At 65.7% G+C, this 45,157-nt stretch carries 48 protein-coding genes; 9 read left to right on the top strand and 39 right to left on the bottom strand.

Features of this window, described 5'->3' with window-relative positions:
* Positions 1-345: NAD(P)H-binding protein (locus tag J0M27_RS16560; RefSeq protein WP_294994149.1), on the bottom strand; the 345-nt coding region annotated here is incomplete at its 3' end.
* Positions 346-395: 50 nt separating this feature from the next.
* Here J0M27_RS16560 and J0M27_RS16555 point away from each other — a divergent pair.
* Positions 396-1,448: a CDP-6-deoxy-delta-3,4-glucoseen reductase gene (locus J0M27_RS16555; RefSeq protein WP_294994147.1), complete on the top strand. Its 1,053-nt coding sequence runs from the start codon at positions 396-398 to the stop codon at positions 1,446-1,448.
* Positions 1,449-1,503: 55 nt separating this feature from the next.
* Here J0M27_RS16555 and J0M27_RS16550 read toward each other — a convergent pair whose 3' ends face one another.
* The 13 genes from J0M27_RS16550 to J0M27_RS16490 all read right to left on the bottom strand — a co-directional run bounded on the left by J0M27_RS16550 (position 1,504) and on the right by J0M27_RS16490 (position 12,906).
* Positions 1,504-2,178, bottom strand: coding sequence for an ankyrin repeat domain-containing protein (locus J0M27_RS16550; RefSeq protein ID WP_294994145.1), 675 nt, complete (start codon positions 2,176-2,178; stop codon positions 1,504-1,506).
* A gap of 172 nt (positions 2,179-2,350) precedes the next feature.
* Complete coding sequence (gene pobA, locus J0M27_RS16545; RefSeq protein ID WP_294994142.1) at positions 2,351-3,526, bottom strand: 4-hydroxybenzoate 3-monooxygenase; 1,176 nt, start codon at positions 3,524-3,526, stop codon at positions 2,351-2,353.
* A 30-nt stretch (positions 3,527-3,556) separates the two neighbouring features.
* Complete coding sequence (locus J0M27_RS16540; protein ID WP_294994139.1) at positions 3,557-4,396, bottom strand: class III extradiol dioxygenase family protein; 840 nt, start codon at positions 4,394-4,396, stop codon at positions 3,557-3,559.
* A gap of 1 nt (position 4,397) precedes the next feature.
* Entirely contained in the window at positions 4,398-4,754 is a 357-nt protein-coding gene (locus tag J0M27_RS16535) for a protocatechuate 4,5-dioxygenase subunit alpha (protein ID WP_294994136.1), read from the bottom strand.
* Between the two features lie 16 nt (positions 4,755-4,770).
* A complete protein-coding gene (locus J0M27_RS16530) occupies positions 4,771-5,766 on the bottom strand; it encodes an aldo/keto reductase (protein WP_294994133.1) in 996 nt (331 codons plus the stop codon).
* 320 nt (positions 5,767-6,086) lie between these two features.
* Positions 6,087-7,073 carry a Gfo/Idh/MocA family oxidoreductase gene (locus tag J0M27_RS16525; protein ID WP_294994130.1) on the bottom strand — a complete coding sequence of 329 codons (987 nt, stop codon included), beginning with the start codon at positions 7,071-7,073 and terminating at the stop codon, positions 6,087-6,089.
* Positions 7,074-7,928, bottom strand: coding sequence for a class III extradiol dioxygenase subunit beta (locus tag J0M27_RS16520; protein ID WP_294994127.1), 855 nt, complete (start codon positions 7,926-7,928; stop codon positions 7,074-7,076). It lies immediately after the preceding gene.
* Between the two features lie 2 nt (positions 7,929-7,930).
* The gene (ligA, locus tag J0M27_RS16515; protein ID WP_294994126.1) at positions 7,931-8,374 is read right to left on the bottom strand and encodes a protocatechuate 4,5-dioxygenase subunit alpha; all 444 of its coding nucleotides are present in this window, start codon (positions 8,372-8,374) and stop codon (positions 7,931-7,933) included.
* A complete protein-coding gene (locus J0M27_RS16510; RefSeq protein ID WP_294994123.1) occupies positions 8,375-9,301 on the bottom strand; it encodes an amidohydrolase family protein in 927 nt (308 codons plus the stop codon).
* Position 9,302: 1 nt separating this feature from the next.
* The gene (locus J0M27_RS16505; protein WP_294994120.1) at positions 9,303-10,235 is read right to left on the bottom strand and encodes an NAD(P)-dependent oxidoreductase; all 933 of its coding nucleotides are present in this window, start codon (positions 10,233-10,235) and stop codon (positions 9,303-9,305) included.
* Positions 10,236-10,389: 154 nt separating this feature from the next.
* Entirely contained in the window at positions 10,390-11,073 is a 684-nt protein-coding gene (gene ligK, locus J0M27_RS16500) for a 4-carboxy-4-hydroxy-2-oxoadipate aldolase/oxaloacetate decarboxylase (RefSeq protein WP_294994117.1), read from the bottom strand.
* Between the two features lie 106 nt (positions 11,074-11,179).
* Entirely contained in the window at positions 11,180-12,208 is a 1,029-nt protein-coding gene (locus J0M27_RS16495) for an amidohydrolase family protein (RefSeq protein ID WP_294994114.1), read from the bottom strand.
* Positions 12,205-12,906, bottom strand: a complete 702-nt coding sequence (locus tag J0M27_RS16490) for a substrate-binding domain-containing protein (RefSeq protein WP_294994111.1) — start codon at positions 12,904-12,906, stop codon at positions 12,205-12,207. The genes J0M27_RS16495 and J0M27_RS16490 overlap by 4 nt, the downstream gene beginning before the upstream one ends.
* A gap of 171 nt (positions 12,907-13,077) precedes the next feature.
* Between J0M27_RS16490 and J0M27_RS16485 the strand changes: the two genes are divergently transcribed.
* Positions 13,078-13,455: a type II toxin-antitoxin system RelE/ParE family toxin gene (locus J0M27_RS16485; RefSeq protein ID WP_294994108.1), complete on the top strand. Its 378-nt coding sequence runs from the start codon at positions 13,078-13,080 to the stop codon at positions 13,453-13,455.
* Positions 13,436-13,771, top strand: a complete 336-nt coding sequence (locus J0M27_RS16480; protein ID WP_294994105.1) for a helix-turn-helix transcriptional regulator — start codon at positions 13,436-13,438, stop codon at positions 13,769-13,771. The genes J0M27_RS16485 and J0M27_RS16480 overlap by 20 nt, the downstream gene beginning before the upstream one ends.
* A gap of 328 nt (positions 13,772-14,099) precedes the next feature.
* Here the strand turns inward: J0M27_RS16480 and J0M27_RS16475 are convergent, their stop codons facing one another.
* The 8 genes from J0M27_RS16475 to J0M27_RS16440 all read right to left on the bottom strand — a co-directional run bounded on the left by J0M27_RS16475 (position 14,100) and on the right by J0M27_RS16440 (position 23,370).
* Entirely contained in the window at positions 14,100-14,405 is a 306-nt protein-coding gene (locus J0M27_RS16475) for a type II toxin-antitoxin system RelE/ParE family toxin (protein ID WP_294994102.1), read from the bottom strand.
* On the bottom strand, positions 14,393-14,677 hold the full coding sequence (locus tag J0M27_RS16470; protein ID WP_294994099.1) for a CopG family transcriptional regulator: 285 nt from the start codon (positions 14,675-14,677) through the stop codon (positions 14,393-14,395). Before J0M27_RS16470 ends, J0M27_RS16475 begins: the two co-directional genes overlap by 13 nt.
* A gap of 158 nt (positions 14,678-14,835) precedes the next feature.
* On the bottom strand, positions 14,836-15,798 hold the full coding sequence (locus J0M27_RS16465) for a LysR substrate-binding domain-containing protein (RefSeq protein ID WP_294994096.1): 963 nt from the start codon (positions 15,796-15,798) through the stop codon (positions 14,836-14,838).
* Between the two features lie 143 nt (positions 15,799-15,941).
* A complete protein-coding gene (locus tag J0M27_RS16460; RefSeq protein ID WP_294994093.1) occupies positions 15,942-16,532 on the bottom strand; it encodes a hypothetical protein in 591 nt (196 codons plus the stop codon).
* Positions 16,533-16,652: 120 nt separating this feature from the next.
* Positions 16,653-18,176 (bottom strand): wax ester/triacylglycerol synthase family O-acyltransferase, encoded by a 1,524-nt coding sequence (locus J0M27_RS16455; RefSeq protein WP_294994090.1) that lies wholly within the window; start codon positions 18,174-18,176, stop codon positions 16,653-16,655.
* Positions 18,177-18,261: 85 nt separating this feature from the next.
* Complete coding sequence (locus J0M27_RS16450; protein WP_294994088.1) at positions 18,262-19,884, bottom strand: GMC family oxidoreductase; 1,623 nt, start codon at positions 19,882-19,884, stop codon at positions 18,262-18,264.
* A complete protein-coding gene (locus tag J0M27_RS16445; RefSeq protein ID WP_294994086.1) occupies positions 19,877-21,346 on the bottom strand; it encodes a DUF1214 domain-containing protein in 1,470 nt (489 codons plus the stop codon). The genes J0M27_RS16450 and J0M27_RS16445 overlap by 8 nt, the downstream gene beginning before the upstream one ends.
* Positions 21,347-21,381: 35 nt before the next feature.
* Entirely contained in the window at positions 21,382-23,370 is a 1,989-nt protein-coding gene (locus J0M27_RS16440) for an alkyl sulfatase dimerization domain-containing protein (protein WP_294994083.1), read from the bottom strand.
* Between the two features lie 143 nt (positions 23,371-23,513).
* Between J0M27_RS16440 and J0M27_RS16435 the strand changes: the two genes are divergently transcribed.
* Positions 23,514-24,536 (top strand): LysR family transcriptional regulator, encoded by a 1,023-nt coding sequence (locus J0M27_RS16435; protein ID WP_294994080.1) that lies wholly within the window; start codon positions 23,514-23,516, stop codon positions 24,534-24,536.
* Here the strand turns inward: J0M27_RS16435 and J0M27_RS16430 are convergent.
* The 12 genes from J0M27_RS16430 to J0M27_RS16375 form a co-directional block, all read right to left on the bottom strand.
* Positions 24,533-26,320, bottom strand: coding sequence for an acyl-CoA dehydrogenase (locus J0M27_RS16430; protein ID WP_294994077.1), 1,788 nt, complete (start codon positions 26,318-26,320; stop codon positions 24,533-24,535). The genes J0M27_RS16435 and J0M27_RS16430 overlap by 4 nt on opposite strands.
* Positions 26,317-26,487: a hypothetical protein gene (locus J0M27_RS16425; protein ID WP_294994074.1), complete on the bottom strand. Its 171-nt coding sequence runs from the start codon at positions 26,485-26,487 to the stop codon at positions 26,317-26,319. The genes J0M27_RS16430 and J0M27_RS16425 overlap by 4 nt, the downstream gene beginning before the upstream one ends.
* Positions 26,484-26,903, bottom strand: a complete 420-nt coding sequence (locus J0M27_RS16420; RefSeq protein ID WP_294994071.1) for an acyl-CoA thioesterase — start codon at positions 26,901-26,903, stop codon at positions 26,484-26,486. Before J0M27_RS16420 ends, J0M27_RS16425 begins: the two co-directional genes overlap by 4 nt.
* A gap of 21 nt (positions 26,904-26,924) precedes the next feature.
* Complete coding sequence (locus J0M27_RS16415; protein ID WP_294994069.1) at positions 26,925-27,344, bottom strand: acyl-CoA thioesterase; 420 nt, start codon at positions 27,342-27,344, stop codon at positions 26,925-26,927.
* 17 nt (positions 27,345-27,361) lie between these two features.
* Entirely contained in the window at positions 27,362-28,129 is a 768-nt protein-coding gene (locus tag J0M27_RS16410) for a 3-hydroxyacyl-CoA dehydrogenase (protein WP_294994066.1), read from the bottom strand.
* A complete protein-coding gene (locus J0M27_RS16405; RefSeq protein WP_294994063.1) occupies positions 28,126-29,004 on the bottom strand; it encodes an amidohydrolase family protein in 879 nt (292 codons plus the stop codon). The genes J0M27_RS16410 and J0M27_RS16405 overlap by 4 nt, the downstream gene beginning before the upstream one ends.
* A gap of 112 nt (positions 29,005-29,116) precedes the next feature.
* On the bottom strand, positions 29,117-29,887 hold the full coding sequence (locus J0M27_RS16400; RefSeq protein ID WP_294994060.1) for a crotonase/enoyl-CoA hydratase family protein: 771 nt from the start codon (positions 29,885-29,887) through the stop codon (positions 29,117-29,119).
* A gap of 8 nt (positions 29,888-29,895) precedes the next feature.
* Positions 29,896-31,758: a feruloyl-CoA synthase gene (locus tag J0M27_RS16395; protein WP_294994057.1), complete on the bottom strand. Its 1,863-nt coding sequence runs from the start codon at positions 31,756-31,758 to the stop codon at positions 29,896-29,898.
* Between the two features lie 21 nt (positions 31,759-31,779).
* On the bottom strand, positions 31,780-32,928 hold the full coding sequence (locus J0M27_RS16390) for an ABC transporter substrate-binding protein (RefSeq protein ID WP_294994053.1): 1,149 nt from the start codon (positions 32,926-32,928) through the stop codon (positions 31,780-31,782).
* Between the two features lie 66 nt (positions 32,929-32,994).
* The gene (locus J0M27_RS16385) at positions 32,995-33,741 is read right to left on the bottom strand and encodes an ABC transporter ATP-binding protein (protein ID WP_294994050.1); all 747 of its coding nucleotides are present in this window, start codon (positions 33,739-33,741) and stop codon (positions 32,995-32,997) included.
* Complete coding sequence (locus J0M27_RS16380; RefSeq protein ID WP_294994047.1) at positions 33,738-35,522, bottom strand: branched-chain amino acid ABC transporter ATP-binding protein/permease; 1,785 nt, start codon at positions 35,520-35,522, stop codon at positions 33,738-33,740. Before J0M27_RS16380 ends, J0M27_RS16385 begins: the two co-directional genes overlap by 4 nt.
* 1 nt (position 35,523) lies before the next feature.
* A complete protein-coding gene (locus J0M27_RS16375; RefSeq protein WP_294994044.1) occupies positions 35,524-36,567 on the bottom strand; it encodes a branched-chain amino acid ABC transporter permease in 1,044 nt (347 codons plus the stop codon).
* Between the two features lie 48 nt (positions 36,568-36,615).
* On the opposite strand from J0M27_RS16375, the gene J0M27_RS16370 reads away from it, so the two are divergent.
* On the top strand, positions 36,616-36,801 hold the full coding sequence (locus J0M27_RS16370) for a hypothetical protein (protein WP_294994041.1): 186 nt from the start codon (positions 36,616-36,618) through the stop codon (positions 36,799-36,801).
* Between the two features lie 99 nt (positions 36,802-36,900).
* Complete coding sequence (locus tag J0M27_RS16365; protein WP_294994038.1) at positions 36,901-37,362, top strand: MarR family transcriptional regulator; 462 nt, start codon at positions 36,901-36,903, stop codon at positions 37,360-37,362.
* Between the two features lie 6 nt (positions 37,363-37,368).
* Here the strand turns inward: J0M27_RS16365 and J0M27_RS16360 are convergent, their stop codons facing one another.
* Positions 37,369-38,268, bottom strand: a complete 900-nt coding sequence (locus J0M27_RS16360) for a LysR family transcriptional regulator (protein WP_294994035.1) — start codon at positions 38,266-38,268, stop codon at positions 37,369-37,371.
* A 152-nt stretch (positions 38,269-38,420) separates the two neighbouring features.
* Here J0M27_RS16360 and J0M27_RS16355 point away from each other — a divergent pair, with 152 nt between their 5' ends.
* Genes J0M27_RS16355 through J0M27_RS16345 form a run of 3 tightly spaced genes read left to right on the top strand, consistent with a single transcriptional unit; the run spans position 38,421 to position 41,389 of the window.
* The gene (locus tag J0M27_RS16355; RefSeq protein WP_294994031.1) at positions 38,421-39,458 is read left to right on the top strand and encodes a cupin domain-containing protein; all 1,038 of its coding nucleotides are present in this window, start codon (positions 38,421-38,423) and stop codon (positions 39,456-39,458) included.
* A gap of 11 nt (positions 39,459-39,469) precedes the next feature.
* Positions 39,470-40,180, top strand: coding sequence for a fumarylacetoacetate hydrolase family protein (locus tag J0M27_RS16350; RefSeq protein WP_294994028.1), 711 nt, complete (start codon positions 39,470-39,472; stop codon positions 40,178-40,180).
* 18 nt (positions 40,181-40,198) lie between these two features.
* Complete coding sequence (locus J0M27_RS16345) at positions 40,199-41,389, top strand: 3-hydroxybenzoate 6-monooxygenase (protein ID WP_294994025.1); 1,191 nt, start codon at positions 40,199-40,201, stop codon at positions 41,387-41,389.
* A 94-nt stretch (positions 41,390-41,483) separates the two neighbouring features.
* Here J0M27_RS16345 and J0M27_RS16340 read toward each other — a convergent pair whose 3' ends face one another.
* Genes J0M27_RS16340 through J0M27_RS16325 form a run of 4 tightly spaced genes read right to left on the bottom strand, consistent with a single transcriptional unit; the run spans position 41,484 to position 44,980 of the window.
* Positions 41,484-42,197 carry an ABC transporter ATP-binding protein gene (locus J0M27_RS16340; protein ID WP_294994023.1) on the bottom strand — a complete coding sequence of 238 codons (714 nt, stop codon included), beginning with the start codon at positions 42,195-42,197 and terminating at the stop codon, positions 41,484-41,486.
* Entirely contained in the window at positions 42,178-42,948 is a 771-nt protein-coding gene (locus J0M27_RS16335) for an ABC transporter ATP-binding protein (RefSeq protein ID WP_294994020.1), read from the bottom strand. The genes J0M27_RS16340 and J0M27_RS16335 overlap by 20 nt, the downstream gene beginning before the upstream one ends.
* Positions 42,945-43,988, bottom strand: coding sequence for an ABC transporter ATP-binding protein (locus J0M27_RS16330; RefSeq protein WP_294994017.1), 1,044 nt, complete (start codon positions 43,986-43,988; stop codon positions 42,945-42,947). The genes J0M27_RS16335 and J0M27_RS16330 overlap by 4 nt, the downstream gene beginning before the upstream one ends.
* Entirely contained in the window at positions 43,988-44,980 is a 993-nt protein-coding gene (locus J0M27_RS16325) for a branched-chain amino acid ABC transporter permease (protein ID WP_294994014.1), read from the bottom strand. The genes J0M27_RS16330 and J0M27_RS16325 overlap by 1 nt, the downstream gene beginning before the upstream one ends.
* Between the last annotated feature and the right edge of the window lie 177 nt (positions 44,981-45,157).

Genomic DNA, 45,157 nt, shown 5'->3' with positions numbered 1-45,157 from the left:
ACGCGCCGACTGCGCGGCCGCCGGCCGGGTTTCGTCGACGCGGGCGCCGCCGCAATCGCCGTAGATGCCGCTGGTGCTGATGTACACGAGTCGGCGTGGTAGACTTTTTCCGCGTTGCAGGGCGGCCAGCAGGTTACGCGTGCGGCTGTCGCCGCTTCCCTGCGCCGGCGGCGGCGCGCTGTGGATCACGGCGTCGGCGATGCCGGCCAGGCGCGAGAGGGTGGCGGGTCGGTCGAGGTCGCCCTCGATCTGCGTGACACCCAGCGCCGCCAGTTGCGGGTCGCGGCTGCGCACCAGCGCCAGCACGTTCCAGCGCGGCAACAGGTTCGGCAACGTGCGGCGCATGACGTCGCCGCAGCCGATTATCAGCAATCTTCGCATCGGATAATTATCGCATGGCCCCAGCCGCCTCCTTTCGCGTCACGCTCGAACCGAGCGGGCACAGCTTCACCACCGACGGCAGCGAGACGGTCCTGCAGGCCGCGCTCGACGCCGGCCTGACGCTGCCCTACGGCTGCCGCAACGGCGCCTGCGGCGCCTGCAAGGGCAAGGTCAGGGACGGCCTGGTGGACCACGGCGCGGCGCAGGACCAGGCCTTGTCAACGGCCGATCGCGCCGACGGCATGGCGCTGTTCTGCTGCGCGAAGCCGCTCTCCGACCTGGTGCTGGAATGCCGCGAGGTCGGCACCGCGCGCGACATCCCGGTCAAGATCATGCCCTGCCGGGTGCAGGCGATCGAGCGCGTGGCGGAGGACGTGATCGTGCTGAGCCTGAAGCTGCCGGCCAACGAGCGGCTGCAGTTCCTCGCCGGGCAGTACATCGAGTTCATGCTCAAGGACGGCAAGCGCCGTGCCTTTTCCATAGCCAACGCGCCGCACGATGACGGCTTTCTGCAACTGCACATCCGCCTGATCGCCGGTGGCGAATTCACCGGCCATGTCTTCAATGGCATGAAGGCGAAGGACATCCTGCGTTTCCAGGGCCCCTACGGCAGCTTCTTCCTGCGCGAGGAATCGGCCAAGCCGATGGTCCTGCTCGCCGGCGGCACCGGCTTCGCGCCGATCAAGGCGCTGGTCGAGCATGCCCTCCACAACCGCATCGCGCGGCCGATGGAACTCTACTGGGGCGCGCGCAACCGCGCCGGGCTCTACCTGCCCGAACTGCCCGATGCCTGGGCGCGCCAACACGCCGCGCTGCGCTACGTGCCGGTGCTGTCGGACGCCACGCCCGCGGACCGCTGGGACGGCCGCCAGGGACTGGTGCACCGCGCGGTGCTGGAGGACCATGACGACCTTTCCGGGTACCAGGTCTATGCCTGCGGCGCGCCGGTGATGATCGACGCGGCGCGCGCCGAATTCATCGCGCATGGCCTGCCGGCCGACGAGTTCTTCGCCGACGCCTTCACCTTCAACGCGCCGGCTGCGGCGGCGGTGCCGGAAACGGCGTGAGGCCGCGGCCAGCGTGAAAAGTCGGCGCGGGCGCCACGGCGTCGGCGCCGCGCGCCTATTTCGCCGGTGGCGCCTTCGGCTTTCCCTGAGCCTTGATCGCGTCCGCGGTTGCCGAGTGTCCGTTGTCGCGGGCCAGGGCCTCCGCGGTCTTGCCGCTCTTGTCGCGCAGCGAAGTATCGGCCTTGGCGGCCAACAACAGGTCGACCAGGGCCTTCTGGTTGGTCGCCGCCGCCAGGTGCAGAGCGCTGCGCTCGGCGGGATCGCGGCTGTTGATGCCGGCGCCGCTGGCGAGCAGCAGCTTCGCCGTTTCGACGCTGCCGACCACCACGGCGGCATGCAGCGGCGGCATGCCATTGGCGTCGGCCAGGTCGGGCTTCGCGCCTTTTTCCAGAAGCATGGTGACCAGCGCCGGGCGATCGCAGAATGCCGCGAAGAACAACGGCGTGCGCTTGAGGGCGCCGGCCACATTGACGTTCGCGCCGCGTTCGATCGCCGCGCTGGCGACACCGGCCTCGCCGGTGACGATGGCGGCGATGAGCGCGGCGTCGGCCGCGCCCATCTCGGCATTGGTGGCGATGATCGGCATCGCGCATGGACTGCTGACGGCCGGGGCCGCGGCTTGCTGTTCCGGCGGCGGAGCGTTGCGGTCGCAGGCCGCGAGCAGTCCGCCGGCGAGCAGCGCGACAAACAGCGGCAAGGGGGGGCGACGGGGTGGGGTGACTGTGTTCATTCGGGCTCCTGCGAAATCCGGTGGTCCGCCGCGGGCGGGAGCCGAGTATGCCCCAGTCCCGCCCGAAGGGCCAAACGAACTGCGGCGCATCGGCCCCGGCAGTCGATCGTCGCCGTGGCGCCGGCGACCGAAGGAAGTCCCCGTGGGGCGCCGACTTTTGCCCTGAAGTGCGTCAGTCGTCGAACGGCAGCCCGACGTAGTTCTCCGCCAGCGTGGTGCGGCCGGCGTGGGAATGCACTACGTAGTCGAGTTCGGCCTCCAGCGCTTTCTGCTCGAAGGCGTTGGTGTCGGGGAAAGTGTGCAGCAGGTTGGTCATCCACCACGAGAAGCGCTCGGCTTTCCAGACCCGGCGCAGGCAGCGTGCGGAATAGTGGTCGATGCCGGCGTCGCTGCCGGCGTAGTGTTCGATGAAGGCGCGCGACAGGTAGCGCACGTCGGACGCCGCCAGGTTGAGGCCCTTGGCGCCGGTCGGCGGCACGATGTGGGCGGCGTCGCCGGCGAGGAACAGGCGGCCGAAGCGCATCGGTTCGGCGACGAAGCTCCTGAGCGGCGCGATGCTCTTTTCGATCGAGGGGCCGGTGACCAGCGCGGCCACCGCCTGCGGGTCGAGGCGGCGGCGCAGTTCCTCCCAGAAGCGATCGTCGGACCAGTCCTCGACTTTTTCGCTCAGCGCGCATTGCAGGTAGTAGCGGCTGCGGGTGTGGGAGCGCATGCTGCACAGGGCGAAGCCGCGCTCGTGTTTCGCGTAGATCAGTTCTTCCGAGACCGGCGGCGTGTCGGAGAGCAGGCCGAGCCAGCCGAAGGGATAGACCCGCTCGAAACTGGTGATGGCGCTCTTCGGCACGCTGGCGCGGCAGACGCCGTGGAAGCCGTCGCAGCCGGCGATGAAGTCGCATTCGATTTCATGGCGGGCGCCGTCCTTGAGGTAAGTGACGCGCGGGCGCGTGCCGTCGAAGTCGCGGACGGCGACCTCCTTGGCTTCGTACACCGTCGGCAGGCCGGCCGCGGCGCGCGCGTCCATGAGGTCCCTGGTCAGCTCGGTCTGGCCGTAGACCATCACCCGCTTGCCGCCGGTGAGGCCGGGAAAATCGATGCGATGGCGCTGGCCGCCGATCAGCAGCTCGATGCCGTCGTGCGGCAGGCCTTCGGCGTGCATGCGGCGGCCGACACCTGCTTCGTCCATCAGGTCGACCGCGACCTGCTCCAGCACGCCGGCGCGGATGCGGCCCAGCACGTAGTCCGGGGTTTGCGCTTCGAGGACGATGGCATCGATGCCGGCGCGGTAAAGCAACTGGCCGAGGATCAGGCCCGAGGGGCCGGCGCCGATGATGGCGATTCGTGTTTTCATGGTCTTGTCTCTCTGTCGGGGCGGGGCTTGTCAGACGACTTCCATCGCCAGCAGGCCCGAGGCGGTGTTCGAAATCGGGATGTGGTAGTTGGAATGCACCTTGGCCACTTCGCCGGACAGCGTGCCGCGGGTGGTCAGCCAGTTGAGCAGCTCGATGCCCTGGGTGCCGGTCAGCTCGACCAGGTCGGCGATCGAATAGCGTGTCACCCAGAGCGGATCGGTGATCAGCTTTTCCATGAACATCAGGTCGAATTCCTTGTTGATGAAGCCGGCGCGCTGGCCTTCGAGCTGGTGCGAGAGCCCGCCGGTGCCGATCACCACGACGCGCGCGTCGGAGTCCCAGGATTCGATGGCGCGGCCGATGGCCTGGCCGAACTTGAAGCAGCGCGCCGCCGTCGGCAGGGGGAACTGCACGGTGTTGACGCAGACCGGCACGGTGCGCAGCGGGCAGGATTTCTGGTTCGGCCAGAGCAGTTCCAGCGGCAGCGTGAAGGCGTGGTCGACCAGCATTTCCTGGCAGGTCACGATGTCGAATTCCTCCTCGACCAGCGAGTCGATCATGTGCCAGGACAGGTCCAGTTCGCCCTTGTAGGGCGGCAGGGTCGGGATGCCCCAGCCCTCGTCGGCGTTGCTGTATTCGGCCGCGGCACCGACGGCGAAGGTCGGCATCTTGTCGAGGAAGAAGTTCAGCCCGTGGTCGTTGTAGATGACCACCGCGACGTCGGGCTTCTGCTTTGCCAGCCAGTCGTGGATGGGCGGGAAGCCGTCGAAGAAGGGCTTCCAGTAAGGGTCCTGCTGCAGCTTGTTGGCGATGGCACGGCCGATGTAGGGCACGTGAGTGACGTTGATGCCGCCGATTATCGTTGCCATGTCAGTTTTTTCCCGCTGCGACGAGCTTCGCCTTGAACTCGTCCTTGGTCATGCCCGTCTGCTGGGCGCCGATGTCCTGCATGTCGAGGCCGTAAATGCCGCCCAGCTTGGCCAGGTAGTAGGCATTGCCGCCCGCGGCGAGCATGTCCAGCACCTGCAGGCTGAGCACCGCCGTCTTCTGCTGCTCGTTGAGGCCCCACTTGTTGCAGTAGGTCTCGGGGTCGGCCTTGAACTCGGCGCGGTTGTCCGCCGAGTTGAAGGAAAAGCACATCTTGTTCAGCGCGTAACCCTTGCGCGCCATGTCGCCGTCGAACAGTGTGGTGCCCGGTATCGCCCGCTTCTGCTTGCCGCTACTCATCGCCTGTCTCCTGTAGTCATTTCGAGAATGTTTCGGTGTCGATTTCCAACTCGGTCGCCGCGTTGTAGCGCGGGCCCGTCACGGTCTGCTGGTTGATGAGCGCGTCGAGGCGCGCGACGATGCCGCCGTCGAGCGCCACGGCGGCCGCCCCGGCGTTGTCGTCAAGATGCTCCGGCTGCCGGGTGCCGAAGATCGGAATGATGTTGTCGTCCTTCGCCAGCAGCCAGGACAGCGCCAGTTGCGCCGGCGTGCAGCAGGCCTCGCCGGCGATGCGCTGGTACTCGGGCAAGAGCTCAAGGTTGCGGGCGTAGTTGGCCGCGTCGAAGCGCGGCATCTGGCGGCGGATGTCCTTGGCCTCCAGTTGGGTTTCGGGGTCGCGCAGCATGCCGGTGAGAAAGGCGCGCGCCAGCGGGCTGAAGGCAACGTAGGCGGTGCCCAGTTCGCGGCAGGCTTCCAAGGCGCCGAGTTCGGCATTGCGGGTCCATAGCGAATACTCGGATTGCAGGGCGGCAATCGGGTGCACCGCCTGCGCTCGCCGTAGCGTGGGCGCCGACACTTCGGACAAACCGATCGCACGGATCTTGCCGGCCTGCACCAGGTCGGCCAGCGCGCCGACGCTGTCCTCGATCGGCACCTGCTTGTCCCAGCGATGCAGGTAGTAGAGGTCGATGACGTCGGTTTGCAGCCGGCGCAGGGATTCGTCGCAGGTGCGCTTGAGCGTCGCCGGACGGCCGTCGATCACGCGCTTGCCGTCGACGCCGGTCATGCCGCATTTGCTGGCGAGCACGATCTTCGAGCGATGCGGTTTGAGCACATTGCCGAGCAGGGTTTCGTTGTTGCCGAAGCCATAGAGCGCGGCGGTGTCGAAGAAATTGATGCCATGGTCGAGCGCGCGCAGCAGCAGCTTGCCCGCCTGTTCGGGCAGTGGCGGCGTGCCATAGGCGTGGCTGAGGTTCATGCAGCCGAGGCCGAGGGCCGAGACGTTGAATTCTCCGAGGCGGCGTTGTTGCATTTCAGTGGTTCCGCTTCGTTGTGCGCCGGGGGGTACCAAGGATGGCGGGTGCCCGTCTCCGTCCGTGTCCCCCGTCGTGGGCTACGCCCACTCCTCCTCCTTTACCTACCGGAGACGGGCACCCGCCATCCTTGGCGGCATACGCCTTTGCCTTGCGACCGTCGCACTGCAAAAGCGTCGCCTGATCGGGGGGGTGGGGGGTTCCCCGCAGCGAAGTAAAGAAGGAGGAGGAGCCCGCAGGGCGACGACGGATGACATGAGCGAAGGGGAACGCCCCGGCCTTCCGATCCCGCTCAGGAGTCAATCCAAGAAGGTTCATCTCACGCACTCGCCACCAACTGCTGTTCCAAGCCATGCAGCGTGCGGTAGCAGGGCAGCACCTGCGCCACGCTGCCATTCGGCTCGCGGCCTTCGCGGATGGCGGCGAAGAATTCGCGGTCCTGCAGTTCGATGCCGTTCATCGACACATCCACTTTCGACACATCAATCTTGTTGTCCTTGGCGTCGATCAGGTCGTCGTAGCGCGCGATGTAGGTGCCCGTGTCGCCGATGTAGCGGAAGAAGGTGCCCAGCGGGCCGTCGTTATTGAAGGAGAGCGACAGGGTGCAGATCGCGCCCGTGCTGCTTTTCAGCTGGATCGACATGTCCATGGCGATGCCCAGCGCAGGATGGATCGGCCCCTGCAGCGCATTGGCGGCGACGATGCTGCCGCCGCCCGCCGCCCCCGGGGCGGCTCCACACTGGTAGGCGAACAGGTCGACCGTGTGCGCCGCGTGGTGCCACAGCAGGTGGTCGGTCCAGGAGCGCGGCTGGCCCAGTGCGTTCATGTTCGTGCGGCGGAAGAAGTAGGTCTGCACGTCCATCTGCTGGATGTTGAATCCGCCGCCGGCAATCTTCTTGTGGATCCACTGGTGGCTGGGATTGAAGCGCCGCGTGTGGCCGCACATGGCGACGAGGCCGGTCTTCTGCTGCAGCGCCAGCACCGCTTCGGCGCCGGCCAGGCTGTCGGCCAGAGGGATCTCGACCTGCACGTGCTTGCCGGCATTCATGCAGGCGATGGCCTGCTCGGCATGCATCTGCGTCGGCGTGCACAGGATCACGGCGTCGACGTCCTTCATGGCCAGGCTGTCGGCCAAATTCGTGCTGACGTGGCCGATGCCGTACTTTGCGGCGGTCTCGCGCGTCTTGTCCAGTTCGCGGCTGACCAGCGAAACCACTTCGACGCCGTCGATCAGCCTGATCGCGTCCAGATGCTTGATGCCGAAAGCGCCGGCGCCGGCCAGCGCGACCTTGATGGGCTTGCTCATTTACGTGTTCTCCAGGATCAGATGTCCGACGGCGGTGTTCGATGCGGGTACGTGATAGAAGCGGTGCGCAACGCGCGGCGTGCCGGGGCCGGACTCGTCACCCATGGCGCCGCGCGCGATCAGCCACATCACCAGTTCGATGCCTTCCGAGCCGGCTTCGCGCACGTAGTCGATGTGCGGCATCTGCGAAAGTCCGGCCGGATCGGCGATCAGGCGGTCGAGGAAGGCGTTGTCCCATTCACGGTTGATCAGGCCGGCGCGCGGGCCCTGCAACTGGTGGCTCATGCCGCCGGTGCCCCAGACCTGCACCTTGAGCGGCGCATCGAAGGAGGCCACCGCCTTGCGGATGGCGCGGCCGAGGTTGAAGCAGCGGCGGCCCGAAGGCACCGGGTACTGCACCACATTCACCGCAAAGGGAATCACCGGGCAGGGCCATTTCTCGGGCTGGCCGCACATCAGCGACAGCGGCACGGTGAGGCCGTGGTCAACCGGCATCCTGTTCACCACGGTCAGGTCGAAGTCGTCCTGGATCACCGACTGCGCGATATGCGCGGCGAGTTCCGGGTGGCCGATCACCTTCGGCACCGGGCGCGGGCCCCAGCCTTCGTCGGCGATCGCGAACTCCGGCGCGCAGCCGATGGCGAAGGTCGGGATCAGGTCGAGGCTGAAGGCGTTGGCGTGGTCGTTGTAGACCAGGAAGATGACATCGGGCGTGTTGTCCTTGAGCCACCGTTTCGAGAACTCGTAACCGGCGAACACTTTCTGCCAATAGGGCTCGCCCGACTTGCCGAGGTCGAGCGCGGCGCCGATGGCGGGGACGTGGGAGGTGTAGACGCTGGCGGTGATGGCGGCCATGTTCAGGCTCCCGCTTTCGGGTTCGATTTGCCCTGCGGCTGGCGATGCGGCTGGGCGCTGCCGTCCTCGCCGAGGCGGCGATTACCTTGGATCGAGCGGCCGCCGGAGATCATCATGTCGCGGTATTCCTCTTCCGTCATCCCGGTCATGCTGCCGGCCATCTGCTGGAAACTCTTGCCGTCGGTGGCGCCGATCTTGGCCAGGAAATAGATGTTGCCGCCAAGGCGGATGCACCAGTTGAGGTCGCGCGCCAGCACCGCCTGCTTCTGTTCCTCGCTCATCGGCCATTCGTCGAGGTAGGCGCGCTCGTCGGCCTTGAAGCGGGCGCGGTTCTCGGCCTGCATCAGCGACATGCAGAACTGGTTGAGGTGGAAGCCGAGGCGCGATTGCTCGGCGTCGAAGATCGTCGTGCCGGGAATGTCCTTGTAGGGTTTGTCGAGTGCCATTCAGTTCTCCTCCGGCCAATACAGGCGCATGGGGTTGTCGACCAGCAGTTTGCGCTGCAACTCCGGCGTGGTCGCGATATGGGGAATGAAATCGACCAGCAGGCCATCGTCGGGCATGTGGTCCTTGAGGTTCGGGTGCGGCCAGTCGGTGCCCCACAGAACGCGGTCGGGGAAGGTTTCGACTATGCGGCGGGCGAATGGAATGACATCGCGATAGGCACCATGTTCCAAACCCGGCTCGCCGTCCAGCGCCTTCGGCCCGGAGACGGAAAGCCGCTCGGGGCAACTGACCTTGCTCCAGACGTTCGGATACTCGCGCATGAACCTGACGAAGAGCTCGAACTCGGGCCCGTCGACCGGCTTGCTCGCATCGGGGCGGCCCATGTGGTCAACGACGATGGTGGTCGGCAGTGCGGTGAAGAAATCCCACAGTTCGGGCAGGTCGACCGCCTCGAAATAGATCACCACGTGCCAGCCCAGCGGCGCGATGCGCGCGGCGATCTCCATCAGTTCGTCCCTCGGCGTGAAATCCACCAGGCGCTTGACGAAGTTGAAGCGCACGCCGCGCACGCCGGCCGCGTGCATGGCCCGCAGCTCGTCGTCGGTGACCGCGCGCCTGACCGTCGCGACACCGCGCGCCTTTCCATTCGAGTTGACCAGCGCATCGACCATGGCGCGATTGTCGGCGCCGTGGCAGGTGGCCTGCACCACCACGTTGCGGGCGAAGCCGAGGCGGTCGCGCAGGGCGAAGAGCTGCGCTTTCGAGGCGTCGCAGGGCGTGTACTTGCGCTCCGGCGCGTAGGGAAATTCGGCGCCGGGGCCGAAGACATGGCAGTGCGCGTCGACGCTGCCGGCGGGCACCCTGAAAGTCGGCGCTGACGGTACGGCGTACCAGTCGAGCCAGCCTGGAGTTTTCTGGAATTCCATCTCAGTCCTTTGCCTTCGCGGCCGCCAGCATGCGGTCCGCCTCGATGCGCCAGTCGCCGCCGCGGGCGAATTCGCTGCTGCCGCGCGTGCCGAACACGCCGGCGTCGGCCAGGTCGGCGACCCAGGCCTGGCGCTCCGCCGTGCCCTGCGCCGACCACGGCGTAAGGCCTGCCTCGCGCACCGTCTGCGCCACTTCGCGCACTTCCTCGCTGCGGCGGCGGCCGTGCTCGATCACGCGCTGGAAGAAGTAGCTCGCCTGCTTTTCCCAGTCGATGCCGGGAAAGGTTTCGTAGAGCGAGGCGACCACGGCATCCTCGACACCATAGGCGCGCGCCGCGGTGAAGCTCTCGATGACCATGGCTTCGAGCCCCTTGATCATCACGCTGCGGCACATCTTGGTGGCCGAGGCGACGCCGAGGTTGTCGCTGGCGACCGTGGCGGCAAAGCCAAGGTCATTCAGCAGCGGCACCAGCTCGGCGGCGGCGGGGCCACCCAGCAGCAGCGGCACGCGCATGCGATGCGGCGGCACCGAGGTCATCACCGCGCCCTCGACATAGCGCCCGCCGGCAGCCTCGATCAGGCTGGCGGCCTCGATCTTGGCGTTCGGCGAGGCCGAGTTGACATCGAGGAACCATGCGCCCGGCGCGAAAGTCGGCGCTGACGCCACGGCGACCGCCAGCGTCTGGTCGGCGGTGACGGCGGAAATCAGCAGGTCGGCGGCCTTCGCCAGGAAGGCATGGCCGGTCATGGGCCGCACGCCGTGTTGCGCGGCATGGGCCAGCAAGGGCGCGTCGTCGTCGGTGCCGAACTTGATGTCGTAGGCGAGGACATTCGCCACGCCGCGCGCGCGCAGGTCCTCGGCGAGGATGCGCCCGACCTCGCCGTAACCGACGAGGCCGATGGACCACTGCAGCGGGTTGGCCGGCATGCCCATCAGTAAATTGCGTGCAGCAATGCCGCACCAAGGCAGACGAAAAGGCGAAAAGGCGAATTGAAGGCCCGCCCCTCCCATCCTCCCCTCACGGGGAGGCTATTGATTGGCTCGCTACGCTCGATTCTCAACTGTGGCTCCGATCGGTGGTCTTGTGCTAATCGACGTACCTTAGGCCAGCCTTTTCCAGCGCCGGACGCATGTCGTACATGTCGAGGCCGAGAATGCCCGAGGCGAGTTTGGCGCGCTTGGCGCCTTCGTTGGCCTCGCGCTTGATGGCGGCGTCCAGCGTCTGTGCCGCGATCGCGCGCGGCACGCAGACCACGCCGTCGTCGTCGGCGACGATCACGTCGCCCGGCGTCACCAGCATGCCGGCGCAGACCACGGAGATATTCACCGAGCCCAGCGTGGCCTTGATGGTGCCCTTGCTGCTGATGCACTTGCTCCAGACCGGGAAGTTCATCTCGGTCAGGGTCTTGACGTCGCGCACCCCGGCATCGATCACCAGGGCGCGCGCGCCGCGCGCCTGGAAGCTGGTCGCCAGCAGGTCGCCGAAATAGCCGTCGCTGCATTCCGCGCTGATCGCGGCGACGACGATGTCGCCGGGCCGGATCTGCTCGGCGACGACATGCATCATCCAGTTGTCGCCGGGATGCAGCAGCACCGTGACCGCCGTGCCCGACACCTGCGTGCCGGGATGGATCGGCCGCATGTAAGGCTTCATCAGGCCGACGCGGCCCATGGCTTCGTGCACCGTGGCCGAGCCGAGTGCGGCGAGCGCATCGGCCGTGGCGGAATCGGTGCGGGTGATGTTGCGATAGACGACGCCGAGTTCGTACATGTCACTTTCCCTTCGCTTGATTCAATTCCGTTCGGGCTGAGCTTGTCTTTCCGATCATCCTGAGCCTGTCGAAGGAAGCCCTTCGACAGGCTCAGGGTGAACGGACCTACTTGCCCTTGGCTTTCAATGCCGCGTCGAGTCGCGGATAGACGCGGCGCGCGTTGCCTTCATAGACCTTGTAGCGATCCTCGGCCGAGAGGTTCAGCGTCGCCTCGATGTAGCGTTTGGTGTCGTCGAAATTGAAGCCGGTCTCCGGATCGATGCCCTTCACCGCGCCGATCATTTCCGAGGCGAACAGGATGTTGTCCACCGGGATCACGCGGGTCAGCAGGTCGATGCCCGGCTGGTGGTAGACGCAGGTGTCGAAGAACACGTTGTTCAGCAGGTGATCCTTGAGCAGCGGCTTCTTCAGCTCCTGCGCCAGGCCGCGATAGCGGCCCCAGTGGTAGGGCGCAGCGCCGCCGCCGTGCGGGATGATGAACTTGAGTTCGGGGAAGTCCTTGAACAGGTCGCCCTGGATCAGTTGCATCACGGCCGTGGTGTCGGCATTGATGTAGTGCGCACCGGTGGTGTGGAAGCAGGCGTTGCACGAAGTCGAGACATGGATCATGGCCGGGATGCCGTACTCCACCATCTTTTCGTAGATCGGGTACCAGTGCCGGTCGTAAAGCGGCGGCGAAGTCCAGTGGCCGCCGGAAGGGTCGGGGTTCAGGTTGATGCCGACGAAGCCATATTCCTTCACGCACTTTTCCAGCTCGGCGACGCAGGATTTCGGATCGACGCCGGGCGACTGCGGCAGCATGGCCGCACCGATGAAGTTATCGGGGAAGAGTTGCGCGACGCGATGGCACAGCTCGTTGCAGATCGCCGCCCAGGTACTGCTGACATTGAAATCACCGATATGGTGGGCCATGAAGCTGGCGCGCGGCGAGAAGATGGTGAGGTCGGAGCCGCGCTCCTGCATCTTCTTCAGCTGGTTGGTCGCGATCGATTCGCGCAGTTCGTCATCGCTGATCTTCAGCTCGGAAACCTTGGGCATCGCGGCGGGATCCTTGATGCCGGCGATCTGGCGGTTGCGCCACTCTTCCAGCGCCTTGGGCGCGGTGGTGTAGTGGCCGTGGATGTCGATGATCATGTGCTCTCCTGTGCCGGGTCCATGCCCTGCCGGCGTTTGGCTTCGGTGGTGGCGGGCGATTGCAGCCAGGCCAGCAACGCGCGTACCTCCGCGGCCCGAGTCGAGGCGGCGCAGAGGGCGCCGGAAAAAGTGGTGACGATTTCGCATCCGGCCGGCATCGCGCCGGCGATCTCGATGCCGGGCTGGCCGAGCATTTCGCTCAATTGCTGGAAGCCAAGTGTTGCGGCGCCCTCGGCCACCAGTTGCCCCACCGGTACCCCGGCCGGCGCCTTGACCAGGCGACTGCGCAGTTCGTCGGCGATGCCCCAGCGTTCGAAGAGTGCGAGCAGGGCCGTGCCGCTGGGACCGGTCGAATAGCCCACGCGGCCAGCCTCCAGCACTGCGCGACGCAGGGCGTCCTCGCTGCCGATGTCTGGCGGCGTTGCGCCCGCGCGCACGGCGATGGCGACCGGCGAGCGCACCAGGTCCGCGCGGCTGCCGGCGAGCACCGAACCGCCGGCGATCAGCTTGTCGATGGCATCGGCGGCCAGCACCACCACGTCGAACGGCTCACCCGCCGCTACCCGCTGCGCCGCATCGACGCCGCCGACCGCCTCGAAGGCGACCTCGACGCCGGCGTGCTGCCGGTAGGCATGGGCGAGCTCCGCCAGCAACCGGCGCGTCGCCATCGAGGAAATGCCTGAGATCAGATCGCCCATGACGGCATTTTGGCAAATGCGCGGCGCCGGACCAAGGCGACGACGCTACTACTAGCTATCGCGTTTTGTTATGGGCGTGTGCGTCTTGCGAAAGACAGGACAAAAACCGTCCGGCGAAAGAAGGGGCTATTTGGTCTTTGTTAAATATACCTGTTCAAGTATACTTTGCTGATGGCTTCATCCGCGAAACCGCTCGAATGGATTGGCAGCAGCTACAAGGACCTGCTGGCCCTGCCACCGGACGTGCGAAGGTTTTTCGGTTTTGCGCTTTCCCTTGCGCAAGCCGGCGACCAGCATGACGCTGCGAAGGTGCTCAAGGGTTTTGGCGGCGCGGGCGTGTTGGAAGTTGTGGAAGATGATTCTGGCGGTACCTATCGTGCAGTCTATACGGTGAGGTTTGCGGAAGCGGTTTTCGTATTGCACTGTTTCCAGAAGAAGAGCAAGCGCGGCATCGAAACACCGAAGGAAGACATGAACATCATTCGCGCCAGGCTGAAGCTGGCCGAGACGCTGGCCAAGGAGCTGCGACATGAAAAAACGCCACATTGACGGCATCGAGGTAGTCCGCGGATCGGACAACGTGTTCGCCGATCTTGGGTTGGCTGACGCAGAGAAACTCAAGATCAAGTCGGGCCTCGTCATCGAGATCAGAAAGGCCATGCGTCGCCTTGATCTGACCCAACAGGAAGCCGCCAAGCGCATGGGGCTCACCCAGCCCAAGGTATCGGACATGATGCGTGGCGACTTTACCAATCTGTCTGAGCGAAAACTGATGGATTGCCTGACTCGGCTCGGCTACGACATCGAAATCAAGGTCAAGCCCGCCAAGAAATCCGTCGGGCATTTGCTGCTTGCGGTTGCGTGAGCTGTTGCATTGCTGCAAGACACTTCTCGATGGTGTCTAGGTAAGGCGGATGGTCGGCCTTACCGAATGCCGCCGTATCGTCAGCACCGACTTTCAATGATTTCGACGCCAGGAAATCCAATTGAGCACGACCCCATATAACTGGGCCGTGCAGGTGTGTCCGAAGAGGTTGGTCGTAGTTTGGCGGTCAGAACCTTCGCAAAGGCGATTTCCGCTGTGTGCCCTTTGCCGTCATTCCCGCGAACGCGGGAATCCAGCGGCGTTCGAGCAAGGATGCTGGATTCCGGGTTCCGCTTCGCGGCCCCGGAATGACGGTTCCTGGCCGATCTCAGCCATCGTCTTGCCCCCAAGAACCGGCTTCGCGCTGATGGCGGATCGCAAGAATCAGGACGGCATCCTGATCTTCCTCGAAGCTGTACAGGGCTATAAAGCCTGTACGTCCTCGAGAGATTACCAACTCCCGAAAACCATGCTCGATCGGTCGGCCGATCAGTGGATGACGAATCAGCAACTCGACTGCTTCTTCGATCAATCCAACCGTCTCGACTGCCGCAACTGGATCTGTCTCGACCAGAAAGTCGGTGAGCCTTTCGAGATCGGCGAGTGCATGGCCCGAATAGGCTAACCGCGCCAAGACTTGGCTTTCGGCTTTGCCGTCTTGTTGCCCGACAGGCGCGCCTTCAGATAGGCGTGAACCTCCTTGGCGTCGTAGCCTTTCCCGGTGGCCAGCATTTGCTCCCGCGCTGTCTGCGCGTCGCTTATGAAGTTGGCTCGTTGCTCTGCCAGGGTCGTTGCCTGGTCGATTGCGTGGATCATGAATGCATGCGGCGACATGCCTTGCTGTTCGGCGGCGGTAATTGCCCGTTGCTTGAGTTCATCGGGCAGCTTCAGTGAAGTGGTGGACATTGCTCACTCCCGGTTACCTTGAGGTGACACCATGGTAGCACCGCGATTCCGGTTGCTGCAAATCGTGGCGTTTGCCAGCGCCGCCAAGCGAATGAACCGGGCAGTCGCAGAAGTGCGGCGCGGCTGTTCCCGAGGGACAGCACCCGCGTGCAGACAGACTATCGAACCTTGCTGCGCGCGTTCCCGGTCGGCAGCGATGGCATCGGCACCGCCGCCGCCAGGATCAGTTCGCGCAGCAGGCGCAGCACGTGTTTGCTCAATGGCGTCGCCGGCTTGTGCGCGGAGACGGCGAGGCACAGGGTGCTGGTCAGGCTGGGCTCGACCAGTTTGCGCAACACGAAGGCTTCGGGTTGTCCGGAGGCGATCAGCGCGGTGGGCGTCAGGATGGCGTGGCCGTGGCCGCCGCGCACCAGTTCCAGGATGGACTGCACGCTGGAGATTTCCAGCGCGACATTCAGCTTGTGGCCGCTCAGCGCGGCCTGCGTTTCGAGCAGCTTGCGGATGGCATGGCTGCGTTCGGGCAGGATCAGCGGCAGGCGCGCCAGTGCGGCCAGCGTCACCGTATCACCGGCGCCGACTTTCTTCTTTGCTACGCCCGTGCCGCCGCCGGCCGGGCTGACGACGCCGAGCGGCTCGTCGAGCACCGGCGTGACTTCGATGGCGGCCTGCGATTCGGGGTTGTGCAGCAGGCCGACGTCGACGCGGCCGGTGGCGATCCACTCCGCGAGGTGGGCGGACAGTCCCTCGACGATGGCCAGCCGCGCCTTGGGCAGGCTGCGCCGGAAGCCGTCGACCAGCGGCGGCGTCAGCAGCCGGCCCATGCTCGGCGGCAGGCCGATGACGATGCGCCCGGCTGGTTCGTCGCGCGCCGATTCGATGTCCTCGGTGGCGCGCGCGACCAGTTGCAGGATGCCGACGCTGTGGTCGAACAGGCGCTGGCCGACGTCGGTCAGCATCACGCCGCGCCCGGTGCGGGTCAGCAGGTTTGCGTGGAGGTCGGTTTCGAGCAGGCGCACCTGGCGCGACAGCGCCGGCTGCGCGATGTTTAGGATCATCGCCGCCTTGCTGAAGCTGCCCAGTTCGGCGACGCGCACGAAGTATTCGAGTTGCTTGAGGTTCATGGAGCCGCCGCAGGCAGGACCGCAAGGGCCGATGCGTCCGATTCTAAGGCCATGGCCGGTGCCAGGCGCACGTCCATTGCCGTGCGGTGGGCGCCGACTTTTCGAAGCGGCGTCCCGGCTGGTACCGGCAAGCAGGGTATCGATTACCCCGAGCGGGCAGCGAGCCGGCGCCTTAACAGGCGGCCGATGACGTGCAGCACCAGTGAGCCGACGAACGCGTAAAACATGGCGCTGAACATGTAGCCGAAATAGGACATGCGCGACGACACCGGCGCGATGGTGTTGCCGGTCGCCCGGTAGCGGCTCCAGATCGTGTTGTCGCCGTCATCGTAGGCTTCGACCAGTTCGATCAGCTGCCCGCTGGCGGAATCTTCCAGCACCCGGTATTCGAACTTCGAGTGCGAATCGTGCATCGAACCGCTGGCGGCGGACATGCGGAACGACAGCGGGGCCGGCGCGGGCCGGGCGCCAGCCTGCGCCAGATGGGGCTGGATCTCGTCCCAGTGGAGGACGCGGAAGGATGCGCCCTTCTCGCCGGGTTCCGCGACGACCTTGAACAGCCGGTGCACTTTGTCACCCTTGCTCGCATCCCTCGCGTCCGCCGCGGCAACGATCTGGTTGCCGGCGAGGGTGCCGGTGGTGCAACTCACCGGAAAGAACCAGGTCGAGGCGAGGATCGTCGCAAGGACTTTCAGCCAGCGTGCCGGGCGGCTCGGTACCGGTTCGTCTTCCATTTCTCGCCTCCTTGGCTATCCAGGGCAAGTGCCTTGCGTTGCGGCCGCGTCGCGCGCCGTGTGGCGGGCGCCGACTTTTCGGTTCGGCATCCTGTCGAACCGCCGAGCCGCAAAGCGGTGTCAGGTTGGCGGCGCCTTGCGGCGCGAAGGCCTGGTCGGCGCCTTCTTCGGCGGCACCGCCTTTTTTGCCGTCTTCGCGGCGGTGCCCGGCGCCGCCTTGCGCGGCGACTTGCGCGCGGGCTTCGGCGGCGGCATGACAGCGGCTTCGAGTTCCTCCAGCGCTTCCGTGGCATAGACGGCCAGCCGCTGCATGCTGGGCAGCGAGGAGTGGCAGCCGGTAAAGCCGAAGTTCATCGCCCCGGCATAGCTCTCGCAGGTGATGTTGAGGGCCTGGCCGTGGGTCACGATCGATGCCGGATAGATGGCGACCAGTTCGGCGCCGCGGAAGTAGAGCGGCTGGTCGGGGCCGGGCACGTTGGATATGGTGATGTTGAACATCGGCCGCGTGCGCCCGCCGATGCCGGTGAGCAGCGTCAGGATGGTCGGCGCCATGAGCAGCACCGTGTATTGCAGCATCGCCTGCTTGGGCAGGCTTTGCACGTGTTCCTTGGCGCGGCGCACGGATTCGCGGATTGCCGCCAGGCGTTCGCGCGCGTCGGCGATGTCGGTGCCCAGGGTGGCGATGATGAAGGTGATCGCGTTGCCGCCCCGGTCGTCGTCGGCCGGCCGCACCGAGACTGGGATGCCGGTGGTCAGCGATTTCGCGGGGAGGTCGCCGCGCTCTTCCAGGAAGCGTCGCAGCGCACCGCCGCAGATCGCCAGCACGACGTCGTTGAGGGTGCATTCCGCCGCCCTGGCGAGGTTGCGCAGGCGCTCCATCGGAAACTGCTGCGTGGCGAAGCGGCGCTTCTCGCGCACGCGGCCGTTGAGCACCGACTGCGGGGAGGTGAAGGGCACCACCATGCCTTCGCCGCTGCCCAGGCCCTTGAGCATCCTGCCGAAGGCGACCACCAGCTGCGGCACCGTCCTGGCCTGGCCGCGCAGCGCATCGACCGCCATGGCGGCGGCATTGGCCACGGTGGGCAGCGGATTGTCGTCGTGCGCGCGCGTCGGGCGCGGCAGGCCCGCGGCCCAGAACGGCGGCAGCTTGCGGCTCTTTTCGCGGTCGGGCGACATGGCCCGCTGCAGCAGCTTCATGCCGCTGACGCCGTCGATCAGCGAATGGTGCATCTTGATGAAGAGGGCGAAGCGGTCGCCCTCCAGGCCTTCGATCAGGGTGCATTCCCAGGGCGGACGGCTGAGGTCCAGCGGCGTGCTCTGCAGGCGGCCGACCAGTTCGCCGAGTTCGCGCTCGCTGCCCGGCCAGGGCAGCGCCGCATGCCGCACGTGGTATTCGAGGTCGATGTCGTCGTCCTCGATCCAGACCGGCATCGGGTTCTTGTTGAAGGCGTATTTCAGGCGCCGGTTCCAGGGTGCCGTGAATTCGCGATGGTCGCGAAACTCGATCATCAACTGGCGCATGTAATCCTTGGGCGCGCCCTCCGGCAGGCGGAACTGCAGCAGTCCGCCGACATGGTTGGGCGTGGCGCGCGATTCGGTGAACAGCCAGGCGGAATCGAGCGGATTCAGTCGAACGGAAGTCATGGTTTCAGTCCTCAAGCCGGATAGCTGACGTGCGCACCATAGCCGATTTTCTTGAGTATCGCCCGACGCACCGCTCGCCACCGGTTCATTGCCGAGGGCCCGCGGCCGGCAACACGGAACTCATGACGTGTTCCGCCAGCGCTGCGATGGTGAGGCTGGGATTGACGCCGGGATTGGCCGGCATGATCGAGCCGTCGCAGACAATCAGGTTGCGATAGCCGAAGGCGCGGCCCTCGCAATCCACTACTCCGCGCGCTCCATCGCCGCCAATCACGGCACCACCGAGGATGTGGGCCGTGGTCGGGATGTTGGCCAGCGCCTCGGGCACCATGCTCTGCGCGATGCCGCCGGTATGCTGCGCGAGCCAGGCTGCGGCCGCGTTGCCTTCGGCGATGAAGGTCGGGTTGGGCTTGTCGGCATGCTGTTCCGTTGCCAGGCGTACGCCGCGGCCGAAGCGGCGCTTCTTGGCGACGAAGGCAAGCGCGTTGTCCAGCGGCTGCATCACGAGCAGTATCGCGCTGCGATGGCTCCAGCCGACGGGCGACAGCGACTTGAGGAAGCGCAAGGGATGGCGCAGGACCTGCGCGAGAAGCAGCAGCGGCCGCGTCAAGCGCGTGCCGTTGCCGGTCAGCAGGGTAAAGAAGAACTTCATGTAGCTGGCGTGATCGCCATAGCTGACCAGTTCGATGTGGGTGTCGTGGCTGACGTGGATGCTGGCGCTGATCGAGACATCGTGGGTGACTTTCCGCGTCGCGTCGGGCAAGGTCACGGCGAGGATGGATTCGCTGTTGGTGCGCACCAGCTGGCCCAGCCGGTCGCTCAGGCGCGGCAGGCCGCCGCCGTGCTTGCAACTCGCCAGCAGCCGGTTGGTACCCAGCGCGCCGGCGGACACCACCACACCGCGCGCGCGCAGGCGGCGGCCTTCACCACCGAACCATGCGCCTGGCCGGCGCGTGGTGACGACGTAGCCGGCTTCGCCATCGTCATCCAGCGACCGGATGTCGGCGACCTCGGTGTCGGGCAGGACGTCGACGCCGAGTTTCTCGGCGAACCAGAGGTAGTTCTTGACCAGGGTGTTCTTGGCGCCGACGTTGCAGCCCGTGGTGCAGCCGCCGCAGCGCGTGCAGCCGGTACGGTCCGGCCCGGCGCCACCGAAATAGGGGTCGGGCACGGTGACACCGGCCGCGCCGAAATACACGGCACAGGGCGTGCGGCGAAAGGTATCGGCAGCGCCGAAGTGTTCGCCCATGGCGCGCAACAGTTTCTGGTTCTCGCTCTCCCAGGGTACGGTCTGCACGCCCAGCATGCGCTCGGCGGTTTCGTAGTGCGGCGCCAGCAGCGCGCCCCAGTCGGCGAGGCCGGCCCACTGCGGGTGCGCGAAGAAGGCGGGGTTGGCGCGATAAAGCGTGTTCGCATAGACCAGGCTGCCGCCGCCGACGCCGGCCCCCGAGCCGATCAGGATGTCCTTGAACAGCGAGACCCGCGAGATGCCGCGCAGGCCCAGCGCCGGCGCCCAGAAGAAGCGGCCGATGTGCCACGATGAGGCCGGAAAGTCGGCGTCGGCGACACGGCGACCGCATTCCAGCACCGCCACCTTGTAGCCCTTCTCGGCCAGGCGCAGCGCGGCGACGCTGCCGCCGAAGCCAGAGCCGACCACGATCCAGTCGTAGTCGCAGGCTCCGGCAGCGGACAAGGGAGAATCAGCCAACACGCCTCAGCACTGGCGGGTCATAGCGCTGCTCGACGATCTCCGGCGCCGGCATGTAGTTGCGCATGGTCAGATTGAAGTTGCCGGTCTTGGGCGTCGGCAGCCAGTTGCTCATTTTGTCTTCCGACGGCCGCTCGGCCTGGATGTAGATGCGCAGTCCGCCGTCGGCGTCGAACTTCAAGCCCTTCATGTTCTCGCGGATGGCCCAGCGGTTGATCTCGTTGACCACCAGATTGAAGTCCTGGTACATGGTGAATGACCAGAAGGCTTCGACCTTGGGAAACTGGTCCTTGCGCATGTAGAGCTCGTACCTGCCCTGGCTGTTGAGGCGCTCGCCGTTCTGGTCCGCGGAGGCCCAGAGATAGGTGCATTCGAAGGGAGGGTGCGCCACGATGCCCCACAGTGACTGCCAGGCCGAGCGCATCAGGTAGTTCGTGGTGTTCGCACGCCCGACATCCGTGGGGAAGTAGTACCAGCCATTCACGGCGCGTGCCCAGGGGCGTTCGATCTGGCTGCGCAGTGCCGGCAATGCGTCCCGCGCGGCGCGCATCAGACCGCGCTGGGTGTCCGCATCGTTCTTGCCCAGGTCAAGGCCCGGGCCGATGTTCACGGTCTTGAAGCCTTGCAGCAGTATTTCGGCGGACTCCGGAGGCGGGTTCTCGGCCAGCATGTGATTGAGGATGATGAAGGGGCGCAGCGGAACTCGCCCCACCTTGGCCAGGTCGAAGACCTTGAAGTCGTTGGCCACGAACGCGCGGCCGGCGAGGAAATCATCCATCGGCAGGATCTTCGAACTGGCGTACTTGGCCTTGGCCCAGGCAATTTCCTTCGGATCTTCCTGGTCGATGCGCAGCCTGTAGAGCAGGAAGATCCACTTCTGTTCACACCGCAGCACGCGGTCGAACCTGCCCTCGGGCACCGAGCCAGTCCAGCCTGGCGGCACGAGCAGGAAGTTGCCAAAGACAGGCCCTCCGGAACGCTTGCTGATGTAGGCGAAGTTGTTGGTATACAGGTCCGACAGTTGGATCGAGGAGTAGTGACCTTCGGGGTCGCCGCTGGTCATCACCATCGGGCCCTTGCGCAGGTCGACAAACGCGGCCTGGTACACAGTGTCGGTGTTGAAGGAGCCACCGTCCCGGTAGTTCGAGGTTGCAACAAACTCCTTGGTCTGGATCCATGCGTTCAGCGGCTTCAGCGCCGATGTCGGATCGGCCGACCACTTCCACATCAAGTTGGCCATGTAGATGAGCGGGAAGCCATATTCGAAAGCCTGCATGCCCATCGCATAGGCATGCGCCTCGCGAGGATTGCCCACGCCTTCCTGGCCCTTGAGCATTTCGAGCTCCACACGCTTTCCCGGCGCTCCAACTGCCGGCGCCGTCTGCGCCAATGCCGGCGCCATGCCGCTCAGGCCGGCGCCGGCAGCAAGCAGGGTATGCTTCAAGAGTTCGCGTCGCTTCATGTCTATCTCCTCGGGGAATGGTTCTTCTGGCGGGCTCAGCGGGTGACGATGGGGAAGACGCCAGGCGCCTTCTCGATCAGGGAAAAGAAGCGGCCGAGGTCGATCTTGCTGCCCTCGATCTTCGTTTGATCGGACAGAAGCAGCTCCTTGGCTCCGGCCTGGCCCGTCATCATCTTGAGGAAGAAGGCCTTGGTCAGCGTCAGCGTGGCGTTGGCGTCCTTGTCCGGCGGCGCCTTGTGGTAATGCAGGACGGCGTTATCGATCTGCAGCACGTAGCTTTCCTTGAGGTCGGAGAACACCAGGTTGATCCTGAGATTGGCGTCCGCCGCCTTGGCGCCGTCGAGCGAGGCCGCCATGCGCTCGAGGAAACGCTCGATCGGCGCGTATTGCAGCATGTCGACCAGCATGTCGATGGTGATGCCCTTCTGCGGCACGCCGTTGCGCAGCTCGTAGGCGCCGGTCAGGTAGAAGTTGCGCCATGGCGCCGATTCGGCGACATAGCCCAGTTGCTCGAAGCTGCGCGCCAGCAGTTCGCTCGCCGCCTTGTTCTTCGGCTCGGCATATACCGCGTGCTTGAGCATCTCCGCCGCCCAGCGGTAATCGCCGGCATCGAAGGCCGCCTGTGCCGCGGCGGCCAGCTTGTCGATGCCGCCGGCCAGAATCACGTAGCGCTTGCCGGCTTCGACCGGAGGCAGCGCATCGAGGTTGGACGGATGTGCGTCGAACCAGCCCAGGTAGAACTGGTACACGGCCTTGGCGTTGTGCCGCACCGTGCCGTAGTAGCCATGCACGTTGAGGTAGTCGTCGAGCGACTTGGGCAGCTTCAGCGTCTCGGCGATTTCCGGCGCGGTGAGGCCCGCGTTCATCTGGCGCACGGTCTGGTCGTGGATGAACTTGTAGGTGTCGCGCTGCTTGACCATGAATTCGCGGATCCGCTCCTGGCCCCAGACCGGCCAGTGGTGCTGGTTGAAGATCACCTCGGCATCGGCCGCATGGACCAGCGACTGGTCGATGTAGTCGGCCCACTTCAGCGCGTCGCGCACCTTGGCCCCGCGCAGGGTGTAGAGGTTGTGCAGCGTGTGGCTGAGCATCTCGGCGCCGCCGAAGGCCTTGCGCTCGGGAATGTAGAACACGAATTCCGCGGGGGCCTCGCTGCCCGGCACGTTGTGGAAGACGAAGCGCAGGCCGTCTATCGTCAGCTCCTGGCGCGGCTGGTCCACTACCACCGTCGGCGGCAGGATGCCGACCTGGCCGTAGGCGACCGCCTTGCCCAGCCCGGTATCGACGGAGCCTTTGGCGTCGCGCGGCAGGCGGCCGCCGTACATGTACATGGAACGCCGCGCCATGGCGACGCCCATCATGATGTTCTCGCTGGTGGCTTCGTCCATGAAGCCGGAGGGCGCCACCACCGGCAGCTTGCGCCGCGCCACCTCCTCGGCGGAAATCACGCCCAGCGCGCCGCCGAAATGATCGACGTGGCTGTGGGTGAAAATCACCGCCGATACCGGTTTGTCGCCAAGATGCTTGCGCGCGAAGGCCATTGCCGCCGTCGCCGTTTCGCGCGCGGTGAGGGTGTCCACCACGATCCAGCCGGTCTTGCCTTCTATCAGCGTGATGTTGGCCAGGTCGAAGCCGCGCAGCTGGTAGATGCCCTCGGTAACCTTGAACAGGCCGACCTGGTTGTTGAGCAGGGCCTGCCGCCAGAGGCTGGGATTGACCGTGGCCGGCGCCGGGCCCTTGACGAAGGCGTAGCTGTCGAAGTCCCAGATGACGTTGCCAGCGGCATCCCTGACCTGGCCCGTCGGTGCGGCGATGAAGCCGCGTTTGGCGTCCTCGAAGCTCTTCGGATCGGACAGGTCCTGGGCCTTCGCCGTCGCCTCGTTGGCCTTCGCGGTGACTGCCGTGACGTCGCCGCCCGACGCGGCGGGGGCCGTCGCCTTGCCGCAACCACCGAGCAGCGCGGTGGCGCCGATCATGGCAAGTAGCGAGATCCTGCGCTGAAGCTGCAAGCAGTGCGAGTTCATGTCTTCTCCTCCGGCGGTACCGTGGTCCGCCCTTTGTTTGTTCGGGCCGCCTTTGACAGCGCCCATGGCCGGATTCTGCGGCCTTGAAAATCATGCGTCCAATGCATTATTATCATGATGGCCATAACCGTGAGGAATCGCTGATGTTTGACATGCGCCGCCTGCGCCACGCGCTGGCACTCGCCGAACACCGCAATTTCGCCCGTGCCGCCGCGGCTCTGCACATCACCCAGCCGGCGCTGAGCCGCAGCATCCAGTCACTCGAGGATGGGTTGGGGGTACGCCTGTTCGATCGCAGCCCGCGCGACGTCGTGCCGACCGCTTTCGGCGAACTTGTGCTGCGCCATGCCTGTGGGCTGGAACTCTCGGCGCGCGACCTGGACCGCGAACTGCAACTGGCCAAGGGACTCGAGATCGGCACGCTCAACGTCGGCTCCGGCCCGTGGGGCGCGGCGTCGATGGTCGGCGTCACCATCGGCAAGTTGTCCCGCCTCTATCCCCGGCTGCGCACCCGGGTCCTGATCTTGCCCTGGATGGAACTGCCGGTCAGAATCCGCAGCCGGGAAGTCGACCTGATGGTGGCCGACGTCAGCGAGGTTCAGGGTCAGGACGACCTGGAAATCACGCCGCTGTTGCCGCATCGGGCCTTCGTCGTCTGCCGGCCCGGCCACCCCTTGACGACCCAGGCCGAAGTCAGTGCGGGGGACATCTTTCGCTTTCCGCTCGCCGGCCCCCATCTGCCGCAACATGCGGTCGACAAGATGCTCCGGCACATGCCTCAAGCCGTGCGTCAGCACGTCAGCACGAACGGGCTTCTGGCGATTACCTGCGACAGTTCCTCGGTGCTGAAGGCGATCCTCGCCAATTCCGATGCAATTTCCATCATGAGCGTGTTCATGGTCATCAAGGAACTGCGCGATGGCGACCTGGCCATGATCCGCGAGCTTGACCTCGGCGTGCAGGGACAGTTCGGCGTCACGCGCCTGCGCGGGCGCAGCCTCTCGGCGCCGGCCGCGGCGTTCCTGCGGCTGCTGACCGAGCATGACCGCGAAATCACGGCGATGGAAGCTGCGCTGCTGGATTCCGGCGCGGCGGGTGTGGCGCAGAGGCGCCGGCGTGCTCCCGCGGCAGCGGGAAAGCGGCCGGCGCGCCCGAGGGCCGGCTAGCCCAGCGCGAATTCGCTGGCGGACACCGTGTCGCCAGCGCCGACTATTGCGGCGGCCAGTGCCGGGGCCTGCACGCCGAGGGCGTGGGCGTGGAACTGCGCCAGTTCGATCAGTCCTCGCAGGTAGTCCGGGGCGTGGCGTTCGGCGGTGGCGGGATTTGTCGCGGCGAGCGCGACGCGCGCCAGTTGCCAGCCGCCGCAGACGGTGCCCAGCAGTTGCAGGAAGGGAACGGCGCCGGCCAGCACGGCGGCCATGTGTTCCTTGCCGTTGGCCAGGATCCAGTCGAGCGCGCGTTCCAGTGCGGCGATGTCTTCTTCGAGGCGCTCGGCCAGCGGGCGCAGGCTTTCCGTGGCAGCGAGTTCGGCGCCCACGCCGCGCATTTCGACGATCAGTTCGCGCAGCGTGGCGCCGTTCTCGCGCAGCACCTTGCGCCCGACCAGGTCGTTGGCCTGGATGCCGGTCGTGCCTTCGTAGATGGTGATGATGCGCGCATCGCGGTAGTGCTGGGCGATGCCCGTTTCCTCGACGAAGCCCATGCCGCCATGTACCTGGATCGCGTCGTAGCAGACCTGCTGGCACAGCTCGGTGCTCCAGCCCTTGACCACCGGCATCAAGAGGTCCGTGTAACGCCGGGCCTTGTCGGCGGCGGCCTTGTCGGGCGAGTGGCGGGCGAGGTCGAACCAGCCCGCCGCCGTGTAGGCCAGCGCGCGCGCGGCCATGATGCGGGCGCGCATGGTCAGCAGCATGCGCTTGACGTCGGGATGATTGATGATCGGCTTGCCGACCGCGCCGGTGACCGCGTCGCGGCCCTGCACGCGCTCTTTCGCGAAGGCCAGCGCCTGCTGCCAGGCCCGCTCGCCGATGCCGATGCCCTGCACGCCGACGCCGAAGCGCGCCTCGTTCATCATGATGAACATGTATTCGAGGCCGCGGTTGGGCTCGCCGACGATCCAGCCTGCCGCCCCGCCCGTGTCGCCGAAGCTCATGGCGCAGGTCGGGCTGCCGTGGATGCCGAGCTTGTGTTCGAGGCCGACGCAGCGCACGTCGTTCCGCGCGCCGAGGCTGCCGTCGGCATTCACCAGGTACTTGGGCACGAGGAACATCGAGATGCCCTTGACGCCGGGCGGTGCGTCGGGCAGGCGGGCCAGCACCAGGTGCACGATGTTGGGCGTGATCTCGTGGTCGCCGTAGGAGATGAAGATCTTCTGCCCGCTGATGCGGTAGCTGCCGTCCGCCTGCGGCTCGGCGCGGGTGCGGATCGCGGCGAGGTCGGAGCCGGCCTGCGGCTCGGTCAGGTTCATGGTGCCGCCCCACTCGCCGGTGACCAGCTTTTCCAGGTAGGTGGCTTTCAACTCGTCGCTGGCGGCGAGCAGGATGGCCTCGGACTCGCCGGTGTTGAGCTGGGGCAGCATGGTGAATGCCGTGTTCGCGGAGAACCACATTTCCCAGACCGGCGTCGCCACGCACTTGGGCAGGCCCTGGCCACCGAAGTCGGGCGAGAGCCCGAGGCCGACCCAGCCGCCCTCGGCAAACTGTTTGTAGGCCTCGCTCCAGCCGGCGGGCGTGACGACCTTGCCATTGTCGAGGCGGCAGCTTTCGCGGTCGCCGACGGCGTTGAGCGGCGCCAGCACGCCGGCGGCGAACTTGCCCGCTTCTTCCAGCACGGCGTCGACCGTATCGGGGGTGGCGTCGCCGCAGCCGGGAAGCTGGGCGATGGCGGCGAGGCCCGTGACTTCCTGCAACAGGAAGCGCATGTCGGCGAGCGGGGCGGTGTAATTAGTCATAAAAATTCCAATTCAATCCGCAGATGGCGCAGATTTCGCAGATTGGACAACGCAGCGGCCAATTCCGGCGGCTTACCCGACAGGTGGCGCGACTTGGCAAAACGACGTATTGCTCCATCTGCGTCAATCGGCGAAATCTGCGGATCGGAATCTTCTTGCAGGCTCATTGCCATTGCGCCAGCAAGGATTCGGGAATTGCGACGGCCTTGATGCGTTTCGGGTTGGCGGGATCCTCGATGGCGAAGATGCGCTTTTCCTCGCCTTCCACCAGCACCGTGTCGCCGCGGCGGATGACGTGCTTGAGGACGAAGGCCTTGCCGCTGATTTCGGCCACCGTGGTATCGACTTCGATCGGTTCGGGATAGGTGGCCGAGCTGACGAACTTCGCCGAGGCGCCGACCAGCGGCGCGCCGATGATGCCCCAGTCGGCCTTGGTCTGGCGCCAGCTTTCGATGCCGCAGGCATTGAAGAAATGCAGGGCGGCGATGTCCATCCACTTGAAGAAGTTGGGATAGAAGACGATCTGGGCGGGATCGCAATCGCCGAATTCGATGCGGAAGCTTGAGGTGTGGCTGCGGGGCATGTTCTGGTTACCGGACGGGCGCTACTCGCAGAGCGCGCGGATTGCGGGCGGGATGGGCACGGCCTTGATGCGCGTCGGCTGCGCCGGGTCCATGATGGCGAAGACGCGGATGTCCTCGCCTTCGGCCAGGATTGTGTCGCCGCGGCGCGCGACATGGCGCATGACGAAGCTCTTGGTGCGCCATTCCGCCACCCAGCTTTCGATCACCACGTCCTCGCCATAGGTCGCCGAATTGACGAAGGTCGCGGTGGCCTTGACCAGCGGCGTGCCGATGATGCCGCCCTTCTGCGCGGTGTCGCGCCAGGGCGGCACGCCGCAGGCGACGAAGAACTCGAAGCCGCTGGTGTCGAACCACTTGAAGTAATTGGCGAAGAAGACGATCTGCGCCGGGTCGCAGTCGGCGAAGGCGATGCGGTGCTTGTAGAAGGTGCTGCGCGGCATGGTTTTCCGTCAGGTGACTATTTCGGCGCCATGCGCAGCGCGCCGTCGAGGCGGATGGTTTCACCGTTGAGCATTTCGTTTTCGACGATGTGCGCGGCCAGTTGCGCGTATTCGTCGGGACGGCCCAGGCGCGGCGGGAAGGGCACCGACTTGGCCAGCGAGTCCTGCACTTCGGCCGGCAGCGATTCCATCATCGGCGTATAGAACAGGCCGGGGGCGATGGTGCATACGCGGATGCCGAAACGGGCCAGCTCGCGCGCCACCGGCAGCGTCATGCCGACCACGCCGGCTTTCGATGCGGCGTAGGCGGGCTGACCGATCTGGCCGTCGAAGGCGGCGACCGAGGCGGTGTTGATGATCACACCGCGCTCGCCGGCGGCGTTCGGCTGGCCCTTGCTGATCGCATCGGCGGCCAGGCGCAGCATGTTGAACGTGCCGATCAGGTTGATGCCAATGGTCTTGGCGAAGTTGGCCAGCGGCTGCGGGCCGTTCTTGCCCAGCACCTTTTCCGGCGTGCCGACGCCGGCGCAATTGACGAGGCCGTGCAAGCCGCCGAAGGCGCTCAGCGCCCTGGCCACGCAGGCCTGGCCGTCGGCGTCCGCCGTGACGTCGGTGCGGGCGAAGGCGGCCCGCGAACCCAGCTCGGCGGCGAGCTTCTCGCCGCGCTCGCTGTTGAGGTCGGCGATCACGACATTGGCGCCGGCGCCGTGAAAGCGGCGCACGGTGGCTTCACCGAGGCCCGAAGCGCCGCCGGTGACGATGAAGGTGGAATTGTCGAATTTCATTTCTTTTCTGCCTGGTCGAGTTTGAGCAATCGGATGGCGTTCTGCTTGAGGATCAGCGGTTTCACGGAATCCTTGAAACCGGCAGCCTCGAAATCCTCGAGCCAGCGGTCGGGCGGAATCAGCGGAAAGTCGGTGCCGAAGAGCATGCGATCCTTGAGCAGGGTGTTGGCGTACTGCACCAGTTGCGGCGGAAAATATTTTGGCGACCAGCCGGAGAGGTCGATCCAGACATTGGGCTTGTGCAGGCAGACCGAAAGCGCCTCGTCCTGCCAGGGCCATGACGGGTGGGCGATGACGATCTGCATGTCGGGAAAATCCACCGCCACGCTGTCGAGCAGCATCGGGTTGGAGGTTTCAAGTTTCAACCCGCCGCCGCCGCGCATGCCGCTGCCCATGCCCGAGTGTCCGCTGTGGAAGATCGCCGGCAGCTTGTACTCGGCGATCACTTCATACAGCGGCCAGGCCATGCGGTCCTGCGGGTGGAAGCCCTGCACCGTCGGGTGGAACTTGAAGCCCTTGACGCCGTACTCCTCGATCAGCTTCCTCGCCTCGCGGGCGCCCATCTTGCCCTTGTGCGGATCGATGCTGGCGAAGGCGATCATCATGTCGCTGTTCTTCGCCGCCGCCTCGGCGACTTCTTCGTTGGCGATGCGGCGGTTGCCGATGTGCGACTCGGAATCGACGGCAAACATCACCAGGCCGATCCTGCGCTCGCGGTAATAGGCGATGGTCTCGTCTATGGTCGGCCGGTGCGCGTTCTTGAAATACTTGTCGGCGGCGCGCTCGTAGGCATCGAACCAGGGGTCCTTGGGCTGGCAGCAGGAAACTTCGGCGTGGGTGTGAGTGTCGATCGCGACGAGTTCGTCGAGGTTCATGCTGCCTCCGCCGGGCCGCCCCAAGGAGGCAGCAAGTCATTTACCGGAAGCCGCGGCAGCGGCAGAACATTGGTCACCCTTTCCCCCGGGGAAAGGGCTGGGGATAGGGCTGTCACGTCTGCGGTCCCATGCCCTTGCGGTTGAGGAAGGAGCCGATGCGCGCCACCACTTCCGGGCTGGTCTGCGCCACGGCCGCCATCAGCGATTCGACGTAAAGGCCATCGTCGGAAGACATGTTGCTGATGCGCTGTATGGTGGTGACCATGGCGTAGTTGGCCAGCGGTGCGTTCTCGGCGATGCGTTTGGCCAGTTCCTGCGCCTTGGCCAGGCCTTCGCCCTTGCCGACCAGGTAATGCGACAGGCCCAGTTGCTGGCCTTCCTCGGCGCTGTAGATGCGCCCGGTCAGCATCATCTCGGCCATGCGGCCGGGGCCGATGATGCGCGCCACGCGCACCGAGGCCCCGCCACCGACATAGATGCCGTGGCGGCCTTCGGGCAACTGGTACATGGTGTTCGCTTCGGCGACACGAACGTGGGTCGAGGTGGCCAGTTCCAGGCCGCCGCCGATCACCGCGCCGTGCAGCACGGCCACCACCGGGATCCCGGTCTGGTGGATCTTGCCGAAGACGCGGTGCCAGCCTTGTGAATGCAGCATCACGCCGGAGGGTTCGCGGTGCTGGTGCTCGGAGAGGTCGAGGCCGGCGCAGAAGTGCTCGCCGGCGCCGGCCAGGATCACCACGCGGGCCTCGGCGGGACGCGCGTCCCAGGCCTTTTCCAGGGCGTCGAGCAGGCGGTCGCTGATCGCGTTGCGCTTCGCCGGGCGGCTCAGGGTGATGGTGTAGACCAGCCCGTCGAGGCTGTGGGTTACGAGTTTGTCGGTCATTGCCTGCTTCAGATAAAAATGATGCTGGAATCGGGAACGTCGGAGTACAGCTCGACGACACGGTCGGCGCGGCGAGTCAGCACCGCGCGCTGGTTGATGTAGCCCTTGTCGGTGAGTTCGCCATGTTCGGATGAGGGCGGCTCGGCCATCAGCAGGGCGCGTGCCGGGTAGGTCGATGAACCGCCGCCGTGCTGCTTGAGACGCACCATGCCTTCGCGTACCCGCTCCTTGATCGCCGGATGGCCGACCACCTGGGCCGCCGGCACGTCGTCGCCGAGGCCGGCCAGGCGGCGGCATTCGCCGATGTTGGGAAACACCAGGAAGCCGATGTCGTCGCGGTCATGGCCGGTGAGCACGATGTCCTGGGCGATCGGCGACAAGGCGCTGATGCCGGCCACACGGATGCTGCCGACATGGACCCAGGTGCCGGAGAGCAGCTTGAAATCCTCGGCGACACGGCCGTCGAACAGCAGGCCCTGTTCGGGGCGCGCCGGATCGACGAAGGACACGGCGTCGCCGATCATGTAGAAACCTTCGTCATCGAAGGCCTTGGCGGTGAGCTCGGGCTGCTTCCAGTAGCCGGGGAAGAGGTTGGGCCCCTTGACGCGGACTTCCAGCTTGTCGGCCACCGGCACCAGCTTCAGGGTGGTACCGGGAATCGGCACGCCGATGACGCCGGAGCGCACGGCCTGGAAGTGGCAGTCGGTGCAGGCCGGCGCGGTTTCCGTCGAGCCCCACGACGAGAGCATGACCACGGGATGGCCCAGCTCCATCACGGCGAGGCGTTCGAGTTCGTCCCAGGTCGATTGCGGCAGCGCGGCGCCGGCATAGAAGATGATCTGCAGGCGCGAGAAGAAACTCTTGCGCAAGGCGGCGTTGTCGCGCAGCTCGGCGACAAGCAGGGCGTAGGCCAGGGGCACGCTGAAATAGATGGTGGGCGAGACGTCGGTGAGGTTGCGCACGGTCTTCGGCAGCAGGGCCGGCAGCGGCTTGCCGTCGTCGATGTAGAGGCTGCCGCCAAAGCGAACCACCTTGTTGAAATTGTGGCTGCCGCCGAAGACGTGGCTCCAGGGCAGCCAGTCGCAGATCACCGGCTTCTGCGTGTTGAGGAAGGGCCAGATGATGGATTTCATCTCGGCGTTGGAACACATCATGCGCTGGGTGGTGATCACCGCCTTGGGCGTGCCCACCGAACCCGAGGTGAACAGGAACTTGGCGATGGTATCGGGCGTGATCCTGGCGAATGCCGCCTTGACTGCTGCAAAATTCGCCGTGTCGTCAGCGCCGACTCTTTCGATCTCGGCGAAGGGCAGCGTGCCGGCCTGCGGCGCACTGCGGCTGCCGGCGACGACGACGCCGTCATGCAGCCCGGCGATGGCGTTGATCGCCGGCATGAAACGTTCGATGGTGTCGGCGAAGATGACACCGGGGCGAAGCAATTCGACGTTGGCCTTGAGCTTGAGGAAATCCTTGGACAAGAGCGAGTTGCCCGGCGAGACCGGGCTGATCGGCACGCCGACATGCAGGCAGGCCAGCATCAGCAGGGCATGCTCGACGCCGTTGTCGGAGAGCACCAGCACCGGCCGCTCGGGCGAGAGATTCTGCCCGAGCAGCCAGGTGGCGATGCGATAGACGCGCGCCAGCGCCTGCCCGTAAGTCACCTTGACCCATTCGCCATCCGCGCCGCGCTCGGCGATCAGGATGGCATCCGGGGTCTCGGCCGCCCAGCGTTCCAGCCATTCGCCGGAACAGCGGGCAAAGCCCGGCAGCTCCAGCTTGGAACGGAACAGCCGGCTACCGTCCGGCCGGGCTTCGAGGATGACGGCCGGATCGACGAACAGCTCGGCCGGCTTGCGGGCAATGGCGCTCATGCGACGTCCTTTGGCGTGGTGTTACTTCGAGATAACCTTGAAGGCGCCGTTCTGCACCTGCAGCAACACGCGGGCGCGTCCGTCGAAGCCGGAGTGGTCGGTCGGGCTGAAGTTGAAGACGCCATGCACGCCGGCGATCTCGCGCTCGCTCTCGATCGCATCGCGCAGCGCGGCACGGAACTCGGCGGTGCCCGGCTTGGCTTTCTTCAGTGCCACCGGAATCGCGCGCGAGGCGATGGCCCAGCCATCCCACATGTGGCCGCCGAAGGACGACAGCGAGTTCTGGCCGTACTTTGCCTCGTAGGCCTTGGCGTACTCGCCGCTGACTTTCTTCGAGGGATGCGAGTCGGGCAGTTGTTCCCACTCCAGCACCGGGCCGGCCACCAGGATGCCGTTCTCGACCGCCTTGCCGCCGTTCTTCAGGAAGACCGGCGAGGGTGCGCCGTGGGTCTGGTAGATCTGGCCCTTGTAGCCTCGCTCGGAGAGGGCCGCATGCGCCATCGCCGCCGGCGAACCCGAGGCGACGACCAGCACCGCGTCGGGCTTGAGGCTGACCAGCTTGATGACCTGGCCGGCGACCGAGGTGTCGGTGCGGGCAAAGCCCTCGATCGGGCCGAAGGTGACGCCATACTTGGGCGACAGGGCTTCCATGGCCTTGATCCAGACCTCGCCGTAGGCATCCGGGTGGTAGCCGAGGAAGGCCACGGTCTTGTAGACCTTGGACTTGGCGTGCTCAAGCAGCGGCTCGGCCATCAGGCCAATCGGCTGCGGCATCGTGAAAGTCCATTTGAACTTCTCGCCGTCCAGGCGGTTCGGCGCCAGGGCGATCAGCGGTGTCTTGCTGTCCGCCGCCGGACCGGCGGCCGCCATCACGCCGGGCGTCGTGGTGCCGGTCATCAGCATGTCCACCTTGGTCTCGCTGAGAAACTTGGCGACGTTTTTCGCCGTGGCCGTCGGGTCGGACGCGTCGTCGAGCACGATCCAGTTGATCTTCTCGCCGGCAATGCTGGTCGGGAACAACTGGGCGGTGTTCTTCTGCGGGCCGCCGAGCACGGCAGCGGGGCCGGTGGCGGACACGCTGACACCGATGTTGATGTCGGCCAGCGCAGCGGTGGCGCCGAACAGGGACAGGGCGATCACCAGCGGCTTGATGGACAGTTTGACTTTCATGTTTTCTCCTCGGTTTTGTGTGTAGGCAAACGACAGCGGTTGACTTGCAGGCACGGCGATAAAAAATCAGGCGGCGATGGAATGGCTGCCGCCAAGACCAAGATAGCTTTCGATCACGCGCGGATCATGGAGCAAGGCCTTGGCTTCGTTTTCCACCGCCACGCTGCCATTCTCCAACACATAGCCGTAATCGGCCACTTGCAGTGCAGCACGCGCGTTCTGTTCCACCAGCAGGATCGAAACGCCCATGCTCTTGAGCTGCACCACGATGCGCAGGATCTCCTTGACGATCAGCGGCGCCAGGCCGAGGCTGGGCTCGTCGAGCATCAGCAGCGTCGGCTTGGCCATCAGGGCGCGCCCCATGGCCAGCATCTGGCGCTCGCCGCCGGAGAGCGTGCCCGCCTCCTGCTTGTGGCGCTCGGCCAGGCGCGGAAAGATCGCGTACACCTCGTCCATGGTCTTGGCGTGGTCGCGGTCGCCACGGCGATGACGGGCAAAGGCGCCGAGCAGCAAATTGTCGGCCACCGACATCGAGCCGAACAGTTCGCGCTTTTCCGGCACCAGCACCAGCCCCTTGGCCACCAGCGCGTCGACCGACATGGCGCCCAGGGTCGAATGGCCCTGGTATTTCACTTCGCCGCGTGCCGGCAGGAGGCCCATCAGTGCCGAGAGCAGGGTGGTCTTGCCAGCGCCGTTGGGGCCGATGACGGTGACGATCTCGCCTTCGCGGATGCGTATGTTGACGTTGTGGATGGCCTCGACACGCCCGTAGTTGACGCACAGGCCGCTGGTTTCCATGATCACCGGCTTCATTCGTCGACACCTCCGAGGTAGGCTTCCAGCACCTTGGGATTGGTCTGGATTTCCTGCGGCAGGCCTTCGGCCAGGTATTCGCCGAATTCCATGACCAGCACGCGGTCGGCGAGGCCCATGACGAAGTCCATGTCGTGTTCCACCAGCAGGATGGCCATGCCCTCGCCACGCAGCTTGGCCAGCAGCTCGGCCAGCGCGCGCTTCTCCAGGTGACGCAGGCCGGCGGCGGGTTCGTCGAGCAGCAGCAGCGTCGGATCGCTGCACAGGGCACGGGCGATTTCGACGATGCGCTGCTTGCCCAGCGGCAGGCTGCCGCAGGTATCGAACAGGTGCTCGCCGAGGCCGCAACGCTGCAACTGGTGCGCGGCTTCCCAGAGCAGGCGGCGTTCCTCCTCGCGGTCGAGGCGCCAGGCGGACTGGACAAAGTTCTTGCGTCCGCGCAAATGCGCACCGATGGCGGCGTTCTCCAGCACGGTCATGTCCTGGTTGAGTCGCACGTGCTGGAAGCTGCGGCTCATGCCCAGCTTGGCTATTTCACGCGAGCCGAGTTGGTCGATCCTCTTGCCCATGAAGCGGATCTCGCCCTCGGTGGCCGGATTGACGCCGGAAATGCAGTTGAACAGCGTGCTCTTGCCCGCGCCGTTCGGCCCGATCAGGGCCATCACTTCGCCGGCGCGCACGGTCAGGTTCATCTTGTTATTCGCCACCAGGCCGCCGAAGCGCTTGGTCACCTCGATCACCCGCAGGACCTCGCTGCCCGGCGCCGGCGCATCGCGACGCGGCAGCGGCAGCGCCGGCTCGACCTCCCTCATCTGCTGCCGCTGGGGAGCGACAATGGCAAACACGCGCAGGAGGATAGGCCAGAGTCCGTCGCGCGCGCGATGCAGCACGACGATGGTCAGCAGGCCGAACACCACCATTTCGAAATTGCCGGTGGCGCCCAGCAGCTTGGGCAGCCAGTCCTGCAACCATTCCTTGAGGAAGCTGACCGCCGTGGCACCGAACACCGCACCCCAGACGGCGGAAGCGCCGCCGAGCACCGCCATGAACAGGTACTCGATGCCCTGGCCGAGCGAAAACGGCGTCGGATTGACGAAGCGTTGCAGGTGCGCATACAGCCAGCCCGAGACGCAGGCAAACTGCGCGGCGATCATGAACAGCACCATGCGGTAGCGCAGCGTGTTGATACCCATCGCCTCGGTCATGGTCATGGCGCGCAGGCAGCGCATGGCGCGTCCCTCGCGCGAGTCGAGCATGTTCTGGGTGGTGATGATCGCCGCCAGCAGGGTGATCCAGATCACATAGAAGAAGGCGCGGCTGGAACCGAGCTCCAGGCCGAACAGGTCCACCGGCGGAATGCCGTCGATGCCGCCATGGCCGCCCAGCGCCTGCACGTTGCCGAAGATGAAGTACAGCGAGATGCCCCAGGCGATGGTACCCAGCGGCAGGAAGTGGCCCGACAGGCGCAGGGTGATGAAACCCAGCGCCAGCGACACGGCCGTGGTGATCACCATGCCGACGATCAGCGTGCCCCAGGGCGACATTCCATGGCGCGTGGTCAGGTAGGCGGTCGCGTAGGCGCCAAGCCCGACGAAGGCCGCCTGGCCGAAAGAGGTCAACCCGCCGATGCCGGTGAGCAGCACCAGGCCCAGTGCCACCAGGGCGTAAAGGCCGATGTAATTGACGATGGTCACCGTGAACTGCGCGGCAAACAGCGGCAACATGGCCAAGCCAAGCAGGAAGGCAATCAGGACACGATTGGACGTCAGCAAGGCGGCCATCTCAGTGGTCCTCCTCGTCGTCGATGTGCTTCGTGGTCAGCGACTGGTAGAGCAGCACCGGAATGATCAGGGTGAACACGATCACTTCCTTGTAGGCCGAGGCGTAAAAGGACGAATAGGATTCGAGCAGGCCGACCAGGACCGCGCCGGCCGCCGCCAGCGGATAGGAGACCAGGCCGCCGATGATGGCGCCGACGAAACCCTTGAGGCCGACCAGGAAGCCGGTGTCATAGTAGATCGTGGTGATCGGCGCGATCAGGATGCCCGAAAAGGCGCCGACCAGCGCCGACAGCGTGAAGCAGAGCTTGCCCGCGAGGTCCGCCGAAATGCCCATCAGGCGCGCGCCGGTACGGTTGATGGCGGTGGCGCGCAGGGCCTTGCCGTAGATCGAGTGCTCGAAAAACAGCGCCAGACCGGCGATCAGCAGCGCCGCGATGCCGACGATCCAGATGGTCTGGTACTGGACATAGGCTGGCCCCAGGGTCACGCCGCCATCGGTGAAAGGCGGGATGCGGGCACCCTCGGCGCCGAAGAAATACAGCCCCATGCCGACCATGACGAAGTGCACCGCAACCGCAACGATCAACAGCAGCAGCACGCTGGCCTCCGCCACCGGCTGAAAGGCCAGGCGATAGACCTGCGGCCCCAGCGGTACGACGAAGGCCAGGGCGATCAGCACCTGCAACACGTATGCCAGATCCTTCAGCGGCAGCTGGCGCACCACGATCACCGCCAGGATGGGCAGCACCGCGTTCTTGAAAATGACCATCGGCAGGCGCGCCTTCGCGCCTTCGCGGATCGCGGCCACGCTGTCGACGATGGCGACGGCAATACCCAGCGTGACCACCAGCCACATCGTCGGCGGCAGGAAGCCGGCATTGACCGCGGCCATCGACAACGCGCCGTAGGCGACGAATTCCCCCTGGGGAATGTAGATCACGCGGGTGACGGCAAACACCAGTACCAGCGCCAGTGAGAGCAGCGCATAGATGGCGCCGTTGGTGATGCCATCCTGGGCCAGCAACAGGGCGACGGCCGCATCCACGCCGATTACACCGGATGCGACCGCAACGGGGTCGCCGAGTTCTTGGACATGCTCACGCTCTCCTCGGGTACTTCACGGACACCGCCTGCCGGTCCCGGCACATCTGCGCGCGCCTGGCTGACCTTGGATGAGGAGCGGATTCTGCGGGTCAAGCGTGTCGATGTCAACCTGTTTTATATCGAACTATTAAGATTTCTGCAAAATAATCATTCTCTAATGCTTTGGTTTGGATGAAATTTTTGTGCAGCACAGCAATGGAATTGCGCAATACGTAAACTTGTTCGATGTCAAATTAGATGGCAAACTGTTTTATCGACCCATTCCAGAAACGCCATGCCCGCCAGCCGCAAACCACCCTCGATCGGATGCCTCGCCAGCCATGTCGGCTTCCACCTGCGCCTCGCGCAGTTGGCGGTGTTCGAGCATTTCGGCAACGCGCTGAGCGAGATCGACGTGTCGCCCGCGATTTTTTCCGTGCTCGAGGTTCTGCAACAAAACGACGGCATCACCCAGTCGAAACTGGCTGCCACGGTGCGACTGGAACGCTCGTCGATGGTGCCGATGCTGGACAAGCTTTCGCGCCGAGGCTTGCTCGAACGACGCGCCTCGACCACCGACCGGCGCCATAACCACCTGCACCTGACCGACGCCGGGCGCGAGCTGCTGGCCGAGGCGGTCCGCCGCGCCTCCCAGCACGAAAAGGAAGTCTGCAAACCCTTTACGATTGCCGAGAAGAAGCTCTTGCTGGAACTCCTCGGCCGTTTTCGCGCGTCGAAAAAATCCGAATCCGCCTGAGCGCGATCAGGCCGCGCCGGCGAGCAGGCGCGACACCAGCCGCCGCAGCCAGCGATTGCCTTCATCGTGGTGATAGCGTCCGTGCCAGTGCTGCTTGACCTCGTACTCCGGCAGCGGGAACGGCACCGGCAGGAAGCGGAAGGCTCCGCGCCCCTGCAGCACGTCGCCCAACCGACGCGGCACGGTCAGCACCAGGTCGGTGTGCTCGATGACGAAGGCCGCGCCGAGGAAGCTTGGAATTTTCAACGCGATGCGGCGCTTGATGCCTTGGCGCGCGATCTCCCGTTCGAGGATGGTCGGCGCCGCCCCGGAGGAACTGATCACCGCGTGGTCCTCGACTTCGAAGCGGGCCAGGTCGAGGCTGTCGCCGATGCGCGGATGGTCGCGCGCCACCATGCAGACGAAGCTCTGCACGAACAGCGACTGCTGGTGGAAGCCCGCCTCCAGTTGCGGCAAGAAGCCCACCGCGAGGTCGGCCTCGCCGCTTTCCAGCAGGCGCGCAGTGTCGCTGCTCATGGGGATGATCTCGATGCGGATGCCGGGCGCCGTTTCGCGCAGCGTTTCCCATAGGCGCGGCAGCAGCACCAACTGGCTTATGTCGGTCATGCAGATGCGGAAGCTGCGTTCCGAGGTCGCAGGGTCGAATTCGCCGCGATGGCCTAGCACTTTCTCCACGGCGGCCAGCACCTCGCGCACCGGTTGCACCAGGCCCTCGCTGAAGGGCGTCGGTTCCATGCCGTTCGAGGTGCGCACGAACAGCGGGTTGCCGAAATGGTGGCGCAGCTTGGCCAGCGCAACGCTGACCGCCGGCTGGCCGAGGTCGAGCGCTTCCGCCGCCGCCGTCACGCTGCGTGTCTTGTAGATCGCGTCGAACACCATCAGCAGGCGAATGTCGATTGCGTCCATGGCTTGGGTCTCTATTCGAATTTCGAATACTTTATATCGTAATTCGCGGATTTACGGGCCAAGCACGCCCGTCTAGTATTCGCTGCAATGAATAAAGCGTCGATGGCGCAGATCATTCGACCCGCCATTGCACCGCCGACCAAGGAGCGAAGATGAACGAACTGGGCCGCCTCGAAGACCTGCCGGAGGACTACCGCGCCGCACTGACCAAGAAGAACCTGGTGCCCCTGTGGCCCAGCCTGCGGGCCGTGCTGCCGCCGGGCAAGCCGGCGATCAGGACGCAGCCCACCTGCTGGCCCTACCAGGGTCTGCGTCCCCTGCTGATGCGCGCCGGGGAACTGACGCCGATCGAGAAAGCCGAGCGCCGCGTGCTGGTGCTGGCCAATCCTGGCCACGGCCTCGAAAAGATGCAGGCGAGTTCGACCATCTACCTCGGCATGCAGTTGCTGCAACCGGGCGAGTGGGCGCCCTCGCACCGCCACACGCCCAATGCCGTGCGCATGATCGTCGAGGGAGAGGGCGCCTACACCACGGTCGAAGGCGAGAAATGCCCGATGAGTCGCGGCGACCTGATCCTGACGCCCACCGGCATGTGGCACGAGCACGGCCACGACGGCAACGAACCCGTGGTCTGGCTAGACGTGCTCGACCTGCCCATCGTCTACTACTGCGAAGCCTCCTACGTCACAGAAGGCAAGGCGCAGACGGTCACCACCGAGGGCGTGGATCGCGACTACCGGCGCGGCGGCGTCTTGCCATCGCCGATGTTCGCCCGCAGCCGATCGACCTTCCCCATGCTGCGCTACCCCTGGGCCGACGTGCGCGGGACGCTGGAATCCATCGCCGCGCGGCGGCCCGAAATCGAGGCGGTGCAGGTCGCCTATGTCAATCCCGAAAACGGCCACGACTGCCAGCGCATCCTCGGCTATTCGGCATTGATGCTGCGTCCCGGCGAGCGGCTGAATCTTCCGGCACGCTCCACCGCAATGGTATTCCACCAGATCGAGGGCGCCGCCTCGGTCGGCGCCGCCGGCATAGAGTTCGCGCTCGATGCCGCCGATACCTGCTGCATTCCCGGTTACGCGCCGATCACGCTGGCCAACCGCTCAAGCGAGCGTCCCGCGTTCATCTTCATCGCCGACGACGCGCCACTGCAGAAAAAGCTCGGCGTCTACGAAATCCGCAACTGAAGGGAAATCACATGTCCACAGCCAACTTCGTCTTCGCGCCCCCCGCCACGCCCGCCTTGCCGTTGATCGGCACGGCCGCCCGCTTTCCGGTCCACCGCATTTTCTGCGTCGGTCGCAACTATCACGCCCACGCGCTGGAGATGGGCAACCCGGTCGATAAGGCGACGATGAAGCCCTTTTACTTCACCAAGTCGCCCTCCGCCCTGGTGGACTCCGGCGCCACCGTGCCCTACCCCTGCGGCACCGCCAACTACCACTACGAGATGGAGCTCATCGTCGCCATCGGCGCCCACGGCTTCCGCCTCGCCGAAGCCGACGCGCCGCGAATGATCTTCGGCTATGCCGCCGGCCTCGACCTGACGCGCCGCGACCTGCAGCTCGTGGCCCGCGAGCAGGGCCGGCCCTGGGATCTGGGCAAGGATTTCGAGAAGTCCGCCGTGTGCGCGCCCATCCTGCCGGTCGGCGATCTCGGCGTGTTGACGGGCGGCGCCATCACGCTGCAGGTCAATGGCGAAACGAAGCAGAGTGCCGACCTCTCGCAACTGATCTGGAACATTCCCGAGCTGCTGGCCGACCTTTCGAAGTTCTACCACCTCGAACCCGGCGACATCATCTACACCGGCACGCCCGAGGGCGTCGGACCCGTCAAGCCGGGTGATCGCATCAGCGGCCACATCGACGGCGTCGGCGACGTTGCCCTGAACGTCGGCCAGGCCGAATAAGCGCGAAGGTATCCACCGATGAACGAATCATTGCCCGTACTCGTCGCCGGCGGCGGCATCGGCGGCCTCGCCGCCGCGCTGGCCCTGGTGCGCCAGGGCTTCAGCGTCAAGGTGCTGGAGCAGTCGCCGCAGATCGGCGAAATCGGCGCCGGCATCCAGCTCGGCCCCAACGCCTTCCACGCCTTCGACGCGCTCGGCGTCGGCGAGAAGGCGCGCGGCCGCGCCGTGTATACCGATTACATGATCATGCACGACGCCATCGACGAGTACGTCGTCGGTCGCATCCCCACCGGCGATGCCTTCCGCCAGCGCTTCGGCAACCCCTACGCGGTGATCCATCGCCAGGACGTACACAGCTCGCTGCTGGAAGGCGCACGGGAGACCGGGCGGGTCGAGTTTCTGACCTCGACCCGCGTCGAGCGCATCGAGCAGGATGCCGACAGCGTCACTGTGATCGACCAGCACGGCCGGTCCCATCGCGGATTCGCGCTGATCGGCGCCGACGGCGTCAAATCGGTGGTGCGCGCGCAGTACGTCAATGATCCGCCGCGCGTCACCGGCCATGTGGTGTATCGGGCGGTGGTGGACAAGAAGGATTTTCCGCCCGATTTGCAGTGGAATGCAGCCAGCATCTGGGTCGGTCCCAACTGCCATCTGGTGCACTATCCGCTGCGCGGCGGCGAGCAATACAACGTGGTGGTCACTTTCCACAGCCGCCAGCAGGAGGAATGGGGCGTCACCGAAGGCAGCAAGGAGGAGGTGCAAAGCTACTTCCAGGGCATCTGCCCGCGCGCGCGCCAGTTGATCGACCTGCCGAAATCCTGGAAGCGCTGGGCCACGGCGGACCGCGAACCGATCGGCCAATGGATCTTCGGCCGCGCCATGCTGCTGGGCGACGCCGCGCATCCGACCACACAATACATGGCGCAGGGCGCCTGCATGGCGATGGAAGACGCGGTGACGCTCGGCGAGGCCCTGCGCGTCAATGACAACGATTTCATCAAGGCCTTTGCGCTCTACCAGCGGTCGCGCGTCGCCCGCACCGCGCGCATCGTGCTTTCCTCGCGCGAGATGGGTCGCATCTACCACGCCAAGGATGTCGAGCGACTGGTGCGCAACGACTTGTGGAAAGGCCGCACGCCGGAACGCTTCTACGACGCGATGGAATGGCTCTACGGCTGGAACGTGGGTAACTGCCTTGCAGACTGAGAATGTGCGAGCCGCGCGGTATATCGCGTCGTGTCGCCAGCGCCGGCAGCAAGGAACACCGTCTCCGGCTTTGCCGCAGAAATGGCTCTTGAATTTACTCGCCGAGGTAGGCAGCCCGCACCCGCGGATCGGCGAGCAGCGCCGCCGAGGTATCGGCAAGCGTGATCGCGCCGCTTTCCATGACATAGCCGCGCGCGCAGAGTTCCAGCGCGAGCTTCGCGTTCTGTTCGACCAGCAGGATGGTCATGCCTTCGGCGGCGACGGCGCGGATCACCTCGAAGACCTTTTCCACCATCAGTGGCGCCAGGCCCATCGAAGGCTCGTCGAGTAGCAGCAGTCGGGGACGACCCATCAGGGCGCGGCCGATGGCCAGCATCTGCTGTTCGCCGCCGGAAAGCGTGCCGGCGACTTGCGTCGCGCGCTCGCGCAGGCGCGGCAGCAGGCAGTGGATGCGTTCGAGGTCGGCGGCGATACCTGCCCTGTCGTCGCGGTGGTAGGCGCCCATGGCAAGGTTCTCTGCGACGGTGAGGCGGGCGAAAATGCCGCGCCCCTCGGGCACCAGGGCGATACCCTTGCGGATCAGATCGTGCGCCGGCAGGGCGTCGATGCGCTCGCTGCCGTAGTGGATTTCGCCGCGGGCGGGAATCATGCGCGCCAGGGCTTTCAGGGTCGAGGTCTTGCCGGCGCCGTTGGCGCCGATCAGGCAGACCATCTCGCCTTCCTCGACAGCGAAGGAGATGCCCTTGACGGCGGCTATGCCGCCGTAGTGAATCTGTAGATTCAGGGCCTCAATGAGCGCTCGTGCCAAGGTAGGCCTCGATCACCTTCGGATTGTTCTTTACCGCTTCCGGCACGTCCTCGGCGATCTTCTCGCCGTACTCGAGCACGGCGACACGGTCGCACAGGCCCATCACCAGCTTGACGTCGTGCTCGATCAGCAGCACGGTGAGGCCGTCCTTGCGCAGCCCCTCGATCAACTGGCGCAGGCCGACGGTCTCGGTAGCGTTCATGCCGGCGGCCGGTTCGTCGAGCGCCAGCAGTTGCGGCTCGGTGGCGAGCGCCCTGGCGATTTCGAGCCGGCGCTGGTCGCCGTAGGAAAGATTACGCGCCAGGTCGTCGGCGCGGTCGGCAATGCCGACGTAATGCAGCAGTTCGGAGGCTGAGCGGCGGATCGCGGCTTCCTCCGCGCGCTCGGCGGGGGTGCGCAAGATGGCGCCGAAGACGCCGGCCCGGGTGCGCACGTGCCGGCCGACCATGACGTTCTCGCGCGCCGTCATGTTGCCGAACAGGCGGATGTTCTGGAAGGTGCGGGCGATGCCGGCGGCGGCCACGGTGTGCGGGCTTTCCAGGGTCAAAGGCCTGCCGGCAAAGAGCACTTCGCCGCCGTCGCGCGGGTAGAGGCCGGTGAACACGTTGAACAGCGTGGTCTTGCCCGCGCCGTTGGGGCCGATCAGGCCGTAAATCTCGCCGCGGCGAATGGTCAGCGAGACATCCTTCAGTGCCTGCACGCCACCGAATTTCTTGCCGATATTGCGGGCTTCGAGCAGTACCCCGGTCATTTTCGATCCGCGTCGAGTTCGCGCTTGTGCCGCGTCTCCGGCCACAGGCCGGCCGGGCGGAAACGCATGGTCAGCACCAGCGCCAGGCCGAAGATCAGCATGCGCAGCACTTCGGGATCGACCAGCATCCTGCCGAACAGCGCCTTCTGTGCCGGCTCCACCGTATAGCGCAGCAACTCGGGCATGAAGGAGAGCAGCGCGGCGCCGGCGATCACGCCCCAGATGTTGCCCATGCCACCCAGCACCACCATGGCCAGGATCATGATCGATTCGTTGAGGATGAAGCTCTCGGGGCTGACGAAGCCCTGGATCGCGGCAAACATGCCGCCGGCGATGCCGCCGAACGACGCCCCCATGGCGAAGGCCAGCAGCTTGATGTTGCGCGTGTTGATGCCGGCGGCCTTGGCGGCGATCTCGTCCTCGCGGATCGCCACCCAGGCGCGGCCGATGCGCGAATCCTGCAGCCGCCGGTTGATGACGATGACGGCGAGCAGCACCAGCAGCAGGAAGTAGTAGTACTTGATCGGCCCGCTGAGTGCGCCGGAATTGGCGCTAAAGCTGAAGTCGCCGAGGCGGAAGGGGTCGATCAGGTTGATGCCCTTCGGGCCGTTGGTGATGTTCACCGGCGCCGAGAGGTTGTTCATGAAAATGCGCACGATCTCGCCGAAGCCCAGCGTGACGATGGCGAGGTAGTCGCCGCGCAGCCGAAGAGTCGGCGCTCCCAGCACGGCGCCGGCGATGCCGGCCACCGCGGCGCCGAGCGGCAGGATGAGCCAGAAGGGCAGGTGCAGGCCGAAATGCGGCGAGGCCAGCAGCGCATAGACGTAGGCGCCGACGGCGAAGAAAGCGACATAGCCGAGGTCGAGCAGGCCGGCAAAGCCGACCACGATATTGAGGCCGAGCGAGAGCAGGACGAAGAGCACGGCGAAGTTGGTGATGCGTACCCAGGCAGTGCCGGCCATCGCCAGCACGAAGGGCAGGGCGATGAGCGCCACTGCGATGCAGGCCAGGCCCAATTTCTCTTTCTTGCTCCAGCCCATCAGGCTCTTTCCGAGACCCGTTCACCAAGCAGGCCGGAGGGCCGGAACACCAGCACCAGTATCAGCATCAGGAAGGCGAACACATCCTGGTAGTTGCTGCCGAACAGCACGAAGTGCCCGCCATCGACGCAGCGCTCGCCCATCCAGCCGCCGTCGGCGGCGCCCGGCCAGCGGCAGAGGTCGGTGAATTCGCCGATGTAACCGGTGCCCAGCGCTTCGACCAGCCCCAGCAGCAGGCCGCCGACCATGGCGCCGGGCAGGTTGCCGATGCCGCCCAGTACGGCGGCGGAGAAGGCCTTGAGGCCGAGGGTGAAGCCCATCGTGTAATGGGCGATACCGTAATAGGTGCCGAACATGACGCCGGCCACGGCGCCGAGTCCCGCGCCGATGACGAAGGTGGCGGCGATCACGCGGTCGGCATTGACGCCCATCAGGCCCGCGACGTGGACGTTCTCGGCGGTGGCGCGGATCGCGATGCCGAAGCGCGTGCGATAGACGAACCACGAGAGGCCGGCCATCATCACCATCGACAACAGGATGATGGCTATCTGCACGCCGCTGATGGCGGCACCGCCGATGGCGAAGCTCGGGTTGTCGATGATCTGTGGAAATGCCAGCGGATTTCGGCCCCAGGCCAGCAGCGCAAGGTGCTGCAGGATGATGGACATGCCGATCGCCGTGATCAGCGGCGCCAGGCGCGGCGCGTGGCGCAAGGGGCGGTAGGCGACCCGTTCCAGCGAGTAGCCGATCGCCATGCAGGCCGGAATTGCGGCCAGCACTCCGGCAAGGACGATGGCCAGCGGCGGCAGCGCGCTGCCGGCGAGCGAGGTGATCACGCCGAAGGCCACCATGGCACCGATCATGACCACTTCGCCATGGGCGAAATTGATCAGCTGGATCACGCCATAGACCATGGTGTAGCCGAGCGCCACGACGGCGTAAACGCTGCCGGTGGTGAGGCCGTTGATGATCTGCTGGAGCAGGATGTCCATGGGTCACGTGTGCCGAACAAATCGCAAGGATACCGTCTCCGCATCCTGCGGAGGTTTTGCGCGCCGGGATTCCGTTTCGCGGGCCGGCGATAAAAACGGGGAAGCCGCGTGTGGCGACTTCCCCGTTCGGTTCAGTGCGAGCTTACTTCTTTGCCGGAGCCGGAGCCGGAGCCGAAG

This window comes from Sulfuritalea sp., assembly GCF_017302275.1.
In the GTDB taxonomy this organism is placed as follows: Bacteria; Pseudomonadota; Gammaproteobacteria; order Burkholderiales; family Rhodocyclaceae; genus Sulfuritalea.
This window is presented reverse-complemented; position numbering and strand designations above follow the sequence as displayed.

What these genes read in the sequence shown, in the direction of transcription:
- J0M27_RS16520 (WP_294994127.1), bottom strand. Translation starts at nt 7,928, where the DNA reads ATGGCCGCCATCACCGCCAGCGTCTACACCTCCCACGTCCCCGCCATC.
- J0M27_RS16495 (WP_294994114.1), bottom strand. Translation starts at nt 12,208, where the DNA reads ATGATCATCGACATCCACGGCCACTACACCACCGCGCCCAAGGCGCTG.
- J0M27_RS16390 (WP_294994053.1), bottom strand. Translation starts at nt 32,928, where the DNA reads ATGAAAGTCAAACTGTCCATCAAGCCGCTGGTGATCGCCCTGTCCCTG.
- J0M27_RS16400 (WP_294994060.1), bottom strand. Translation starts at nt 29,887, where the DNA reads ATGACCGACAAACTCGTAACCCACAGCCTCGACGGGCTGGTCTACACC.
- pobA (WP_294994142.1), bottom strand. Translation starts at nt 3,526, where the DNA reads ATGAAAACACGAATCGCCATCATCGGCGCCGGCCCCTCGGGCCTGATC.
- J0M27_RS16480 (WP_294994105.1), top strand. Translation starts at nt 13,436, where the DNA reads ATGAAAAAACGCCACATTGACGGCATCGAGGTAGTCCGCGGATCGGAC.
- J0M27_RS16490 (WP_294994111.1), bottom strand. Translation starts at nt 12,906, where the DNA reads ATGGGCGATCTGATCTCAGGCATTTCCTCGATGGCGACGCGCCGGTTG.
- J0M27_RS16395 (WP_294994057.1), bottom strand. Translation starts at nt 31,758, where the DNA reads ATGAGCGCCATTGCCCGCAAGCCGGCCGAGCTGTTCGTCGATCCGGCC.
- J0M27_RS16455 (WP_294994090.1), bottom strand. Translation starts at nt 18,176, where the DNA reads ATGACTTCCGTTCGACTGAATCCGCTCGATTCCGCCTGGCTGTTCACC.
- J0M27_RS16380 (WP_294994047.1), bottom strand. Translation starts at nt 35,522, where the DNA reads ATGGCCGCCTTGCTGACGTCCAATCGTGTCCTGATTGCCTTCCTGCTT.
- J0M27_RS16465 (WP_294994096.1), bottom strand. Translation starts at nt 15,798, where the DNA reads ATGAACCTCAAGCAACTCGAATACTTCGTGCGCGTCGCCGAACTGGGC.
- J0M27_RS16405 (WP_294994063.1), bottom strand. Translation starts at nt 29,004, where the DNA reads ATGAACCTCGACGAACTCGTCGCGATCGACACTCACACCCACGCCGAA.
- J0M27_RS16485 (WP_294994108.1), top strand. Translation starts at nt 13,078, where the DNA reads ATGGCTTCATCCGCGAAACCGCTCGAATGGATTGGCAGCAGCTACAAG.
- J0M27_RS16330 (WP_294994017.1), bottom strand. Translation starts at nt 43,988, where the DNA reads ATGGGCTGGAGCAAGAAAGAGAAATTGGGCCTGGCCTGCATCGCAGTG.
- J0M27_RS16510 (WP_294994123.1), bottom strand. Translation starts at nt 9,301, where the DNA reads ATGGAATTCCAGAAAACTCCAGGCTGGCTCGACTGGTACGCCGTACCG.
- J0M27_RS16435 (WP_294994080.1), top strand. Translation starts at nt 23,514, where the DNA reads ATGTTTGACATGCGCCGCCTGCGCCACGCGCTGGCACTCGCCGAACAC.
- J0M27_RS16470 (WP_294994099.1), bottom strand. Translation starts at nt 14,677, where the DNA reads ATGTCCACCACTTCACTGAAGCTGCCCGATGAACTCAAGCAACGGGCA.
- J0M27_RS16335 (WP_294994020.1), bottom strand. Translation starts at nt 42,948, where the DNA reads ATGACCGGGGTACTGCTCGAAGCCCGCAATATCGGCAAGAAATTCGGT.
- J0M27_RS16505 (WP_294994120.1), bottom strand. Translation starts at nt 10,235, where the DNA reads ATGGGCATGCCGGCCAACCCGCTGCAGTGGTCCATCGGCCTCGTCGGT.
- J0M27_RS16420 (WP_294994071.1), bottom strand. Translation starts at nt 26,903, where the DNA reads ATGCCCCGCAGCCACACCTCAAGCTTCCGCATCGAATTCGGCGATTGC.
- J0M27_RS16535 (WP_294994136.1), bottom strand. Translation starts at nt 4,754, where the DNA reads ATGAGTAGCGGCAAGCAGAAGCGGGCGATACCGGGCACCACACTGTTC.
- J0M27_RS16550 (WP_294994145.1), bottom strand. Translation starts at nt 2,178, where the DNA reads ATGAACACAGTCACCCCACCCCGTCGCCCCCCCTTGCCGCTGTTTGTC.
- J0M27_RS16525 (WP_294994130.1), bottom strand. Translation starts at nt 7,073, where the DNA reads ATGAGCAAGCCCATCAAGGTCGCGCTGGCCGGCGCCGGCGCTTTCGGC.
- J0M27_RS16360 (WP_294994035.1), bottom strand. Translation starts at nt 38,268, where the DNA reads ATGGACGCAATCGACATTCGCCTGCTGATGGTGTTCGACGCGATCTAC.
- J0M27_RS16555 (WP_294994147.1), top strand. Translation starts at nt 396, where the DNA reads ATGGCCCCAGCCGCCTCCTTTCGCGTCACGCTCGAACCGAGCGGGCAC.
- ligA (WP_294994126.1), bottom strand. Translation starts at nt 8,374, where the DNA reads ATGGCACTCGACAAACCCTACAAGGACATTCCCGGCACGACGATCTTC.
- ligK (WP_294994117.1), bottom strand. Translation starts at nt 11,073, where the DNA reads ATGTACGAACTCGGCGTCGTCTATCGCAACATCACCCGCACCGATTCC.
- J0M27_RS16350 (WP_294994028.1), top strand. Translation starts at nt 39,470, where the DNA reads ATGTCCACAGCCAACTTCGTCTTCGCGCCCCCCGCCACGCCCGCCTTG.
- J0M27_RS16425 (WP_294994074.1), bottom strand. Translation starts at nt 26,487, where the DNA reads ATGAGCCTGCAAGAAGATTCCGATCCGCAGATTTCGCCGATTGACGCA.
- J0M27_RS16530 (WP_294994133.1), bottom strand. Translation starts at nt 5,766, where the DNA reads ATGCAACAACGCCGCCTCGGAGAATTCAACGTCTCGGCCCTCGGCCTC.
- J0M27_RS16410 (WP_294994066.1), bottom strand. Translation starts at nt 28,129, where the DNA reads ATGAAATTCGACAATTCCACCTTCATCGTCACCGGCGGCGCTTCGGGC.
- J0M27_RS16440 (WP_294994083.1), bottom strand. Translation starts at nt 23,370, where the DNA reads ATGAACTCGCACTGCTTGCAGCTTCAGCGCAGGATCTCGCTACTTGCC.
- J0M27_RS16365 (WP_294994038.1), top strand. Translation starts at nt 36,901, where the DNA reads ATGCCCGCCAGCCGCAAACCACCCTCGATCGGATGCCTCGCCAGCCAT.
- J0M27_RS16370 (WP_294994041.1), top strand. Translation starts at nt 36,616, where the DNA reads ATGCTCACGCTCTCCTCGGGTACTTCACGGACACCGCCTGCCGGTCCC.
- J0M27_RS16445 (WP_294994086.1), bottom strand. Translation starts at nt 21,346, where the DNA reads ATGAAGCGACGCGAACTCTTGAAGCATACCCTGCTTGCTGCCGGCGCC.
- J0M27_RS16430 (WP_294994077.1), bottom strand. Translation starts at nt 26,320, where the DNA reads ATGACTAATTACACCGCCCCGCTCGCCGACATGCGCTTCCTGTTGCAG.
- J0M27_RS16355 (WP_294994031.1), top strand. Translation starts at nt 38,421, where the DNA reads ATGAACGAACTGGGCCGCCTCGAAGACCTGCCGGAGGACTACCGCGCC.
- J0M27_RS16385 (WP_294994050.1), bottom strand. Translation starts at nt 33,741, where the DNA reads ATGAAGCCGGTGATCATGGAAACCAGCGGCCTGTGCGTCAACTACGGG.
- J0M27_RS16345 (WP_294994025.1), top strand. Translation starts at nt 40,199, where the DNA reads ATGAACGAATCATTGCCCGTACTCGTCGCCGGCGGCGGCATCGGCGGC.
- J0M27_RS16540 (WP_294994139.1), bottom strand. Translation starts at nt 4,396, where the DNA reads ATGGCAACGATAATCGGCGGCATCAACGTCACTCACGTGCCCTACATC.
- J0M27_RS16415 (WP_294994069.1), bottom strand. Translation starts at nt 27,344, where the DNA reads ATGCCGCGCAGCACCTTCTACAAGCACCGCATCGCCTTCGCCGACTGC.
- J0M27_RS16460 (WP_294994093.1), bottom strand. Translation starts at nt 16,532, where the DNA reads ATGGAAGACGAACCGGTACCGAGCCGCCCGGCACGCTGGCTGAAAGTC.
- J0M27_RS16325 (WP_294994014.1), bottom strand. Translation starts at nt 44,980, where the DNA reads ATGGACATCCTGCTCCAGCAGATCATCAACGGCCTCACCACCGGCAGC.